Raw genomic sequence first — 57,671 nt, 5'->3', positions numbered from 1 at the left:
GGCAAGTTCTGTGCCAGTAAAGGGGCGGAATTATCAAAATTTTTTAATTCATTCAAATTTAACTTTTGGCTAAGCCAACATTCGGATGGAAAGTTTCACGCCTTCAATCAATTGATCGATTTCTTCTTTGGAATTGAAAACAGCAAAAGAAGCCCGAACCGTTCCCGGAATTCCGAAATGTCGCATAATCGGCTGCGCACAATGATGACCCGTCCGCACCGCAATTCCTTTTTTGTCCAAAATCATCCCGACATCGGACGGATGAACGCCCGGTAAATTCAGGTTGAATGAAACCGCGCCCGACCTCGGCACATCTTTTCCGTAAATCACGACTTCTTCCAGTTCAGAAAGTCGGGAAGTTGCATAACTCAAAAGTTCATCTTCGTACTGATGAATGGTTTCAATCCCAATCGAATTGATAAAGTCAATCGCTGTTCCCAAAACGATATTTCCGGCAATATTCGGCGTTCCCGCTTCGTATTTAAAAGGCAATCCGGCATAAGTAGAATGATCCATCCAAACTTCTTTGATCATTTCTCCGCCGCCGTGATAAGGCGGAAGTTCGTTTAGGATTTCTTCTTTTCCGTACAAAATTCCGGTTCCGGTCGGTGCATACATTTTGTGTCCGGAGAAAACCAGAAAATCACAATCCATTTTCTGAACATCTACTTTTGTATGGGGAATGGATTGCGCCGCATCAATCAAAACCCAAGCGCCCACCTGATGTGCTTTTTCGATGATTTTTTCAATCGGATTGATAATTCCCAATGCATTTGAAATCTGATTGACCGCTACGAGTTTCGTGTTAGGTGTTATGAGTTCGTCTAATTTTTCAATCTGCAAACTTCCGTTTTCGTTCAATGGAATGTATTTCAACTTAGCGCCGGTTCTTTCGCAAAGCATTTGCCAAGGAACGATATTGGAATGGTGTTCAATTCCGGTAATGAGAATTTCATCGTTCGCTTTGATGACGTCTCTCAAAACGCTGGCAATCAGATTGATTCCTTCGGTTGTGCCTTTGGTGAAAAGTACTTCGTGCGCTTGTTTGGCGTTGATGAAATTTCTGACTTTTTCTCGCGCATCCTCCATCATAACCGTCGCTTCCTGACTGATGGTATGAATGCCCCGATGGACATTTGAATTGAATTTTTCGTAATAATTATCAATGGCATCCAGAACGATTTTGGGTTTTTGGGAAGTCGCTGCATTGTCGAAATAAATCAGTGGATTTCCGTTTACTTCACGTTCTAAAATAGGGAATTGGGCGCGTATATCTTGTATATTGAAACTCAATTTGAAGTCTTTTTTGAATGAAAAGCAAAGTTATTCAATTCAAATGGCTTAGGAAATGATTTAGGTCAAATTAATATTTAAAATCCTTTCTCAAATAAGGTTTCAAATCATCATAAGGAACAAATAATTCAAAATATCCATAGGCATAAGGCGTCATTTCATATAAACCATAATGAAAGGTAACTCCTTTTTTAGATAGCGTAAAGTTTTCGGAATAGTAAATTTCTTCGGCTAAAAAAGGTGTGGTTTCGGGTTCATTCAATTTTACTCCGGCCGGAATATTGTGTTCTTTCCGAACAGCTTTGTCCAAAATATTATTGATTTCTTTGGTGTGCTTTAAATCAAGTACATCGCTGATTTCTAACCATTTGTTTTTTCTTTTGTCGTAAGTGTAATAAATTTCAAACGACATTCCGTGTGCACCGCCCGTGTATAAATATTGAAAATAACGCATCACCAAATAATCTTTTCCGTTCAGATAAGGCGAGAAACTTTCCATAATCTGATGATTGTACATAGAGGCATAAAACTGGCTGGAATTTTCCCATATATCTTCGACTTCCTCTCTGTAGTCGCGTTCGAAATTTTCAATATTTTTTCGGGAGAAACTTTGAAAATCCAAATAGGTAGAGTCAATGTTTTGCACCAGTTCTCTTTGAAGTTTCAAGTCTTTTGGCAGGTAGAAATCAATTTCATAAGTTCCTTTCACGGTATCGGAATATTCTTCTTTGGGAATGATAATTTCCTTACTGGCATTGTAATGTATGATTTCGGTATAATTTTCTTTCGGAACTTTTTTCAGATCAAAAGGAAGAGTTTTCTCTCCTTTTTTCCAAGTGCCTTTGAAGGTGTCATTGGCATAAGTTCCGCTAAAAGTTTCTATAAATTCGCTGTCATCATAAGTCGAAAAAGCCAGTTGGGGAGAAGATTGGTATAATTCGATCGGAATTTCCTGAGAATGGTAATAATAAGAACCGAAATAGGCTCCTTGTTCGCTAGAGAATTCGCCTTGTTTCAAAAGTTCCATCGTTACCGGATATTTCCCGATTTTTCCCTCCAGAATTAAATAATCCTCGGTTTGAGCGGAAAGAATAAGGCTGGAAAATAAGAATAAAAGTGCAGCAATTAATTTCATATCAGAATTTTGAAAGCTAAACTTAGCAAATATTATTCCCGATTGGAGAAAAACTTCAAAATCTTCTCTGCTCTCGAGTTTCCTACAACTTCTGCTAATTCCTCTTTGGTAGCGGATTTGATGCGTTTCACTGATTTGAATTTCGATAAAAGTTCCTGAATTGTTTTTTCGCCCACGCCGGGAATTCCTTCCAATTCCGAATTGAAACTGCTTTTGCTTCTACGATTTCGGTGTTTGGAAATTCCAAACCGATGCGACTCATTTCGGACGTGTTGCAAAACTTTCAAAGTTTCGGAGGTTTTGTCCAAATAAAGTGGAATGGAATCGCCGGGAAAGAAAATTTCTTCCAGCTTTTTGGCAATCCCGATGACCGTTACTTTTCCACGTAAACCCAATTTGTCGATGCTCTTCAAAGCCGCGCTGAGCTGGCCTTTTCCACCATCGATCAAAATCAGTTGTGGCAATTCGCCTTCTTCTTCCAAAATTCGTTTGTAGCGCCGATAAATCACTTCTTCCATCGTGGCGAAATCGTCCGGGCCTTCCACCGTTTTGACGTTAAAAATCCGATAGTCTTTTTTACTCGGTTTGCCATCTTTGAACACCACACAAGCCGAAACCGGATTGGTTCCTTGGATGTTTGAATTGTCAAAACCTTCGATGTGTCGCGGTTCCACTGGCATTCGCAAATCCTTTTTCATCTGCGTCATAATGCGTTTGGTATGGCGTTCGGGATCGACGATTTTAATTTGTTTCAATTGTTCGAGTCGATAATATTTTGCATTTCGTTCCGAAAGTTCCACCAAACGTTTTTTATCGCCGATTTGCGGCACCGAAATTTTCATGTCGGGAATTTCCAATTCGAGTGGAATCGACAAAAAGATTTCTTTTGAATGACGACCAAATCTTTCCAGAATTTCCACAATCGCTTCTTCCAGCAATTCTTCATTGGTTTCGTCCAATTTCTTTTTCAATTCCAAAGTATGCGATTGAATGATCGCGCCGTTATTCACGCGAAGGAAATTCACATAAGCCGAAGTTTCGTCGGAAATGATGCTGAAAACATCCACATTTCCGATGGTAGGACTGACCACGGTAGATTTTGCCTGATGATTTTTGACCAAATCAATTTTTTCCTTGATGGATTGCGCCGTTTCAAAATCGAGTTTGGCTGCCATATCTTGCATCAAATCCGTCATATAGCGAATGGCATCGTTGTAATTTCCTTTGATGATTTCACGAACTGCTTGTATGTTTTTATCGTAATTTTCTTCGGATTGAAAACCTTCGCAAGGCCCTAAACAATTCCCGATGTGGTATTCTAGACAGACTTTGAATTTTCCGGCTTCAATGTTTTTTGGACTTAAATCATAATTACAAGTTCGTAGCGGATAAATCTCGCGAATCAGTTCCAGTAAAGCATTTAAAATCCCCACCGATGCATAGGGCCCGAAATATTCCGAACCGTCTTTGATGAGTTTCCGGGTTTTGAAAACGCGTGGAAATGTTTCGTTTTTGATGCAAATCCAGGGATAAGTTTTATCGTCCCGAAGCATCACATTGTATCGCGGTAGGTATTTTTTGATGAGGTTGTTTTCGAGCAAAAGCGCATCAAATTCGGTATCGACATTGATGGTTTTGATGTCTGCGATTTTTTTAACCAGAATCCGGGTTTTCCCGGAATCATGGGTTTTGGTGAAATAGGAGGAGACTCGTTTTTTCAGGTTTTTGGCTTTACCTATATAGAGAATTTTCCCGTTTTTATCGTAGTACTGATAAACACCGGGAGAATTCGGTAAAGTCTGAATGATTAATTTTAAATTTTCCTGCATTTGAACAAACAAAGTTCGCAAGATTTTTTGGGAATTGGAGAATTTAGTTTTTTTCGGGTTCAATTGATTGTTTTGATCCTTTCGAGTTCCTGTTTCAGGATTTTATCAAATTCGGATTGTTTATCAAGCCAGATGTAATGGCTGCTTTGATTTATGATAAACAATTTCACAAACTCATAACTGTCCGAAATTTCCTGCCAGTTTAGCGCAGCAGGGTCAATATAATCCCGATCTCCTTGAATAATGCTGATTGGTATAGGGAATTTGTCAAGCGCATTTCTTATATCATAAGAGCCCGGGATAGATGAGCCAATCGCTCCATCCACCTTAATGTTATAATAAACTCCTCCTCCTTTAAACTTCCGCCAGTTATTCAGATTGATCATATTGAATGCCGCATTTCCAGTTATTTTATTTTTTTCGGATTTTTGTTTTGCGTTCAGAACGGAGTCATTTTCAAGACCTTCTTTTTCCAGAATTTCCTGAACATGAGGACGATCTCGCAATTCTTTAATTCGGGAATGGATATCTTTTAATATTTCATGGAAAGGTTTTTCTTTGGTAATGTAAGGTGGCATAGTGGCAGTTAAGATCATTCCTTTTACATTTTGCGGATATTTTAAACAATAGGAAATAGCCAGTAAACTCCCGAAAGAATGACCAAATAAAACAACTTTCTCCTGATTTAATGATTGACGAAGTGTTTCCAAATCATCTACCAGCTTATTGATTGTCAGGCTTGAAACCAGTGAGTCTTTAACAGGCGACATTAAACTTCCTCTTTGGTCAAATAAAACAAATGTATTTTCATGGATATTGTTTCGTACCGCATCTACCAAATAGTGAAAGTCATTTCCAGGGCCACCATGCAACGTAATAATCGTATCTCCTTTTCCGATTTGCGTAACATAAAGTCGGGCTTGCCCGTCTTCAGTCGGGAAATACCAGGCGTTTTCCTGTAATTCATCAAAAATCTGAATATCATTTTGTGCATTCACAATTACCGGACTGATCAGGAAAATTGGAATCAAAAAATATAACTTCATAATGCAACTTTCTATTAAAGACGAAGTGGAAATGCATTATGTTACCGTATGAATTGTTAAATTTTTAAAATATAATCTTAATTAACTTCCTTTATCTCAATATCTTCGCCAATGTAAACCAACAATTTCTTTTCGATTTGAAAATTCATTTGTTTCAAACAATCTGCATAATGATTGATTTGTCTGACGTGTTTTCCCTGTTCACTACCTGTTTTATAATCGATAATCGTACAATGATCATCTCTCAAAGCAATCCTGTCAGGACGAATGACTTCACCCAAATCATCGATGAAATCGCGTTCATTCAGAATTTTAAATTCATCTGAAAAATAAGTTGCCAAATCCGGATGATGAATGATTTCCAATATCCGTTTTTTCATTTCGGGAATTTCTTCCTGTCGGATTTCACCTGCATTCAAAGCCTTTTTTAGTACAGGTTCCACGTCTCTTTCGGTATAAATAAATTCCATCAATCCGTGTACTAAATCGCCATAAACGATTTCTTTTTTCTTTTTCCAACGTTTGGACGATTCTTTACTGATTTGAATTCGGTTTTCCCAATTTTCAACCACAAAAGGCAAAATTTCAGTCAGATTTTCCGAATTTTTGGGTTGGGAAATTCTTCCTTTTTCGCCTTTCAAAATGATTTCATCTTCGCCTTTGAATTGTTCATTAAAATAAACCGCCACGCCGTTTTTGGCATCTTTAGGCGTGATGATGTAAAGTTGTTCCACGGCACGAGTTGTCGCTACGTACAACAAATTCAGGTTGTCGATGAGAAATTCGTTTCGTTCTTTGTCGATGATTTCCTTAATTTCATCCGAAACTTCTTCCAAATTTCCGAAGGAATCCATAATAAATTCTTCAAAAGGCAATTCTTCTTTCTGAATGGGAATCCAGAATTTATCGACTTTCACGCGATCGCCCCAACTTGCAAATGGAATCATTACCACCGGAAATTCCAGTCCTTTGGATTTGTGAATGGTCATCAGCTGAACGGCATCCACGCCTTCGGGCGAAGAAATGCTCAGTTTTTCCTTTTGCAAATCCCAATGCTCCAGAAATCTTTGCAAATTGTACTCGTTTTGCATCGAATATTCCAAAACATAATCCAGGAAATATTGTAAATAAGCGGTTTCATTTTGACTTAAATCAAAAGCTTTGATGGTTTTTTCGGTAAAATCATAAAGTGAAACCGAAGGCGAAAAAGCAAATGAAATATCGATTTCGATTTCTTTGAGAAAGTTTTTCAAGGATTGTTTCCTTTCCAAAACCGGCTTTATTTTTTCGGTAATGTCCGCAAAAGGATGGTTTTTCAATTCGTTTAATTGAATTAAAAATTCTGCCAGTGAAACTTTGTCTTCTTCGTTGGAAATGGTTTTGAAAAACAATTCAATGAGTTGAATTTCAGGCGAGTTCGATAAAAGCAAAGACTCGGAAGAAATAATCGGAATTTGTTTTTCGGACAGGAATTCGGCAATTTTTTTTCCTTCGGCTTTGGTCCGATGCAAAATCGCAATTTCACCCAATTGAAAACCTTGATCCTGAGCGGAATTCAGGTTTTTCAGCAATTGCCCGAGAACTTCTTCGTCATAATTATAATCTTCAGTTTCGCCTTTTTTGGCAATGAAATTCAATTGAACAAATCCGCCTTCTTTGTGATTGCTCAATTGTTGGTTTCCTTCGGCATATAAGTTCCGATAATCTTCGTTGAGACTTTCTGCGATTTTCGTATAAAATTCATTGTTGAATTCAATGATATTTCGGTGGCTGCGCCAGTTTCGGGGAAGATTTTCCACCAAAATGTCGAGTTCGTCTTTTCGATTGATCAGATCCACCATTTGCTCCGGATTTCCGCCGCGCCAGCGATAAATCGATTGTTTGGCGTCGCCCACGAGCATCACCGTATCGGAACTTGCTCGGGCATTTTCCACAAGCGGCAATAAATTCTGCCATTGAAGCGTGGAAGTATCCTGAAATTCATCGATGAAATAATGGTGAAATCGATTGCCAATCCGCTCATAAATAAAGCCGGACGGCTGTTTTTGGAGGTTGGCACTGATGAGTTTATTGAACTCCGAAATCAATAAAACATTGTTGTCTTCTTTGATGGTTTCGATTGATTTTTCGACTTCATTGATGATGCTCAACGAAGTAATCGTGCGCTGAATTCCTTGCCAAACCGCCAATTCACGTAAGATTTCAACTGCTTCGTCTGAAAGTGAAATTAGTTCGGGTGCAATTTGTTCGATTGTGTTTTTGGCGATGGATGAAGCTTTGCCGGAACACCATTTTTTAGGATCGGTATTGGATTTGAAAGCCAAATGACGACTTCCGGGGAATTCAAAATTTTCGTTTTGAAGTTTATTGAAAAATCCGATGAAACCCGAATTTCCATACGAAAAATCATCAGCAGAAATTTGGTTGGTATCTAGGATTTGAAATGCTTTTTTTCCGATTTCAATCAGTTTGTTTTTTTGAGTCGAAACATTTCGGTAAACGGTTTTTCGAAACTCATTAAATTCCTCCAAATTGAACTTTTGAAGATTGGCCAATTTGACCAAATGCGTATCCGAATAAAGCGTTTTGGCGCTCTGAATGAGTTCGCGCGTAATGTCCCAGGAACGGTTTTCGTTTAGATTGTCAATGGCGATTTCGATTAAAACCGAAGTCAGGGTTTCGTCTTCTCCTATTTTTGAAAACAATTGATTGACAGAGTCTTCCAGCAAAGTGTCCAATTCCATTTCCACATTGAAATTGGAGGAAAGCCCTAAATCCTGCGCAAAAGATTTCATCAATCTAAGGTTGAATTTGTCGATTGTACTAACCGAAAATCGCGAATAATTATGCAGGATTTTGGTCAGCATTTCTTTGGATCGCTGATGAATGATTTCCGGTGTGAGATTCAGTTCATTGCTCAGCATTTGTAAATCCTGATTTTCTACGAAATCGGTTTGTGAAAACTTTTGAAGTTGTTCGAGAATTCTCTCTTTCATTTCGTTCGCGGCCTTATTGGTAAAGGTAATTGCGAGGATCGACTCAAAAGCAAAAGGATTTTTACTCGACAAAAGAATGGACAGATATTCCTTGACCAGTGTGTAGGTTTTTCCCGCGCCGGCCGAGGCATTGTAGATTTTGAAATCGTTAGGTTGCAGCATTATTGAATTAAAAATTAAAAATGATAAATTTTAAATGCCCTTCGACTCCGCTCAGGGTAACAGGTTAAATGTAGAGATTTATTTTTTGATTAAACTCTTCAAATAGTCGATTATTAATTCAGTGGAATTGGGTTTCCCTTGTATGTAGTTTTCGGCAGCATTTCCACGACGTTTTCTTTCGTCTTCATTTTCAATCAAATTTGTCATTTTTTGGTCAAAATCATATTGGTCAATAAAACGAACGGCACCCTGATTTTCCAACAAATCAATCGCTTCGAAATAATTTTCATAATTCGGTCCGAAAATAATCGGAACACCAAAAACAGTCGGCTCCAAAGTGTTATGAACACCGGTTTTGGTAAATCCACCACCGACATAAGAAACATCGGAATAAGCATAAATTTTGGTCAGCATCCCGATGGTATCTAGAATCAAAATTTGAGAATTCTCGATTTGATTTTGATCGGATTTTGTATAAATCGCAGTTTTTTTGCTGACTTTTTCAGATAAAGAGATAATTTCTTTTTCCTTGATGTTGTGCGGCGCAAAAATCAGTTTCCAGTCATCGGGCATTTTTTCATTGATGAATTTTACCAGAATTTCTTCGTCATCGGGCCAAGTACTTCCGGCAACAATGAGTTTTGAATTTCCTTTGAATTTTTCGATGAATTCCACTCGGACATTGGCTTCACGGATTTCTTTCACACGGTCAAAACGCGTATCGCCCGAAACGCGGACGTTCTCAATCCCGATGGATTCCAATAAATTTTTTGAGTCGTTGTCCTGCACAAAGAAATGCTCGATCCCAGCAATTATTTTTCGGAACCAACTTCCAAATGGACGGAAAAATAAATTATCCTCTTTGATGACTGCTGAAATCACCAAGACTGGAATATCTTTTTTCTGTAAACGTTTTAAAAGATTGTACCAATATTCATATTTCACCAAAATCAAAACTTCGGGATGAAGGATTTTAATCAATTGTTTGGCATTTTTCGGCGTGTCGAGCGGTAAATAAAAAATATAATCGGCACCTTGATAATCCTTTCTGACTTCGTATCCGGAAGGCGAAAAGAAACTGACGGCGAGTTTATGATAGGGAAAATCCTTTTTGATTTTTTCCATCACGGGACGACCTTGTTCGAATTCGCCCAAAGAAGAACAATGCACCCAGATGATTTTATCGTCAGGTGAAATGGCTTGTTTCATTTTGTTTTTCCAGCTTTTTCTGCCGGAAATCCAAAGTTTGGCTTTGGGATTGAAATGAGCGGCTATGGAAACGGCAAAGCCATACATTTGGATGAAAAAAGTGTACAGTGCCTGCATTTTAATCTTTTTTGTACAAGAATTTTTTGAGTTCTTCGGTGGTTACGCAAATGTCATAACCTTTTTTCAATAAACCTTTAATGAGGTGGATATCGCCTGTCCAGATTTTGTGTCTGATTTGCAAATGAAGAGCGATAAAGAAAAAATCATCTGGATCAATATCTTTTACAATTTCAAAAGCTTCTTTCAGATATTTTTTTTCTATTTCGGAAGATTTATAAAAAGTAATTTTTGAAGTAAGTTGTTTCAAATCTTGGGTAATTTGAAGCTTGGTTTTTCCCGTATATTTAAGGAGATCCGAAAAGTGATTATTGACCTCAGTAAGGATAAATTCGGGTGCTGAAATCTGAATATTGCTTTTGGAAGTCAGAATTTCAGCAATCGCCCCATTGGGATTATAAAGTGCACTAATGAGTAGATTGCTGTCCGAAATAACTATCATAATCCAGTCCCATTTCTTTAAACCATCTTTTCGTTCCGGCCTTATTCACCTTTTTTGAAAGCTCCATGATATGTATTTCCTTTTCTTCTTCGGTCATAAGATCAAAGGGAGTAGGTTCGGAAGTTTTGTTTTTTGCATTTTTGGGAATGTATTCAATGTCAATACCCATCCGCTTGGCAATGCGGATCAGCAGTTCCAAATCTTCTTTCGAGGCTTTATTTACAATCAGCGTGTCCATCGGAAATGATTTATCTCACAAAGATAGGCAAAACTGCACAAAATTTTCGCCATTTTCCCTTAATCACTACATTTGCTTAAATTTCAGAATATGCGCAAATTACAAATGGTTGATTTGGGTGCACAGTACCAGAAAATCAAAAAAGATATAGACGAAGCCATTCAGGGGGTCATTGATTCTTCAGCATTTATTAACGGCCCTGAAGTGAAAAATTTCCAGACAGAACTGGAATCTTATTTAAACGTTAAACACGTCATTCCTTGCGGAAACGGAACCGACGCTTTGCAAATCGCTTTGATGGCGTTGGATTTGAAGCCGGGCGATGAAGTCATCACTGCCGATTTTACATTTGCGGCGACTGTGGAAGTCATTCATCTTTTGGGATTGAAGTCGGTTTTGGTCGATGTAGATTATGATACATTTTTAATCGATCCGGAGAAAATTCGCGCAGCCATCACACCGAAAACCAAAGCAATCATTCCGGTTCATTTGTTTGGTCAATGTGCCAATATGGACGAAATCAATCAAATCGCAAAAGAGCATAATTTATTTGTAGTCGAAGATACCGCACAAGGGATTGGAGCCGATTTCAAAGGAGAAAAGGCGGGAACCATCGGAACGATTGGAACGACTTCTTTTTTCCCTTCCAAAAATCTGGGAAGCTATGGTGACGGCGGAGCGATTTTTACCAATGACGATGAATTGGCACACAAAATGCGTGGAATTTGTAACCATGGAATGTACCAAAGATATTACCACGACGAGATTGGTGTGAATTCAAGATTGGACAGCATTCAGGCAGCTATTTTGAGAGTGAAATTGCATCATTTGGACGAATATAACAAAGCTCGAAGAAAAGCAGCCGATTTTTACAACGAAGCTTTTTATGAATTACCCGAAGTTTTGACGCCGATCAAATCGGATGATTCTACACATGTTTACCATCAGTATACTTTGCGAATTCTCAATGGAAAACGCAATGAATTAAAAGAATTTTTAGAGTCCAAAGGCATTCCGGCGATGATTTATTATCCGGTTCCTTTGCGCAAACAAAAAGCTTACGATACCGGGAATTACAACGATGCCGATTTCCCAAATACCAATCAACTGATTGAAGAAGTGATTTCTTTGCCGATGCATACGGAATTGGATAAAGAACAGTTGGAGTTTATCAAACAATCGGTTTGGGAATTCTTCAGAGTGTATCAGGAATAATTCAATTGTAATTAAATTTTTTTACTAAATAAATTAAACTTAAATCTATGAAACGATTTTTAACTTTTTTTATTATTATTTTTTTAACTGATGGCTTTGGGCAGAATCTCGAAATGGATGCTGAATTGATTGAGCTAAATTTTCAGTACAGTTCAGATCCAACTGACTTTTTCCACTTTCAAAATCAACTTTTTTTTAGAGGAAAATATAAAGGACTTGATGATTATTCTATTTTCAAATATGATGGAATAGATGCTGTAATTATGAAAAATGGTGGAGGGGAAAGACTGATTTGTGGCGTGCCCATTATAGGAGATAATCTGTTGTATTTTAGTGGGAAAATTTATGATGATTTTTATGGTGATCATTACTTGTGGGTTAGTAATGGAGAGGAAAATGATGCAATACCTTTAATTGAATCGGGAGGTAATTATGAACTCTTATTAACAATTGGTAGTAGATTGTTTTTTTTATATTCAGATCCTTTCGGAAAAAAATTATGGACATCAAATGGAACTCCTGAAACGACTATTCAATTAATGGATTTACATACAGCTCCACAAAATGCAGGGTACGTCAAGAACGTAATTGAGTCTCAAGGAAAACTTTTCTTTTCAACAGATGACCCAACATATGGTGAAGAGTTGTGGGTAAGTGACGGAACTGTAAACGGGACATATATGGTCAAAGATATACATGAAGGAGTACAAAGTAGTGGGATTACTAGTATAATCAGTTTTAATGAAAAAATTTATTTTGTTGCTAATGATGGTGTGAATGGATATGAACTTTGGACTTCGGATGGAACCGAAAGTGGAACATATATATTAAAAAATATAAACCCTGGAAATAGCCATGCGTTTAGCCAATTAAGTAACCAATTTATAGAATTTGATGGGAATTTTTATTTTTTTGCCAATGATGGTACAAATATCCAATTATGGAAAAGTAACGGAACCACTAATGGAACCACACTTTTCAAAAATGTGAATACTTTTCCGAATAATTATTCTTACCAAACAGCATCTATAAATGGGGCTGCAACTGATGATTTCTTTGTGTTCAAAGCATATGATTACAATAGTTCAAATTATCAATACACTGAAAAGTTAATGAAAAGTGATGGGACAATTGAAGGGACTTTAGAACTTTTGGAATTAAATTCAAACTATTCCCCTTTTTCAGATAGTCAACTTGATAGAATTCAAAATAAAATTTATTTTACAACAGAATCAACTTACCCAAATAAAGAGTTATGGGTAACAGATGGGACTTCTCAAGGAACAAATTTTGTTACAGATGGCTATCAAGAATTTTCTTATTTCAAATCAGAAGGAAACAATTTATTTCTAAAAGCCAAAATTAGTCATAATGAATTTCAAGTTTTGAAAGTTGATTATAATTCAAATTCGTCTTCTATTTTCTTAGAAAATACAATTAATCCGGAACGTGGATTTGAAATATTCAATGGTGAAATTTATTTTGGATTTGATTTCAATTATTTTAATAATTATCATCCAAGTGGGAGTGAGTTATGGAAATCCAATCTAGCTGGAAATAACCCTATTTTGGTTGAAGATATAAATACAGCAGCTCCAGCGTATCCTACAAATTTTGCGAATTTTTTTAACGGAAGTACAGTTTTCAATGCAAATAATTATCTATCATATGGATTATATAGCATTTCAACCAGTAATGAGCTTACATTTTTAGGAGAAAGTTATATGTTTCAGGGTGATGGTTATGATAGTGAATTTTATAGAGTAGGAGACTATTATTATTTTAACGTTGTTTCGAGTGCCTTGAATTATGATCTAACAGGTTTATGCAGAACTGATGGGACTGCAGAGGGAACAATAAAAGTCGGAAACGTTCATGTAGCTGACCATATGAAATATAATAGAAATTATTTTACTCATTTAAATGATGACTTGTATTTTATTGCCATTGATGGAGAAGCTTATAGTAGTAAAAGCAAAATATGGAGAACAAACGCAACGAATAATCAGACAAATATTTTAGTAGATTTCACTGAAAATTCAAATAATTATACAGTTTTCAATTCTGTTATTGAATTTAATAATAAAATCTATTTTGCCGGAGGAATTTTTGAACCACCTTCTCATGATATTGTGTTAAAAGGTTTATGGTCTTATAATCCAATAGGAGAAAATACAGAATTAATCTATGAACCGGAAATGACTTACTGGGATGATACGGGAAGAATTGAAATAATAGGGATTAATGAAGGAATTTTGTATTTTTATAATATCCAGCGAACCTCAGGAAATACTGTAACAACACATTTTTATTCTTTAGATTCAGAAGATAACATTGCTCTTTTGGGTAGCTTTAGTGGAGAGGCCTTAAATTGGTATGATTATAATAAATTCATAATATCAAACGGATATTTCTATTTACCTTTTAGGGACTTGAATATAAACAAAATTAAACTCATTGAATTGGGGTTAAATCATATTTCTTTACTGACCGTAGAAGACTCGAACTCTTCTACAGGTATTAATAGCATTGTGAGTTGTGGAAATAATCTTTATTTTTTAGAATCTTCGAATTATGGTTTATGGTCAATGAGTAACGAAAATGAATTTACACTATTGAATGGGGAGTTTGATGTAGAGGCTATTAGTGATTTGAATTGTTATAATAACGAGCTTTTGCTTTACGCCAAAACTTTTTACCCTGAAAATGCAGTAGCCTATTCAGAATTAATAGTTACAAATGGAAATATTGAAGATACTCAGGAGATTATTATTAATGTTGATAGTGATTTTGACCAAATTAAAATTGAAGATATTTTTATAGATAATCAAAATAAGATATTCTTTTCATTATCTGACCACTATACAGGAGCTGAACTCTATGTTTCAGAATTGGATATCATATTAACCACAGAAGAAATAAATGAAGGATTAACCAAAGACAACTCAAATGTATTGATCTATCCCAATCCAACTTCATCTGAAATCAATGTGGTTTCAAACGATCAATCCCAAATCAAACAAATTCAATTATATGATTTAACCGGAAAATTGATGGAAATTGGAATTTATAATTCTGAAGAAGTAAAATTAAATCTTAATAAATACAATTCAGGTATCTATTTATTGAAAGTGCAAACCGAGAAAAATACAACTACTAAAAAAGTAATTCTAAAATAAAACCAAAACCTTGAAAAAAATACTCGTTACCGGCGGACTCGGATACATTGGCTCACATACGGCAGTTGCTTTGCAGGAAGCCGGATACGATGTTGTCATCATCGATGATTTATCGAATTCCGAATTATTTGTATTGGATAGAATTGCCCAAATCACGGGCATTCAGCCGGAATTTCATCAGATTGATTTGAAAGACAGCGTTTTGGTCAATGAATTTTTTCAAAACAACAAAGTCGATGGTGTCATTCATTTCGCAGCGCACAAAGCCGTAGGCGAAAGCGTTCAGAAACCTTTGATGTATCATAAAAACAATCTTTTAGGATTGTTAAATGTACTGGAAGCGATGAATGAAAACGAAGTGGATCACTTTATTTTCAGTTCTTCCTGTACGGTTTACGGTCAGGCCGATAAAATGCCGATTGACGAGTCGGCTCCGATTAAAAAAGCAGAATCGCCTTATGCCAAAACCAAGCAAATGGGCGAGGAGATTTTGGAAGATTTTGTAGCGGCTTTTGAGAAAAATGTGATTTCCTTGAGGTATTTCAATCCGGTGGGTGCGCATCCGACAGCCTTGATCGGCGAGTTACCCAAAGGCGTTCCCAATAATTTAGTGCCGTTTGTTACGCAGACTGCAGCCGGAATTCGGGAGTTTTTATCGGTATTTGGAAGTGATTATCCGACACGTGACGGAACGGCCATTCGGGATTATATCTATGTTTGCGATTTGGCGGATGCACACGTAAAAGCTTTGACAAGATTAATTCAAAAGCAAAATAAATCCCATCTGGAAGTTTTCAATCTGGGAACGGGCATTGGTTCAACGGTTTTGGAAGTGGTGAAAGCTTTTGAAACAGTCAATAATCTGAAATTGAATTATAAACTGGTGGAAAGAAGAGCAGGGGACATCATCGAAGCTTTTGCGGACAATAGTTTAGCCGAAAATGAATTGGGCTGGAAACCTGAAACTTCGCTGGAAGAATCGATGCGTACGGCTTGGGAGTGGCAGAGGAGCCTCCCCTAACCCCTCCGAAGGAGGGGAATTCGTTCTTTACGAACTCCGAATTTCGGACTTCATCAAACGAAATATAATTTGTAATTTTGACCATTCTATGGAAGTAATCATCAAAGAAGACGGAAGGGTACAAAAACCGGAATGGTTGCGTGTGAAACTGCCTACGGGTAAAAAGCACCGTGAGTTGCGTGGTTTGGTCGATAAATACAAACTCAATACGATTTGCCAGAGTGGAAGTTGTCCGAATATGGGCGAATGTTGGGGTGAAGGAACTGCGACTTTTATGATTTTGGGAAACATTTGTACACGTTCCTGCGGATTTTGCGGTGTGAAAACCGGTCGTCCCGAACAAGTCGATTGGGAAGAGCCTGAAAAAGTGGCGCGTTCCATCAAATTGATGCAAATCAAACACGCGGTGCTGACTTCTGTGGATCGCGATGATTTGAAAGATATGGGTTCCATCATTTGGGCGGAAACCATTGGCGCGGTTCGGAGAATCAGCCCGGGAACGACGATGGAAACTTTAATTCCCGATTTCCAAGGAAATACAAAAATGCTGGATCGAATTCTGGAAGCCGCTCCTGAAGTGATTTCGCACAATATGGAAACGGTGAAAAGGCTGACGCGTGAAGTGAGAATTCAAGCGAAATACGAACGCAGTTTGGAAGTTTTACGTTACTTGAAAGAGCAAGGTCAGCCGAGAACCAAAACCGGTGTTATGCTTGGTTTGGGCGAAACGGAAGACGAGGTTTTTGAAACCATTCAGGACGTTAGAAATGCCAATGTGGACATCATCACGATTGGGCAGTATCTGCAGCCGACCAAAAAACATTTGCCGGTTCGTTCGTTTATTACGCCTGAACAGTTCAAAGCTTACGAAATTTTTGCCAAAGATTTGGGCTTCCGTCATGTGGAAAGCGGGCCGTTGGTGCGTTCTTCTTATCATGCTGAGAAGCATATTCTTTAGAGGTAAGGTTGGTAGAGAAAATAGAGAATAGAAGATAGAAAATAGATACATTATACAATAATTCACTATTCAACAATTCACTTTTACACCTACCTATTCAAACTTTCTTTATTCTATTTTTGAAGAAATAATTTTATGAAAGTAAAGTTGCTGACCATTGGGGATGAGATATTAATCGGTCAAACGGTCGATACGAATTCCGCCTACATTGCCCAAAAACTAAATGGAATTGGACTGGAAGTGGAAGAAATTCTTTCCATTGCCGATCGTTCTGAAACCATTATACAAGCACTTCAAAATTCAATTTCTGAAACCGATGTTTTGATCACAACCGGCGGACTTGGTCCGACCAATGACGATGTGACTAAGCTGGCTTTGTGCGAATTTCTAGATACCGAGTTGATTTTGGATGAATTCGTATTGAAAGAACTCGAAGAGCGTTTTGCCAAACAAGGTCGGGAATTGAACAAACTCAATCGCAATCAAACTTTATTACCCAAAAAATCGATTGCGTTGCGAAATATTTTGGGAACGGCTCCGGGCATCTGGACGGAATTTCAAAATACCATTATCATCAATCTTCCCGGTGTTCCGTTTGAAATGAAAAACCTGATGAAAACGGAAGTTTTGCCACGGCTTCAACAAAAATTCAATTTGCCTTTTGTGGTGCATCGGTTTTTGTCCGTTTCGGATTATCCGGAAAGTGAATTGGCCATTGCGTTGGAAGATTGGGAGAAAAATTTGCCTCAACATCTGCATTTTGCTTATTTACCCGAGAGAAATAAAATCAAATTAAGGATTACCGGAATTGGAAAAGTCAAATCCGAAATGGAAAAGGAAATCGATGCGGAAGTCGAAAAGCTGGTTCCATTGATTGGTGATCGTTTGGACTCTACAACTCGCGATACGATTGAAATAATTCTAGGCGAAAAACTCAAAGATTTAAATTTAAGTATTGCCACGGCAGAAAGCTGTACCGGCGGAAATATTTCCTTTTTACTGACTTCAGCACCGGGTAGTTCGGAATATTTCAAAGGCGGAATTGTTTCGTATGCAACCGAAGTGAAAGAAAGGGTTTTAGGCGTTTCCAATGAATTAATCCAAAAACACACGGTGGTAAGCAGTGAAGTAGCCGAAGCAATGGCAAAAGGCGTTCGCGAACATTTACAAACGGATATCGGTGTTTCTACCACAGGCGTTGCAGGTCCGGCGAAAGGGGAAGATGGCAAAGAAGTCGGTACGATTTGGATTGGGATAGCCGATAAAAATTCGGTGACAAGCGTGAGATATTTCTTTCCTTATCTGGAGCGCGAAGATTTTATCGCTCAAGTTTCCAGACTGGCTTTGCAGAATGTTTTCAAATTCCTGAACGGAAAAATTTAGCATTTACAAGGTTTACGGCTTCTGCGTTCAATTTCGCGGTTGCTGAGCGGGTAAATTTTTAATCCAATGTAGAAATGTGCACCGTGAAGTTTTTGATGCGGAATAAATATAGGAAGCAGATTTTCACTGCCGATGATAAGTGGACCATATCGGAGAAAGGCGCCCATTTGAAAATTTTTGTATTCATAAGCCGAAACAGAAGCGCCATAGGCGAATTTATGTTGGCTCACAATGTAGGAAGCATTGATGATATTGCTTCTCTTCAAGCTGTTTTCAAAGATGGGAAGACGTTGCACAACATCTATGTTTAGGTATTGATTTACGCCAATATTTTTACTTGCATTAAAATGAAGACTTGTCGGCAGTCCGATTTTAAAATCGTTTGAAACCAAGGATTGAGCTGGGTTTCCGTAAATTTCATTGCTGATGATTTGGGCGTATTGTTCGGGCGATTCGAATTCAATGTCTTCCAAATTTGAATTATTAGTGTACTGAAAGTTTTCGCCCAAAAAATGATGAACAAATCCATCAAAATTTACCCATCCGACGTCTAGTAAATTGGCCGAAATTTTCAAATCATAATCATCGTCATTTCCCGCATAATTCACAAAAGCGAACCCAAAGTCAAATCCGAAACCGTTTCCTTGCGATTGATAATTATAGGTTTCATTTTCAAAGTCATAGCCCGTTGCATAGCCGATTTCGATATCAAAATCTGATACGAAAAGATTTTTTTGATTGGCGAGCGAACCGTCTTCTAATACGATGTCTTCGTTTTCACGCCGCATCACAGCATTTTCGTTGTTTTTCAGGTAAAAAGCATCATGAGCCATTAGGTATTTAATATTGATGCCCGCAATCCATTGATAGTCAGAGTTGAATGGGATTTCTGTTGCGAGATTTAGTCCGATTTCTGTCCAATTCATAAAATTGGCTTCAAAAGGGCTTAAGTTATAAAGTACGGGTTCGAGAATTTCCTGATTAGTAAATTGAAGATAATTGTCCACATCAATAATTGAGCTCTGTGTACGGAGTTTCGAAAAGACGCCAACAGAAAAATCCTTCTCTGCAATTGCAAAATTGAAGGACGCTGATGGTCCCATGATTTCATTGCTGAAATGATATCCGGTTATGTCTTTGTTGTAATAATCCCATACTTTTTTGGTGTTTTCACCCGTGATGTTTTCTCCGATGTTTGCTTCTCTGATTTCTCCGTCAGTTATTCCGAGAACGCTTGTTTTGGAAATATAACCGTAGCTGTTTTGGATGAAAATATTTTCTGAAAATAAGTGGACATCCCATTGATTAGGATTAAGAAAGCTTTGGGTAGGAGAAATACCGACTGTGCTGATTCCGCTGAACCGGTCATTGCTGAAAATGAAAGGGTCCTGCGATAGCAGCGGAGCGGATAATAGACATAATCCAACCACTGAAAGTATATGAAAAGCACGAAAAGTCAAGAAATCCCTATTTAATTAAAAAACGTAGAAAAAGCAGGTTTATTTCATGTAAGGTTTGTGGAAGAGAAATATTTAGGCATAAAAAATGCCCGGCAAAACCGGGCAATTATTTGGATTGTGTATTTTATTTTTTGTGTGGATTAGAATGTGTATCCTACTCCTAATGCAATTGTTGAATTGTAAATTTTGAATTTGTCACCGTTTGTATCTTCTAATGTATACACACTATTTAATCCACGGCCGTAACGAATTCCGAAATTTAATCCCATTGGCAATTCATAGCCTGCACCAATGTTAAGTCCAAAGTTCACGCCAGAAACATCATCTATGTCTCCTTCAAATGAGCTGTCACCACCTTCAACTTTACCTTTTGCGCCTACGTTGAATCCAACCTGAGGTCCAAATTCAAAGTTTAAACCTTCGTAAGCATACCATTTCATCATCAATGGAACATTAATGTAGCTAAAATTACTTTTGTACTTTACATCCTGACCTAAGATAGTTTCCTCATACTTGTCTCCTTGCAAAGAGAAAAGTAATTCAGGCTGAAAAGCCAGTTGTTCAGAGAAACGGATATTTGCGTATCCTCCAACATTGAAGCCAACTTTCATGTCTGACTCTTCAACATCACTTCCGACGAAATTTGTCAATTGTGGTCCGGCTTTCACACCGAAACTTACTTGTGCATCTGCACTTGTCATTCCAAAAACCGCTAAAGCGGCAATAAAAAACATTTTTTTCATCTGTTTAATTTTTGTTTTAAAAGAGGTTTTGAATAATTTTTTCATCACCTGTTTTTAAGGTTTCGGATAGGCATTTCACAAATGCTGTGCCAAAGGAAAATGAAATGTTAAAATTCAATACCAAAAAAAGCCGTCTCGGTTCAACTGAGACGGCTTTTTCACTAAGAAAGTTATTTTAAATATTTAATCAAAATCCTGATTTACACCGACTTTTGCTCGTTGAACGTTTAGAACCGGGCGGTTACTTATCTGGTCACCGTTTCCGAGTACAAACGCTACAATGGAAAGATTTTGGGAATTGGTAACATTATCAGGAAGACTCACGTTGAAATCACGTGTCCATATATTCCCGTTTGCAATCTGGTTCTGTGGAATCACATCACCGAAAATATCGGTATAAGATTTAAGCAATACGTGTTCCTGAGGGAAGTTTGGAATTGGATTCGGAAGGTTTACATAGTCAAAATCAGGATCACATGTAGCAGACTGCCCTGTGAAATAATTAACCTGATTATAGGAAAGACCATCTTCAAGTAAATATACTACCAGTCGTGCATTTGGTACCGAGTCTGTATCAAATCCGACTTTTACATTGATGCTGAGGTTATTTCCGCTTAGTGAGGAATTAATTGCAAGTCCAAGAGGAGCGGACTGATTCAGGAATGAATCTACCTGCGCCTGATATGCCGAAGCATCATTTGGACAAGGCTGAGTCCCCTGGAACATATCCACGGTATGGATTCTGTTATATCGACCTTCTGGGCGTCCCAAAACATTGTAATTGTTCGGGTGGCTCAGCTGGTTGGCAAACTCATAAGCCCAAGGATCGGTAGGCGCACCCGGACAATGAATTGCTACTGGAATTACTCTATCGCTGTAGTTTGTGACATATTCCACAATGGTTACCATTCGCGGACAATACCCGCACCAGGTTCCGGTGTAGTCTTCAAGCAATAGTTTTTGGGTATATCCCTCGGGTTGAGTGTCTTCTTCTGTGGAAGCAAAATAGGCAATATTACTTTCCAGCCCGTTGAAAGTGGCACGTACTTCATTTTCAGGATTTACTGTTTCAGGTGAGAAAGTATTACCTGAAATCTGGTTTCCATTTACAAAAAATACAGCCTGAGATGATACGTCTCCCCCAATGTTGGAGGTTGCAGTAAAGGTAATCGTACTACCTACGGTTACGTTGGCAGTTGATAAACTGAGTGTGATTGATTCGTCCGGAATTTCTTCTTCAGTTCCGCAACTTGTGAAGAACAATAAAGAAATCAGACTCATAAAGACAAAAATGTGTGTTAGTTTATTTATTTTTTTCATAATTATGAATTAATTTTTAGCTAATTTAGCGTTTTATTAACACACAAATAAAATTAATTATGAAGAAATTATTGACGACTTTTTTCGTACTTGCCTTTTTGTTTCCTGTTTTTTCACAGGAATCTGAATTTCCTGATATCTCTATTTCGGATTTGAATGGAAATAAAGTAAATATAAAGTCATTGTCGACAGAGGGAAAGCCTGTGGTCCTTGCATTCTGGGCGACTTGGTGCGGTCCGTGTATGCTGGAATTAAATGCGATCAACGATAAAATGGATGACTGGAAATCCGAAACAGACTTCCAGTTCTATGCTATATCACTTGATGATTCAAAAACAGTGGGACGTGTACAGCCCATGGTAAATGGAAAAGGATGGGAATTCGATATTTTATTGGATACAAACAACGATTTAAAGAGACTTCTTAACTTCTCAACACCTCCGTTCACTGTAATAGTGAAAGATGGAAAAATTCTTTACAGACACGTGGGATATCAGCCCGGAGCAGAAGATAATTTGTATGAACAAATTAAAGGAGTAATTAACTAATTTATCCAAGAAAAATATTGACATGAAAAGAATTAATGCTTTTGCGGTGCTGAGCTTATTTGCGCCTGCCTTATTTGGTCAGATAGAAATCGGGGGGGGAACTTTTTCCGGAGGTATAGAATCCACTTCCCAATGGTATCAGGATGACGAAGAATTAGATTTTGAACAGCCAAACGATCCTTTCCGATCGAATAATTATATCCGATTGGACTATCAGCACGGGAAATTTTCGGCTGGCTTGCAGTACGAAGCTTATCTTCCGGCTGCTTTATTGGGATATTCAGAAAGGCTGAATGATAATAAGATTGCGACGTATTATGTGAATTACAAAGGAGAGCAATTGGACATCACAGCGGGTAATTTTTACGAGCAGTTTGGAAACGGATTGATTTTGAGAAGCTGGGAAGACCGTCAGATTGGGATTAATAATTCCATCCGCGGGGTGAGAGTTGCCTATACGCCAAATGATTTTACTTCTATCAAAGGTTTGATCGGAAAACAACGTCTGGGATTTGAAACTACTCAAGGTACTTTGGGAGGTATTGATGTGGAAACCAATATTGTGCGGATGTTTAACAAAGATAATTTCAAACATTCGGTAATTGCTGGTGTGAGTTATGTGGGGCAGCATGAAGATTATACAGGTCCGGTTGAGGATTTTCCACAAAACATCAGTAATTATTCGGCGCGTTTGGGGTACTCGGGCAGTTCGGGATTTTATACAAATTTTGAATATGTATATAAAGGAGAACAGGCTGCTTATTTCAGTGGAGTTCCTACCGAAAAATATTATGACGGAAATGCTTTGCTAATTAATCTGGGGTATTCTACCAGAGGATTTGGAATCAATACAACTTTCAGGAGACTTGAAAATATGGGAATGTACTCACAGAGAGATTTAAGTGAGATTTCAGCCAATGTTTACAACGAAGGTATCGTGAATTATCTGCCGGCTCTTACCCGTCAGCATGATTATTTATTAACCAATATTTACGTTTATCAGGCTCAGCCCGGCATCAACCGTGAAAAAGGTGAAGCTGGAGAGATTGGAGGGCAGGTTGATATATTTTACAATTTTGCGAAAGGCACGTTTCTGGGTGGTAAATACGGAACGAAACTAGCTGTAAATGGTTCATACTGGAATGGTTTGAATGCAGAATTCAATGAATCAGGAGATGAATACACCACTGAGTTTCTTGATTTTGGAAGAAAATTTTTCCACGATGTTAATTTCGAAATCAATAAAAAATGGACCGACAAATTCTCCACTATTTTCACCTATATGCATCAATATTATGATAAGGGAATTGTGGAAGGAGGCAATTACAGTCATATTATTGCCAACGTAGTTGTGGGAGATTTTCTGTATAAATTTAATTCAAATAATTCAGTTCGTTTTGAATTACAACACCTGCAAACCAAAAGAGATAAAAAAAATTGGGCTGCAGCATTGGTTGAATACAACCTGAACCAGCGATGGAATTTCTATTTGGGAGACAGCTATAATTATGGGAACGATGATAAATCAAAACGTCACCAATACTACATGGTAGGAGGGAGTTATACCAAAGAATCAACACGTGTGGCAGTGAATTATGGCCGACAAAGAGGAGGCCTTATCTGCGTTGGAGGAGTATGTCGCTATGTTCCTGAAAATAGTGGACTTACATTGTCGCTGGTGAAAACTTTTTAATATATTTGTAATAATATTAACACACTAAATCATAAACAATGAAACAAAAATTTACTAAATTGATAGTAGCATTATCCTTGCCACTATTTGGGTACGCACAAACGATTGTGAATACCAATCCGGAAAATAAGAAAGTTATTTTAGAAGAGTTTACCGGTATAAACTGTGTATATTGCCCACAAGGTCATGCGATTGCGAAACAGATTCAGGACAATAATCCCGGAAATGTATTTTTGATTAATGTACATCAGGGAGGTTTTGCAACCCCATCCGGAAATCAGCCTGATTACAGAACTCCTTTCGGTAATGGGATTGTAAACCAGTCTTATAGCGGAGGAGGATTTGGATATCCTTCAGGAACTGTAAACCGTCATAATTTCCCAGGAATGGAGATGACAAATGCTGGGACAACAGCTATGGGGCGTGATAAGTGGTCAGCAGCTTCAAATATAATACTACAAGAAGCATCCTATGTAAACGTTGCTCTGGAATCAGAAGTTGATTTTCAGACACGTCAGATGACGATTAATGTAGAGGTTTATTATACCGGAAATAGTCCCGAAAATACAAATAAACTAAATGTAGTTCTTTTGCAGAACAACACATTAGGACCTCAAACCGGAGGTGGGATGGGGAACAACTACAACCATATGCACCGTCTGATCGATATGATCACTGGTCAGTGGGGTGAAGATATCACCACTACTACAGCCGGAACATTTGTGTCAAAAACCTATACTTATACAATCCCTGAAGATTTGAACAATATTCCGATTGTTTTGGGAGAACTGGAACTGGTAGCTTTCGTTGCTGAAGGAAATCAGGAAATCATCAGCGGAAACGGAACTTTTCCTTCCTATACAAACCTGGAGTATGAGAATGATATCAGCTTGGTTTCAATAGCAGATATTCCGGCTCAGTGTTCGGGTACTGTAACGCCTGAAATTACAGTTAAAAATTTCGGAAATACAGAACTTACATCACTTGAGATTTCTTATTCTATTAATTCAGGAACACCTCAGACCTACACCTGGACAGGGAACTTAGGTGGATTGCAGCAAACGACAATTACTCTTCCTGAAATCGCTTATACAGATAACGAAAACACACTGGAGATAACTCTGCCAACTGATGAAAACAATCAGAATAATATGGGTGATCTGACTTTCAACAAAGCAGTAGAAACTGACAGCCAGCTTACATTGGAAATCAGAACAGATACATATGGGTATGAAACCACATGGAATGTCAGAAATTCAGCAGGAACAATTGTAGCAAATGGTAGCGGATATGGAAGCAACCAAACTTATAATATTGACCTGGAACTTCCTATTGACTGCTATACATTTACTATCAACGATTCTTATGGTGACGGTGGTGGAAGAGCTATCCTGAAAAACATCAATGGTGATAATGTTTGGGTAATTCTTGGAAACAGTTATTCAAGCTCTGCGACCGTAAATTTCTCAACAGACGGAACAATGGGGCTTAATGATTTAACTGCTCATACGCTAAATATTTATCCAAATCCATCAAATGGAATCTTCAATGTTTCACTTGAGAAAAAATCTACTGTGGAAGTATTTGACGTAACCGGTAAAATGATTCACAAATCTTCTGCCAACGCAGGTACAAACACAATTAACCTGACTGGAAAAACAGGTGTATTCGTTGTAAAAGTAACCGAAGAAGGAAGTAAAAACGTTACAACGAAAAAAGTAATCTTAAAATAATTAATCTTTAGCACCGGCCAGCGGCCGGTGCTATTTCAAAAACAATTAAAAATGAAAAAAATAATTTTTTCCGCACTGTTTTTTGCAGCAGTTTCGGGGTATGCCCAGGATCAGGATTATACCGTAACAAATCTGGACATGGTGGAGTATGAAAACAATTCAGTGCATGTTTTTAATGTACACGGAACTTTTGATGACCCTATTGACGAAGCCAAACTTCATTTGGTGATAAATAACACCACTTCAGATCCGATTTATGTAACAGGAGAAGTTGTTGAAATCTCAAATACCAACGGAGAAATGGCTCAATTTTGTATCGGAGGACCTGCCGGAAACTGCTTCTTTCCCCTTTTTGAAGGTGCCTTCTATCCAAATACTGATGGTGGTGTAGTGCCGGCAAATGCCAATTGGGGATTCAATGATTATCTTATTAACCTGGATCCTACCAACCTGTCTGAATATACCATCCGTTTTCTTCAAACAGACGGAGAAGGAAATGAAATCCCGAATACTTCATTTTTCCTGACTTACCGTTATGATGAAAACATGAGTGTTTCAGATATGAATTCAGTTGCAATCGCAAAAGTTTATCCAACTGTTGTAAAAAATACAACTACTGTAAATCTGAAAGAAAATGCAGTCGTTCAGGTATTGAATCTTCAAGGGAAAACAGTGAAATCCCTTAACTTGAAAAGCGGAGTTTCTCAGTTGGATCTTTCAGGATTATCCGCCGGTGTTTACCTGATTCAGTTCAAAGGAAATTCCGGACTTACCACAACCACCAAAGTTGTTGTAAAATAATTTAAATTTAATTCCAAATAAATGAGCCGTTCTGTTGCAAAACAGAACGGTTTTTTATTTTCCGATTAATTTCCTGAACTTTCTCAAAACAGTTTAGGGATTGTTCTTTGTATTTGAATTTTCATAAATTTAAGCCTTTATATTGTACCCCAAAATGACACAAACCGAAAGTTTTCAGATTTTAGACAAAGAAATTTTGCCAGGCGAAACCAAAACTGTAAACCTCAAAATCGCCCAGCTTCATACAATGACTGAACTCAAAATCCCGATTATTGTTTCGCATTCCAATAAAAAAGGTCCAGTCGTTTTACTCTCAGCCGGACTTCACGGCGACGAATTCAATGGCGTGGAAACCGTTCGGCAAATCATCCGAAAAAAAATAAACCGACCCAAAGCAGGGACCATTATCTGTATTCCGCTTGTCAATGTCTTTGGTTTTGTAAACCAATCCCGGGAATTTCCCGACGGACGCGACTTGAACCGTGTTTTTCCGGGAAGTGCAAACGGCTCATTGGCCAGTCAGTTTGCGTATAATCTGATGGAGCACATCATTCCCAAAGTCGATTATGTAGTGGATTTCCACGCCGGCGGAAGAAGTCGTTTCAATGTTTCCCAAATCAGAATCGAAGAAAATCAACCCGAACTGGAAGCATTGGCTGCCGCTTTTCAATCGCCTTTTTTATTGTATTCAAAAAATATAGAAGGTTCGTTTCGGGAATCATGCGACAAACTCGGGAAAAAATATTTGCTTTTTGAAGGCGGTAAATCTTTGGATATTAATTCAGGAATTGTGGATCAGGCCATTGAAGGTACGATTCGTTTGCTCGCTCATCTTGAAATGCTTCACGAAAAATTCGAACCCAATCCGGTGGAAAATCCGATGATTTATATCGAAGATTCCACTTGGCTCCGAGCCGATGTTTCAGGGCTTTTTCAGAGTATAAGTTCGCCGGGAACTTATGTGGAAGCCGAACAAACGATTGCCTGGATTACGGATCCTTATGGTTCGATGGAAATTCCGGTTTTGGCTCCGCATTCGGGATACATCATCAATGAAAATCAGGGAGCAATTGTCTTTCAAGGCGATGCGATTTTTCATATAAGCAGCAAAATTAAAAACTGATTTTGATTTCAAAATACTGTTAAAATCGTTTTTCAGGAACCGAATTGAAGTACATTTGCAGTCTTCATGACGCACGCAAAAATCAATAAAAATTACCTGATTATTCTTTTGGGAATTCTGGCTGCAATTGGCCCGTTTACCATCGATATGTATTTGCCGGGATTTCAGAGAATTGCCCAGGATTTATATACCAATGAGCAACACGTGGCTTTTACGCTGACTTCTTATTTCATTGGAATTGCTTTGGGACAACTATTCTACGGCCCGATTGTCGATAAATACGGACGTAAAAAACCTTTGCTTTTTGGATTGGGAATTTACATTCTGGCAGCCATTGGCTGTGCGCTTTCGCCAATGATTGAAGTGATGATCGGAATGCGATTTTTGCAGGCTTTGGGCGGATGTGTGGGAATGGTGGCTTCCACAGCGATTATCAGTGATGTTTACGAAGTTCAGTACCGTGCACGGGCTTTTTCTTCGATTATGCTGGTAATGGGCGTTGCACCTTTGATTGCGCCGAGTGTGGGAAGTTTCTTTGTCGAAAAATGGGATTGGGAAGTTATTTTTTATTTCCTAGCGATTTTTGCCGGAATTGTTTTTCTTTTGATTCAATTTTTTCTTCCCGAAACCAGCCGTTATATGCATTCCAATAAATTAAAAATCAAGGAAATAGCTGCAGGATATCTCGAAGTTTTGAAAAATAAAACCTTTTTGTTTTACACATTGGCCGGAAGCATTGCGATGTCGGTCATGTTTGCTTATATCTCCTCGGCTTCCTTTATTTTCCTGACTTTTTACGGATTGGACAAAGCGACTTTTTCCCTTCTTTTTGCGGTCAATGCATCGGGAATTATTTCGGGAAGTTACCTGAACGGACTTTTGACAAGAAAGTTGAATTACATTAAAATATCCAATTATGCTTCTCTGATTTTAAGTCTTATTTCGCTTTGCATTTTGATTTTTGTACTTATCAATCCCCATTTGTCTTATCAATGGCTGGTGGTTGCTTTGTTTTTAATTTTATTTACAATCGGATTTATCAATCCAAATGCAACCGCGGCGTCTTTGGCGCCTTTTACTAAAAACTCAGGAACGGCCTCTGCACTTGGCGGCGCCATACGAATGGGAACCGGCGCTCTTGTTGCCACTACGATTGGTCTTTTTCAGGGTGAGTCTTCGCTTACGATGTTCATTATGATTTTTGTGCTTTCCATTTTGGCTGCAAGCCTTTTGTGGATCATGCCGATGGTGAAGAAGACCAGAAGTTAATTTAGAATAAAATCAACAATCATTTTCGTTGTAGTATTCTTTTTCTAATTTGTCTTCCAAGTATTCAAGATTTTGACCTGAAATATTTTGTTTTTCCAGTTTAACGGGTAATTGTTTGGCTCCATCACTTGAAATCCATAAACCATTAAAGGAATTCCCTTTTTTCTCTAACAATAAAATTCCTGTATTTCTAACTTCAACAAACGTATATCTACCTTTTTCATAATTCATTGTCGAATTAAGTAATATCCAATTATCATTTTTATTGTTTTCGTATTTGTAAATAGCGGAAGCATGAATATTCGGACATCCGTCTTCCTCAATTTTAAGATAAAATTGAATTTGCAAATCATTTCCAATTGTTCCTTTGTACAAGTCTTGAGAAATAATTTCTTGAGCGAAGCCCATGATTGGAAGGAAAATCAATAAAATTTTGGCATATATTTTCATTTGTAATGATTTTGAGTTTAAATATAAATATAAAAAAAACAGATCAATTTTTCCGTGAATTTACCTTTTCACGAAACGTTCCTACGGAACGATTGATTGAATTAAGTGAAATAAATTTTATAATTTAAAAGGTAATGTCCCGTAGGAACATCTGGTTGGTAGAAATAATTAGATGTGATAGAAGCTCGTCCCGTAGGGACGTTTGGTGTTATCTAGATTTTTTTAAGCTGTAATTTTTTGCTAATTTTGAGTCTCATCCCGAAACATACGGATCTAACTGCAAAACAAAAAATCCGCATCAATTTCTCAATACGGATTTATATTATTTGTCTGAATTTTAATGCGTTTACAAAGGAATATTTCCGTGCTTCCGTTTCGGGCCGTCCACGACTTTTCCTTCGAGCATTGAAAAGGCTTTGATCAACTTTCTACGGGTGTTGTGTGGCAAAATCACTTCGTCAATGAACCCACGTTTAGCTGCTTCATAAGGCGTAGCAAACAATTCCGCGTATTCTTTTTCTTTTTCCAAAAGTTTAGCTTCGTGGTCTTCGGCTTCCGCAATTTCTTTTTTGAAAATAATTTCCGATGCTCCTTTTGCGCCCATCACGGCAATTTCGGCCGTAGGCCAAGCAAAATTCATATCGGCACCGATGTGTTTGGAATTCATCACATCATAAGCACCCCCATAAGCTTTTCGGGTGATCACCGTAACTTTCGGAACGGTTGCTTCACTCAAAGCATACAATAATTTGGCACCGTGAACGATGATCCCGTTCCATTCCTGATCGGTTCCCGGCAAAAATCCCGGTACATCTTCCAATACCAAAAGCGGAATGTTGAATGCATCACAAAAACGCGTAAACCGCGCTGCTTTGATCGAACTGTTCACATCCAGACAACCGGCCAAAAACATGGGATTATTGGCAACAATTCCAATACTTCTTCCGCCTAATCTTGCAAATCCTACCACGATGTTTTCCGCAAAATCCTTGTGAATTTCGAAGAATGAATCCTCGTCGATGATTTCATGAATCACCTCTTTCATATCATAAGGTTTGGTCGAACTTTCCGGTACAATCGTATCCAGATTTGTCCGGATTTCATCCCCTAATTCAAAGGGATAATTTTCTACCAATTCCGAATTGTTTTGAGGTAAATAACTCAATAATTTTTTGACGTCTTCCAGACATTCCACATCGTTTGCGGAAGTAGTATGCGCCACACCTGATTTCGTCGAATGCGTAGAAGCGCCACCTAATTCTTCAGCCGTAACGGTTTCATTGGTAACCGTTTTCACCACATTGGGTCCGGTTACAAACATATAACTCGTGTTTTCCACCATCATCGTGAAATCGGTCATGGCAGGCGAATAAACCGCACCGCCGGCACAAGGTCCCATGATGGCCGAAATCTGTGGAATCACTCCTGATGATTGAACATTTTTATAGAAAATATCGGCATATCCGCCCAAAGAACGGACACCTTCCTGAATTCTCGCTCCACCGGAATCATTGAGTCCTATCATCGGCGCACCTACTTTTAAAGCCATATCCATGACCTTGCAGATTTTTTCGGCATGGGTTTCTGATAAAGAACCGCCGAAAACGGTGAAATCCTGTGCAAAAATATAAACCAAACGGCCGTTGATCGTTCCGTATCCCGTTATCACACCATCTCCCGGATATTTTTCCTTGTCCATCCCGAAATCACTTGTCCGATGCTCAACCAGCATCCCAATTTCCTCGAAAGAACCTTCGTCCAAAAGGTATTCGACACGCTCTCTGGCGGTTAGTTTCTTTTTGGCATGTTGGGCGGCAATTCTCTTTTGGCCTCCACCCAATTTTGCCTGGGCTTCCTTATCGATTAATGTTTGTATTTTATCGTTCATTTGATTTATGAATTGGGCAGTCTGACTATTTTTTTATCTTCTAGATATTGTTTCAAAGCCACCATGGCAGCGATTTCAGCTTCTTTGGCCGATGCTTTTTTGATAAGTTCGGGCTGATAATATTTCTTCACGAAATTGGTATCGAAATTTCCGGAAAGAAAGGCTTCGTGTTCAAATACGAATTTCCCAAAGGGCAAGGTCGTTTGAATTCCCTTGATTTTATAATTCCCAATGGCTTTCAGCATGAGATGAATCGCCTCTTCACGGGATTTTCCGTAAGTAATCAATTTCGCTAACATTGGATCGTAATAAATCGGAACATCCATTCCTTCGTCGATTCCGTTGTCAACACGAATTCCTTCTCCTTCTGGTAATTGATAAACCTCCAAATTTCCGACGCTTGGCATAAAATTATCCAAAGGATCTTCCGCATAGACACGTAATTCCATTGCGTGTCCTTGGATTTTTAAATCTTCTTGTTTGATCGGAAGAACTTCGCCTCTTGCCACACGAATTTGCAATTCAACCAAATCCATTCCTGTAATCATTTCCGTAACCGGATGTTCGACTTGCAAACGGGTATTCATTTCCAAGAAGTAGAAATTTTTGTTTTCGTCTAACAAAAATTCGACGGTTCCCGCACCGACATAATCACAAGCTTGCGCGACCTTTACGGCGGCTTCTCCCATTGCTTGCCGAATTTCGGGTGTCAAAACAGAAGAAGGAGCTTCTTCGATAACTTTTTGGTGACGACGCTGAATGGAGCATTCTCTTTCAAACAAATGAATGATATTTCCGTGCGTGTCGGCCATCACCTGAATTTCAATGTGACGAGGCGAACCCACGTATTTTTCAATGAAAACCGAACCATCCCCAAATGCCGAAACCGCTTCAGAAGTGGCTCTTTCCATTTGAGATTCAAATTCCTCTTCATTTTCCACGATGCGCATTCCTTTTCCTCCACCGCCTGCCGAAGCTTTGATCAAAATCGGAAAACCAATTTCTTTGGCCACCTGTTTTGCTTTTTCCACATCTGTAATGGCTTCATCCAATCCGGGAACCATCGGAATATCGTATTTTTTAACCGCCTCTTTGGCTGCGAGTTTGCTTCCCATCACGCGAATGGCTTCGGATTTAGGACCGATGAAAATAATGCCGTTTGCTTCTGCTTTTTCGGCGAATTCCGCATTTTCAGAAAGAAATCCATAGCCGGGATGGACGGCATCTACATTTAATTTTTTGCAGACTTCGATGATTTTATCGCCCAACAAATAAGATTGGTTGGAAGGTGCTTCACCGATTAAAACGGCTTCATCGGCAAATTTTACGTGAGGAGCTTCGCGGTCGGCTATCGAATAAACCGCAACGGTTTTGATGCCCATTTTTTTGGCGGTTTTCATTACCCTTAAAGCAATTTCTCCGCGGTTGGCAACTAATATTTTTTTCATTCTATTTTGTTTAAAGTTTAAGGTTCAATGTTTAAAGTGGTTTGAAACCTTACTTAGGCTATTCAAATTCGATTAATAATTGACCTTTGTCCACGGCCTGACCTTTTTCGACCATTATGGATTTGATAATTCCGGCTCTTGGCGAAGCAAAATTATTTTCCATTTTCATTGCTTCCAAAATCAATAAACTATCGTTTTCTTGAACTTCCTGTCCGACTGAAACATTGATGCTCAGGATGAGTCCCGGCATAGGTGCTTTGATGGCATTGACTTGTTTTCCGGCACCTACTTCAAATCCCATTTCTTTGATGAGTTGATCCAATGGTCGTGCGATGTTGACTTCGTATTCGTTTCCGTTCACAAGCACAGTATAATTTCGGTTGAGGAAATCGGCAGAAAGGATTTCGGTCTGATAAGAAACATCGTCTTTTAAAACCTGAAATTTATTCTCTTGTAATGAGATACTGTCGAGGGAGTCCGTATCCTTTGAACTGAAATCAAAACTTTTATCTCCGTCAACGATAATTTTGTATGTATTCATATTTATTTTGAACTAATTGGGCTAAAAATACGTAAACTAAAGCTTAGAGCCTGTTTAAATTTATCTAATAATTTGTTTATGCTTCTTTTTGGCTATAACTGTGTTAAATTTTTAAACGATAGTCTCTGCTATCCTTTAAAAATTTGCCTTGTTCTAACTCAAAAATAATTCATAAACATTTTCACAATATAAATTTAAACAGGCTCTTATACGAAATTAATTTTCTCAGACTTGCACTGGTTTCTTGTTTGTCTTGGTTTTGACTTCTCATTTAACTATATTCTCCAAATAAGATATCTTTGTTGTAAATAATTAGTACAACCTGAAACTGAAATAGAATGACGCAATCCAAAGCTTTGGCCATTTTGAAATCCGGGCGAAACGTATTTCTCACGGGCTCGGCGGGCGCAGGAAAAACTTATGTTTTAAATCAATACATCAAATACCTGAAAGAACATAAAGTCGGCGTTGCAGTCACGGCTTCGACCGGAATTGCAGCCACGCATATGAACGGTCAGACCATTCATTCCTGGTCAGGAATTGGCATTCGGGATGAAGTTTCGGTTCGGCATTTGTCCAATTTGAAAGAGAAAAAATATTTCCGCGAAAAGATGGAACAGGTGAAAGTTCTGGTAATTGACGAGATTTCCATGTTGCACCGAAATCAACTGGATTTGGTCAATCGGGTTTTGAAATTTTTCAAAGAAAATGAAATGGCTTTTGGTGGAATTCAGGTTGTTTTTTCGGGTGATTTTTTTCAGTTGCCGCCCATAGGAAATGAGGAAGAAACTTCACGACAGAAGTTTGCTTTTATGTCGGATGCATGGTTGGAAGCCGAACCGGTGATTTGTTATCTGACCGAACAGCACCGACAATCTGAAAATGATTTGAATTTGATTTTAAATGAAATTCGAAACGGTGAAGTCACCCAAAAATCCATTGATTTGTTGGAGTCACGGGTAGAATTTCATCCGGATGAAGGCGAACAGGAAACCAAATTATTTACACATAATGCCGATGTAGATCGGATCAATCATATGTTTTTGGAACAGATTGGAAGTGCTTCGCGTTTTTTTTCGGCCAAAGTAAAAGGAAATGAAGCCCTGATTGAAATGCTGAAAAAGTCGGTGCTGGCGTTGGATAATTTGGAACTGAAAACCGGTGCGCAAGTTATGTTTGTCAAAAATAATTATGAAGTCGGATATGTAAACGGTACGCTGGGGCGGATTTCGGGATTTACCGATAAAGGTCATCCGCTGGTGAAAACTTTTGACAATGATTTGATTGAAGCCAAACCCGAAACCTGGGCAATTGAGGACGAGAGCGGTAAACCTTTGGCTTCTTTTGTGCAAGTTCCTTTGCGCTTAGCTTGGGCGATTACAGTGCATAAAAGTCAGGGAATGACGCTGGACAAAGCGATGATTGATTTGAGTCGGGCATTTGAAAAGGGGCAGGGCTATGTGGCGCTTTCGCGTTTGCGTGATTTGCAAGGTTTGAAGTTGCGAGGTCTCAATCAAACGGCTTTGGAGGTGGATGAATTAGCGATGCGTGCCGATAAAAGATTTCGGGAACTTTCGCAGGAATGGGACGATTCATTGGAAGAAAAAAGTCTGGAAGGAGAATTCCGAAGTTTTATTTTGTACAGTGGCGGAACGGTGGACAAGAGAGAATTAGCGAAGCAAAAAGAAAAAATTGCAATGAAGGGAAAAGCTGAGAAAGTTTCGACCTATCAGCACACCAAAAATTTGGTTCTTCAAGGCATGGACATCGAGGAAATGGCCGAGAAAAGAGGCTTGACAAAGGGAACGGTTTTAAGTCATCTGATTCGAATTTCGGAAACCGATAAAGAAATTGATTTGGAAAGATTTCGTCCGTCGCAGGAGCTCATCGATAAAGTCAGGGAAGCTGTTGCGAAACAAGGTTCAGTAGAAAAACCTTCATTGACACGAATTCTTTCAGATCTTAAGAAATCCATGAGTTCGGTTAGTCATCTGAAAATAGGTTTCGATGAAATCAAGCAGGCACAGATTTTTTTAAACAGGAAATAAAAAAGTCCGGAATTCATCCGGACTCTCTGTATTTGAAATTTCATTATTCGACAATAAAATAAATTGCTTTTTTCTCTTCAGGTTCATCATTTCCCGGCGCAAATTTTTTGAACTCTACCAGGCAAACACCGTTGCTCTGACCGGTAACATCAATGGTTCTGACACCCGGAACTCCCACCATTCCTTCGGGCGCTTCATTTTGCTGATATCCTTTATCGCTTACCTGAGCTGTACATTCCTGCTGTGTTTCAGATTGCCATGAATATCCTGTTGAGGCGTTTTCATCTATAGCTACAGAAACTGTTTTCCCGTTTTTCACTTTCACAAATTCCAAATGATTGTATTCGGCGAGATTAATCTGATTGGGGAAATAGTCCCATCTTTCTTTGATTGTGGTTTTACAATTCAGAAAGGCTAGAGAAACAATAGATAATAGAAGTAGTTTTTTCATCTGTCAGTAAATTTTAAGTGAATTTAAAAGAAATTTCAGAGAAATCAAATCTCTTATAAGGAAAATATAATAAGGCACTCAATTCTGTCCTGATTTAGAAGAGTTTTGTATCGAGGGTTCGAATCCCTTCCTCTCTGCAACTATAAAACGCAAACGCCTACTTATTAGGTGTTTGCGTTTTTGCTTATTGTGAAAATGCACACAAAATGATAAGAACGAAGTTCTGGGTATTTGGGTTTAAAACGCCCCCGCTGGGCTCAACCCAGTTGATTCTTGGAAGTTTGAAAATCGAACAACGAAAATCGTTAAGAATCAACTAAGTCAATCTTTCTTTTTTATATCTATTTTTTTTATAATAAATAAGATTTTACGCTCAATCTTCATGTATCAATCGCGTCATTCCCGAACCTAAAAAATCATTGGGTCGAATGAGAAAACCAAACTTCTCATAAAATCTTTCCTTACCTTTTGCCGACATCAATCCAACAAAAGCACCGTCAACCGCATTCTCTTTAATATAATTCATTAATTTCTCCATTAGCAAATACCCGATTTTCCGGTTTTGGAATTCAGGCAAAACAATCAAATCCTGAATGTAAAAAACCAGCTTTCCGTCTCCGAGCACCCTGCCCATACCGATGATATGACTATCTTTCATCACGCTCAAAACATAGAGTGAGCTTTTTAACGCGAGACCAACTCCCTCGCCCTCAATCATTTCCCATCCCACAGAATTTCGCAAGGAATTATAATCCTCACCGCTCGGTGCCATTTCCAGAAATATTATTTCACCATTCATCTCAACTTTATTTTAAATTCTGATTTTAATTTTTCTCTCCAAATGAATAACTCATAAGCTTTCTCATAAATTTCACTTTCTACAGCTTTCACAATCTCCGAATCTAAACGATGGACTATGTTTTCAGAATTTTTGAAATAACCGTAAACATCCCGATGTTGCTCAAATAATTCATAAACCCATTTACGCACAGATACTCTCAACTGCTTTCTTTCTGTTTCGTCAAGACTTTTGAAATAATTATATCGTTTATTTAAAACTTTATATTCTTCTGCCCTCTTTTGGTTTTCAGTCTGATAAGTTTTTGAAAATTTATTTTTCTCTTCGGTCTTTATCTCTTCAAAAACATCTTGTAAAACTTTCTGTGTTTTCAATTCCTTCTCCGCTTTTTCAAAAAAACTTTTCATCCGAATGACTTTTACTAAATCTGAATTTACATACTCAAAACCGCGAGGAGTCAGATAGATTTTACCGCGTACGGCCAGTACGTCAAAGCTTGAAGTTCGTAAAGGACTTCTTTGGAAATGATGATGAAACAAGGAATGAAATGCCAATAGTTTATAAATCTGAAAGCCTTTACCACTTAAACCTTCGTCAATTTCATCATTATAATGTTCTACAAACTCATTCGGTGTTTTATGATACAATTTATGGTAAACCGACCACAGCAAATCTTCATTCACCTCAGGGCAAAACAATTGTTTAACTGTCGAATTAAATTTCTCAAATTTTTCTTTTAAATCCTTTTCCTTAGCTATTGTTTCTTTTTCTATAATTGGAATCGGAGTGGGGTTTGGAGTAAGAACGAATGATTTTTCTCTGGAAGGAATCATACTGAAAATTGTATAAGCAATCCAAATAACCTTTATAAAAGTCCAGAGTTCTACTTCCAATGGAACTTGAAAAAAAGGATTAATAAGAACCGCTGAAAACAGCCAGAAAAACAATCGCTGTGAATCATCTTTTTCATGAAAAGCAAAAAAACAGAAAATCAAGAGCCCAATAAATTGAATGTAACTGAAATAATCATTTCCCTTGCTCGATAAACTAAATAACAATAAAACCACCCAGGAGATTTTGACGATGACCAATAAATCCTTGCGTCTGATGCCTTCAAGTTCTGCATTCATAGCATTAATTTTTTAAATTAAACTTCTCTGAAATTGCAAGGATGAAAACTCAATCGAAATGAATACAGAAAGGAATCTGCACCTTTTATTTAGTCTTACGACCTTGCAAGTTGCCAAATCATTGCACCACCTTATCAGTTCGGTCTGACAGGTTGGCGTCCATTTGAATTCATTCAAATGAAGCTCTATAGATTCAGAATTTCAATAACAAATCAAACTAAGATTGATTTGCTCTACAAAGATTATTTTATTTAATGAAATATGCAAATCATCTATTTTTAAGTCTTTGCCTTTTTTCACCTCCAGCTATCTCTGGACTATATCATGTACATCCAAAGCATTTGAAATAAGAGGTTTATTCAAAAATAAATCTAAGAATTTGTTAATTTTTTGGTATCGTTTTTGTGCAAAACTTGATAATTAAATAATTAAGCCGGCTTAGTCTTTTAATCATTCAAAATTATCAATTATGAAAAAGAATAATGAGAATTTCGTTTTATTGACCGGACTCATTGGAGGCGTAGCGGCTGGATTTTTGGCGGGAATACTTTTAGCTCCTGACTCTGGAAAGTCAACACGTGAAAAGTTAAGAAAAGGTTGTAATAATTGCAGAGAAGAATTTGAACGAGTAATTCACCAAATCAAAGATTTAACTTGTGATAAAAAGACCGAAAATGAAGCCCAAGAAGCAATTACAAAGCCCAAGAAGCAGAAGTCTACATCCACAACTAGAAAAGCAAAGCTGAAGAAATAATGATCAACAGAACTTCTCCAGCCTTTTTTCAATTAAATAAGGACTATGCTAAACTATCTGAAAAAATATGTGAATTATGGTATTGCCTATGCCAAACTCGAAATCACCGATTCGGTCAGTAATATGATTGGTGCAGGTGTATTCGGTATTCTGGCTGGAGTTTGCGGTCTGATGATTTTGTTCATGGGAAGTATTGCCGCGGCCTATTTACTCAGTGATTTACTTGAAACACCCGGCACAGGCTTTTTGATCGTGATGGTATTTTATGTGTTGTTGTTTGTGGTATTTATTCTGTTCAGAAAGAAAATTAAACTCTTATTTACCAACAATGTAGTGGAAGCCGCAATGGAAGCAATGGATGACCCTGAATCTGAAAATTATGAAAACTAAAGAAATCAACACGCTTGCACAATTGAGACAAGCCAAATCTGAGCTCAAAATGAAAATGAAGCGCAAAGACAATGATTTGCAAAACAATTTGATTTATTCGCTTGCCAATAAACTTTTCTCCGGAAAAAGCAAGGCTCCGAATTATGTTTCATCAGCTCTGGACAAGGGCACAAGAAACGCAATCCAGTTTCTGGCTCACACAACAAAAAGAAAACCGAGAATCAAAAGAGTCATCAAACCGGCTCTTATTGCTGCTTTGGCAATAGCCGTTCCCGTTTTGGCTACGAAAGCCGGCGGATTTTTAAAGGCAAAAGCTTAGTCTTTTATATGGAAAATATAGTGGGAAGCGCAGCAGGGATATTAACATCGGTGTCGATGATCCCGCAGTTAATCAAAGTTTTGAGAGAGAAAAATGTGGAAGATTTATCAGCCGGAATGCTCATCGTGCTGATTTCAGGCCTTTCACTTTGGGTTTGGTATGGAATTATGAAAGGCGAATGGCCCATTATTCTTTCCAATGCCTTTGCTGTATTGGTAAATCTTTGGTTGGGAATTTGTTTGATTTACTATAGAAAAAATAATTAACTTCAATTTTTCTCACTTAATTTACAAAATTTGAAATTTAAAATAAATAAGAGAAAACTACTGAAGTGGACCGGCATCACGCTGGGATCCTTGATTGTACTACTTATTTTATTGATTTTAAGTTTAAGAATTCCCGCGGTTCAAAATTACGTTAAAGACAAACTCATTGTCTATTTGGAAGATAAAATCCAAACCGATGTAAATCTCGAAAAAGTTTTTATTGCTTTTCCTAACCGTATCATTCTCGAAAATCTTCATTTACAGGGACAGGATGTCGATACTTTATTGGCAGTTCGTAGTTTTGATGTAGGATTGAATATGTGGAAACTGCTTGATTCTCAAGCCGATTTCACCTCGATTGATTTGAAAGGTATTCGCGCCAATGTCGTCCGGAATCCCGATGGAACTTTTAACTTCGATTATATTCTCGATGCTTTTGCCACCGAAGAAAAAGAAGAAGAATCCAAACCTTTTATCATTTCATTGGATAAAATAGAATTGCAGGATATCGGCATCAGTTTCATCGACAAACAATCGGCAAACGACATCAATGTTTTTTTTAATCATTTGAAAACCAGAGTAAAAACTTTCGATCTCGAAGAGAATTCCTATGCTTTGGACGAATTAAATCTCGACGGATTAAAACTGAAACTTCATCAGGATTTTGTGGAAGAAGTAGCGGTAAATGTCGAAGAAACTGTGGACTCGCTCAATCAGCAGAAACCGATGAGCATTGATTTGAACGCAATTAAATTCACCAATTTTGATGTGGATTATGGCGATGATAATTCCAAAACTTATGCAAAAGTTCTGTTCAAAGAATTAAGCGCCGAAATTGATAAACTCGATCTGCAAAATAATTCCTTCGAAATCGACAAAATTCTTTTGTCCGGAGCACGATTAAATGCCGATTTGTTTTTGTCTGAAACTTCAAATGAAGAAAATACAAAAGACAGCATTTCTTCTTCCGGCTCAACGCCTAAGTTGGTATTGAGAAAATTAGAGTTGAATGATGTCCAGGCGGTTTATAATAATACAGCGGTTGCACCGACTAATCAAGGAATGGATTTCAATCACCTTGATTTTTCAAATTTAAATCTGGAAGTCCGGGATTTTCAGATGGAAAATAATGAATTTATCGGGAGAATTGAGTCTGCCGAAATTCAGGAAAAAAGTGGTTTGAACATTCAGGAATTCCGAACGGATTTTGCTTATCAGTCTCAACAAGCCTTTTTGAAAAATCTTTACCTGCAAACGCCCAAAACCATTTTACGTGATGAAATTGTTTTGAATTATTCGTCCATCGAACAGTTAAGCGAGGATTTAGGAAACGTTGCGATTTCAGCCGATTTGTACAATTCCAAAATTGGATTTTCTGATATTCTCGCCCTCGCGCCCGATTTGAGAAATACAGCGCCATTCAATAAATATCCAAATGCTTCGCTCCATCTCGATGCCGAAATCAACGGAACTGTCAATGATTTATTGATCCAAAATCTGGAAGTTTCCGGATTGGATGATTTGAAACTTAAAGTTCGCGGGCGACTTCGCAATGCCACAAATCCTGAAAATATTTATTACGATTTAAACATTTCGGAACTTTCTTCTTCGGCCAAAACCATCTACAATCTCGTTCCGCCGAACACCATTCCGTCCAATATTAGTTTGCCTTCTTCTTTTACCCTTCGCGGAAAAGCCAAAGGAACCACTGAAATCATCGACGCCGATTTGAAACTCAATTCCACACTTGGAAATGCGGCCGTTTTGGCTAAGCTCGATATGAGCCGTGAGAACCGGGAAACTTATGATGTAAAAGCCAATTTACGCGATTTGCAAATCGGAAAAATCATTCAAAATCAAGAATTGGGAGCGATTTCGGCAGATATAACTGCAAAAGGCGAAAGCTTTGATTTTGCCCGTGCCAATGCGGATTTGTCGGGCGATGTTGCCTATGTGGATTACAATGGTTATCGCTACCAAAATATGGATCTGACCGGGAAAATTCGAAACGGAAATTACGATATCGAACTAATTTCCAAAGATCCGAATGCGGATTTGAGTTTGATTGCTTCGGGTGTTTTCAATGAAGAAAATCCGACGGTAAAATTAGACGGAACCATTACCAAATTGGATTTGAATAAACTCGGATTTTATGCCGAACCGATGATCCTTGCCGGAAATATTGAAGCGGATTTCACCAATTTAAATCCGGATGAATTGAATGGTTTTTTAAACCTCAGAAACTTTGCCATTTCCGATACAGAAGAAGTTTTTCCGATTCAGGATTTAAGTCTGAATGCGCTTTCCACCATAGATTCAACTAAAATTTCTTTGCAATCCCAAATCGCCGATTTGGAGCTGAACGGAAAGTACAAAATCACTCAGATTTTTGGTTCGCTTCAGCAGACGCTCAATCAATATTATCAGTTCCAGCCGGTCGCGGACACGGTGGTCATCGATCCCAATCAATATTTCACTTTGGATGCACGGATTAAAAACGACGATTTAATCCGGAAATTTGTGCCGGATTTGAAAAGTTTTGAAACCATTGTCATTAATGGAAATTATGACGCCGACAGTAGGAAACTTGAATTGAATGCAGAAATTCCCCAAGTTTCCTATGGCGAATATTTGGTCGAAAATGCGCGTGTCCAAATTCAAAATGAAAATCAGGCGCTTCAATATAATTTAAATGTCGCCGGATTGAACAGTGAAAGTTTTGCGCTTAACAAACTCAGTCTTTCAGGTGATGTGGCCGATAATGTCATTTCTTATAATCTGACTAAAAAGGACGAAAAAGAGGAGAATCAGTTTTTAATTGCGGGAACCGCGGAGTCTTTGGGCGAAATCACAGAAATTTCACTCCATCCCGATGGTTTAAAACTGGATTACAAAGATTGGACGGTTGCCGAAAATAACAAAATTCAAATTGGTCCGGATGGGATTTTTGCCGATAATTTCCGGATTTCAAATGAAGGAAATGAAATTCTCATTCAGTCCGAGTCGAATTCACGCAATAGTCCACTCAATATTGATTTTACCGATTTTGAAATTGCCAATATCACCGAAATCATTCGCAAAGATTCTTTGCTTGCAGAAGGTAGAATTAACGGAAATGTTCAGTTAAGAAATATTACTGAAAACCTGAGCTTCACTTCAGATTTGAACATCAGCGAACTGGGTGTTTTCGGAAATCCGGTGGGCGATCTGGCGGTAAAAGTGGACAATACGGTCGGGAATTTACTCAATGCAGATGTAGCGCTGAGCGGAAACGATAACGATGTGAAAATTCTGGGCGATTACAATATGGAGTCCGGAAGTTTTGATTTGGATATGGACATCAACCGTCTTCAGATGCAGAGTGTTCAGGGACTTTCAATGAACCAGATTACCGATACGGAAGGTTATCTTTCGGGCAATCTGAATATCACCGGGACGACCGAAGCACCAAGGATTTTGGGTGCGGTTCGTTTCAACGATGTCGGATTGCAAATTGCCCAAACCGGAAGTGATTTCAGAAATATCAATGATGAAATTGATTTTACAGGAAGAGGAATTGAATTTGATAATTTCAAAATCAACGACAGCGACGGAAATTCTCTGAATATCAACGGGCAGGTGCTTACACAGACTTATCGGGATTTTGCATTCAATCTGGATTTGACGGCCGATGATTTCAAAGTGGTGAATTCCGAGAAAAACAATGAAGCCATTATGTACGGCGTACTTTCCATTGATGCGGATTTGAGAATTCGAGGTAATCTGGACTTACCGATTGTCGATGGAAGTCTGGCGGTTTCAGACGATACTGATTTTACTTTTGTGTTGCCGCAGGAGTCGCCTTCCTTGCAGGAAAGAGAAGGAATTGTGGAGTTCATCGACAAAGACCAGCCGGTGCTTAATCAGACTTTGGTGGAGAATACTTTGAATTCCCAGACCAATTTCACTGGAATGGATGTGAATGTAAATATCGAAGTGAGTCGGGAGGCCAAAATGTCGATCATCATTGACAAAGCCAATGGAGATTTCGTGGAATTACAGGGCGAAGCGCAGTTGACAGGCGGAATTGATCCTTCGGGAAAAACGACTTTGGTGGGTGTTTATCAGGTCGAACAAGGTGGTTATGAACTTTCGGTGAGTATGCTGAAACGTAGATTTGACATTCAAAAAGGAAGTACGATTACCTGGAACGGCGAACCGACCGAAGCAACTTTGGACATCACAGCGATTTATAAAACCCAAGCACCGCCGATTGATTTGGTGGAACAACAAATGACCGGAAAATCCAATTCCGAAATGAACCAGTACAAGCAAAGAATTCCATTCAATACTTTACTTAAATTAAAAGGAGAATTACTCAAACCTGAAATCAGTTTTGACATTACGGTGGACGAAGAAAATGCAGGCGTTTCTTCGATGGTGATGGATGATACCAAACAAAAATTGCAACAACTCCGAAATGAAGAAGCCGAAATGAACAAACAGGTTTTTGCTTTGTTGTTACTGAACCGTTTTGTGGGTGAAAATCCTTTTGATAGCGGATCGGGACTTTCAGCTGAGTCGCTGGCACGGCAGAGTGTGAGTAAAATTCTTTCGCAACAATTGAATAATCTTACCGAAGATTTAATTGAAGGCGTGGATTTGAATTTTGATTTGGAGTCAACGGAAGATTATACTTCGGGACAAAAAAATACACGTACCGATTTGAATGTCGGCGTAAGCAAAAGATTGCTCAACGACCGTCTGAAAGTCTCGGTAGGAAGTAATTTCGGGATTGAAGGCGATGCACGTCAGAATGAGAATACGACCAATATTGCGGGTGACGTGACCATTGATTACAACCTATCCAAAGACGGAAGGTATATGTTGCGGGCGTATCGAAAAGATGAATACCAGGTCGCTTTGCAGGGGCAGATTGTAGAAACGGGCGTTGGATTTATCATTACATTGGATTACGACAAATTCCGTGAGATTTTTCAGAGAAGCAAGGAGAAAAAGAAAAACAGAAACAAAGAAGTAGAATTTAAATAATGGGGAAAATTCAAACATACATTCGTTCGTTATTGGTTTCGGGATTTGCCGTTTTGATTTCTTCTTGCAGCAATACCAAATACCTGAATGAAGGCGAAATGCTCTTTACCGGAGCTGAAGTGAAAATTGAAAACGACTCGCTTCCGCGAAAGGAAAGAAAGGAATTAAAAGAGCAATTGGAAGATAATCTTACGCCGAAACCGAATTCTTCTTTTTTAGGACTTCGTCCGAAATTATTGTTCTACAATATTACCAAAGAACCCGAAAAAGACAAGGGTTTACGTTATTGGATGAAATACCGATTGGGCGAAGAACCGGTTTTATTGCAGGATGTGGACCGTGATTTTAACCGGGAAATTTTGGTGAATTATTCGGAGAACAAAGGTTATTTCAATGCAAATGCTTCTTACGATACGATTTCAAAAAATAAAAAAGCCGAAATCATTTATACGGTCAATCCCGGACCGCGTTACCGACTGGGGTTGGTGGAATATGAAAAAGACTCAACGCTGATCAATGAAGAAATTCAAAATTTAACCGATAAATCTTTGCTCAAAACCGATGAACCATTTGATCTGGATGTCATCAAAGCGGAGCGGGAACGAATTGACCGAAATCTCAAAGAGCGTGGATTTTATTATTTCAGTCCGGAAAATATCATTGTTCAGGCCGATAGTACGGTTTCAAATGATCATAAAGTCGATGTAAATGTGAAGCTGAAAGACGATACGCCACAATTGGCCAAAGAGCAATTCACCATTGACAAAGTGATTGTATTTCCGAATTATAATATCGATGAAGTCAAACTAGGACGCTACGGAATTCCGGCTCATATCGATACGATTTCAGCCTATAAATACGAAGATATTTATGTGATGGATCACGATAACAAATTCAAACCCAAAATATTTGACCGCGCACTTTATTTCAAAACCGGTGATTTGTACAATCGTTCAGACCATAACCTGACCTTGAGCCGTTTGATCAATCTAGGTGTTTTCAAATTTGTGAAGAATGAATTTGTGGTTTCTGACTCGGCCAATCATAAGTTTGATGCCTATTATTTGTTGACGCCGAGGGAGTTGCAATCATTGCGTCTGGAAGCTTTGGGTCGTACGAATTCTGCGAATTATGCCGGAAGTGAATTGAACCTGAACTGGACACATCGGAATATTTTCCGTGGAGCCGAACAATTGAAAGTAGCGGTTTTTGGTGCTTTTGATGTGCAGATGGGCGGTCCGAAAGATGCGGCCAATATATTTCGTGCCGGAGCCAATGCGCAACTTTCCATTCCGAGGATAGTGGCGCCTTTCCGATTTCAATCGTCGAGTGCCTTTGTGCCGAGGACGAATATTTCCATCGGATATGAATTTATGAACCGAACGGAACTTTATACACTTAATAATTTTAATGCTTCTTTTGGTTATCTCTGGAAAGAAAATGAACGGAAAGAACACGATTTGAAAATCATAGATATTACCTATGTTTCGCCGGCCAATGTAACGGAAAAGTTCGACTCGATTTCGGAGAATAATCCCTTTATGCAAAGAATTGTAGAACCACAATTGATTTTCGGGCCGATTTATTCTTATACCTACACCAACACGATGTTGCCGAAAAAGAACACGATTTATTACAGAGGGCGACTGGATTTGGCAGGAAATCTGGCGGGATTAATTTCAGGCGGAAATGCGAAGGAAGGTAATCAGAAGGAAATATTTGGAGTTCCTTTCAGTCAATATGCGAAAATTGAAAACGACTTCCGATTTTATCATAAACTGGACGATAAAAATTCGATTGCGACGAGGTTAATTGCCGGAGTGGCTTATCCGTACGGAAATTCCGAACATATTCCCTTTTCCCGACAGTTTTTCATTGGGGGAAGCAATAGTATCCGTGCATTTCGGGCGCGGACTTTGGGACCGGGAAGTTTCGATCCGCGGACTTTGGACAATGCCTTCTTTTTTGATCAGTCGGGTGATGTGAAGTTGGAACTAAATGCAGAATACCGACTCAATCTTTTCAATTTTCTAAACCTTGCGGTCTTTGCCGATGCGGGAAATATCTGGTTGGTGAATGAAGATCCGGATCGTCCGGGAGGAAAGTTTTCCAAAGACTGGCTGGATGAAATCGCTGTTGGAGCAGGATTGGGATTAAGAATGGATTTTTCGATTTTAATACTTCGACTGGATTTAGCGATGCCGCTACGGGTGCCTTATTTTGAGAAAGGCGATCGATGGGCATTTGATAAAATTGATTTCAGCAGTAGTCAATGGCGAAGGGATAATCTGATTTTGAATATTGCGATTGGGTATCCTTTTTAGAGGGTAGAAGTTAGAAAGTAGAATTTAGAAAGTAGAAATTAGAGGGTAGAAAGTAGAATTTAGATTGTTGATTGAAAACTCAAACTCAAAGCACAAAGCTCAAAGCGAAAAACGCACAACTCAAACTGCAAATCGCAAAAAAAACTGCACTGAGATTCAATGCAGTTTTTCAAAAAGGAAACAAAACATAAACGAAAACATTTATTTTATTCACGAGAGTAGTCTCGCGTTTATTTCTTTACAATGATAAGCGATGATGATAAGCTTGATTATGACTGGGATCATAAAGTTTTTAAACCTCTAATTATTAGATGTTTAAGTTAAATATTAATCTTTTGTTAAAATAAAATTTTAAGATTCGGAAGGCTCATTTTTTGATTTGGAATTTAAAAATCAAAAATTATGGACTTGTATATTTTAAATTCAGACACCGAATATCCGGGATGTTATTTTGTAGTTGACAAGGAGGCTATGTCGGTCAAAACGACCATCGACCCGGAATTTGGGGTTGAAAGTGTGCCATTCAAACGAATTCACGAAAAAGAGGAAGAACAGATTCTGAATCTTTACAAAAAAGGTGGCGCTCCGGAATGGGAAATCAATTTTGGAGGAGAAAAGGATTTTTACATTGCACAACTACGCAAATGTGAACTTTTCTAAATGATTTCTTTATTATCGCCCGATAATAATAGCTTAAAGAAATAAGATAATAAAACAAGTTTCAGTTTTATATGTAATTATAAAACAGAGTTCGATTATAAAAACAAAGTCAAAATTAATAGAATTATTTGGATGCAAGGTGTATTTTCAAAGGGATAGCGAGCTATCACGTAAAAATACAACGTAGCAGACGGGTGCTTTTATTAAGAGTAAAAGAATAAATCGCTTTTATACAGTAATCTGTTTCGGTTTTTATTTCCACAATAGCTTTTTATTTATCTTAATATCAAATGTTCAAAAAAAAAATCTCACATCTCACTATTTAAAAGCGTTTTGACAAAGTTTGAATAACCGAACTCAGGTTATAAAATTTATCATCTTATTCGCTTAGTCTAAACCAAAATTTTATCGGGCTTTTTATTTTTTTTCTGCCGGCTTCTCTGATGAAAATTCAGGGCGATCGGAAGGTTATTCGTATAAATTAACAGCTGATTTGAGTTTATTTTTGATTTCATCGGCCAGAGATTTGGGTTCTATAACCTGAACAAATTCGCCGTGGTAAAGGATTTCGGTAATGAAGTCATAGGTTGGTACAAGTTTTAACTTTACGGTCATTTCGCCCTGTTTTGCATTTTTATCCTTCAAAATTTCCTGCGAACGGTGCAGGGGCATGGTTCGGATGTAATTTCCCTGGTTATGTGTGAATTTCAAGATGATTTCTTCGGATTTTTGTTCACCGTGTCCGATGATTCCGAAACAATCTTTGAAATGTTCTTTGGGCTGAATTTCCTGTGGATACTGAAATTTAATTTGGGTGAATTCAAGTGCGTAAAGGCGGTCGAGACCAAAGGTTCGGAATTCTTTTCGATGGAGGTCGTAAGCAAAAACATACCATCTTTTCCGGAATTCTTTCAAAAGATAAGGTTCCACAGTGCGCAATTCTGCGTCTTCTTCGTAAAACTTTTTGTATCGAAATTTGATTTGAATCCGGTTTTGAATGGCGTAAATAAGTCCGCTTAGAAATTCGGTTCCATCGGGTTTTCGGGTATCGAACTGAATGAATTCAGAAATGGACTGATTGAGGTTGAGTACCTGAAAAATATCGAGTGCTTCAAACATCCTTTCGCTGTATTCATCCTGATGATCTTCGGTGATTTTATAAACTTTTCGGGAACGATCAAAATCGATTGCAATTCCATACAATGCATCAATTTCTTTTAGATCTCGCTGAAAGGTACGTTTGGAAATCTGGAAATTCATTTCGTGAAGTTCGGATTCGGATTCGAGTTTTTCCTGAATTTCTTCGAAAGACGAAGGTTTGGATCTCAGTTTCTGGATGATGATGCGGTGGCGGGCTAGTGTTTCTTGTTTGGACATAGGGTTTTGTTTTTTTAAGTTCAGAGTTCTTGTCAAATCTAAGGAATTGGAGCGACGAAATATGTCGTTTCAGTTTGAAATATTGTCCAAAGATTTATTTCTTAAAAATCAGTTTGTTCATCCAATCGATTTCTTCCTGATTGATGGAATGTCCAAAATTTTCATAGACTTTCAGGGTGACTTCGGCATTCATTTCTTTGAGCATTTTTTCGGTGGCATAAACCCTTTCGATGGGAACGTGAAAATCGGGATCGCTTGTTCCGATGAAAACCGGAGTTTCTTGGAAATCTCCTTTGTAATTAGATGAATTTATATCTTCGCCAATGAGTCCACCGATGATCGCTGCTGCGCCACCGTATTTCTGCGCATTCCGGCTGATGTATTCCAAAAGCAAACAAGCGCCTTGGGAAAACCCAAAGAAATAAATATTTTCGGATTTGATTCCCGCATCTATAGCGACCAGAACGGTTTCTCCGATGTTTTCCAAAGCCGAACTCAGCCAGGGTTCATTGGCATCGACGGGCGCCATAAAAGAATGCGGATACCAAGTATTATTTGTGGCTTGAGGAGCGAGGATGGCAAATCCGTCCAGGTTCAGATATTGGGAAATACCGATGATATCTTCTGAATTGCTGCCTCGTCCGTGGATCATAATCAGGGCTTTTTCGGCGGTATTAAGTTCCGCTCCGGCAGTTTTTATGTTGAGAATATGTTTCATTTTTTAATTTAAATCGGGTAATAAACTTTCAATTTGCGTTCTTGCGGGTTCGTATTGTTTTGGGAGTTTTAATGAATTCCCCAATTCTTCCAAGGGTTCATCGACTGTAAATCCGGGGTTATCGGTGGCGATTTCAAAAAGGACTCCGCCCGGCTCACGGAAATAAAGCGAATAGAAATAATCGCGGTCAATTTTGGTTGTGATATTCAATCCGGCCGAAAGGATTTTCTCACGAAAATCCATCAGAACATCGTCATTCTTCACCCGGAAAGCAATGTGGTGATTGGTCCCGGCGGAATTGATACCACGTCCGGCAGTCGGATCTTCGAGAATATCAATCAGATTGGAAGTTTCGATGGCATCGGTAGCAAAACGGTATCGGTTTCCGTCCTGCTGCTGAAGTTCGTATCCAAAAAGGTCTGTGAGCACTTTGGAAGTTGCATCGGCATTGTTCAGCGTAAGAGTTGTGGTGTAAAAGCCTTTGGTGGCAACATCCGAAGAGATTTCCCCGGTGGTCCAAACTTTGCGGTTGTCGGGGTTTTTCGGTTCCACGAATTCCAATTCCAGTCCGTCCGAATCCTGAAAGGAAATCATTTTTTCGCCCAGTATGTTTCCTTCTTTGTAGTCGATGTTGAAAGCTTTCAATCGGTTTTTCCAGAATTCAAGCGCTCCTTGTGGGACTGAATAAGCGATATGTGTTGCCATTCCGGCTCCGTTTCGTCCGGGATGGATTCCTTCCCAGGGAAAGAAAGTCAGAAGGGTTCCGGGTTCGCCGCCTTCGTTTCCGAAATAGAAATGATAGGTTTTTGGATCGTCGAAATTCACGGTTTTTTTGACGAGTCGCTGTCCTAAAATCCGGGTATAAAAATCGAGGTTTCTTTTTGCATTTCCCGCAATAGCGGTGATATGGTGTAATCCTAATATTTTGTTTTCCATGATGATATGTTTTATTACAAAGTTAGGGGATAGGGGTGAGGTGTGTGTTGATGTAGATTAAGAAATCTTCCGTCCGTAATTCGAAGCCCGAAGTTCGAAGCTCGTGACTCGAAATACATTCTAGAAGAATACAATATACATTTTACAGCATAAAAAAGCCCGCTGATGGCGCAGATTGACGCTGGTTTTTAGGTGCATAATAATTATGATGAAGAATATATGTATTGTTCTTCGTGTGCTTTGTGTCAGCCTTTGTATTCTTGGTGGTTAAAACAAATTTATTTCTAACCACAAGGGATGCTAAGAAGGCACAAGGAACACAGAGAAAGCACAAGGATTTTTACCATTAAGGAATTAAGGTTGTTAAGAGGGAAAGTTCGAAAAAAATACATTATAGATTTCTGCAATATACATTTTACAATTCCCAAAAACATTATTCTTAATTTCGGGATTTATTTAGCTATGTTGAATTTCCTTCCGAAGAATTATAAAACCATTATCCGACTGGCTTTTCCGATTATTCTGGCCAATGCTTCGGCGCCTTTGTTGGGGCTTGCCGATACCGCTGCCATCGGACAAACGGGCGATGCCATCGATTTGGGTGGTGTGGCTTTGGCGACTTTGGTTTTCAGTTTTGTGTATTGGGGTTTTGGTTTTTTGCGAATGGGAACCACGGGATTCATTGCGCAGGCAAGCGGAGCGAAAGATCATCAGGAAGTGCTCACCGTGCTTTATCGTTCGGTACTTTTGGGATTGAGCATCGGAATTTTGCTGATTCTTTTGCAGTCGTTCATCTTGAAATTGGCAACGGTTTGGATGAGTGCGAGTGATGAGGTAATTGCTTTGGTGGGCGAATATTTCCGGATTCGAATTTGGGGTGCGCCTGCGACTTTGATTAGCTATGCTTTGTTGGGCGGATTCATCGGATTGGGAAAAACCAAAGAACTTCTCTGGGTGCAATTATTGCTCAACGGCGTGAACATCGGTCTGAATGTCCTTTTTGTGGTGGGTTTTCAAATGGGCATCCAAGGAATTGCGACCGGAACGATCATCGCAGAATACATCGCTTTGTTTTTTGCCTGGTACCTGCTGAGCAATCGACTGGAAATTCGCCGACCTGTTCAAGAAATTAAGCAATTATGGAATGTTATTTTGGAACGAACCAAAGTCCTGGCTTTGTTCAAGGTAAATGGCGATATTATGATTCGGACTTTTGCGCTTTTGGCGGGATTTGCTTGGTTTGCCGATCAAGGGGCACAGTTTGGCGACAGCATTTTGGCAGCCAATCATGTATTGCTTCAGTTCGTTTCGCTATCGGCTTTCTTTCTGGACGGATATGCCTATGTGATGGAGATGCTGAGCGGAAAAACCATTGGTGAGAAAAATCTAAAGGAATTTAAATTTCAGTTAAAAGATTCCACCATTATTGCCGGAGTGACAGCTTTTCTTTTGGGATTTTTCTTTTATGCGCTCGGGCCTTATTTTATTCCGCTTTTAAGCCAGGACGGGGAGGTTCAGGCCATCGCTAAGGGACATTTGCTATTTGCGGGAATTTATATTCTGTTTTCCTTTGTGGCTTTTCAGTTGGATGGTGTGTTCATCGGGGCGACCCAAAGCCGTGAAATGCGGAATGCTTCGATTATTTCTCTAATTCTCTTTGTAGGAGCAAGTTTTATCCTGACGGACGATTTCGGGAACCGCGGTTTGTGGCTCTCGTTTATTTTCTATGTCATCGTGAGAGGAATTAGTCTGGGGCTTTATTTTCCGAAATTGATTCGGGTGAAGTTTCCAAAACTTATTAATTGAACCCATAAGATGGAAAATAAAAAAACCTGTCAAGTTTTGATTTTTGACAGGTAATTGAATTATAAATTCTGAATTAGTTAATTATCACTTTTTTGGTTGTAAAGCCTGATTCAGTTTGAATCTGAACGAGATAAAATCCTGGCTGAAGTCCGCGAACGTTTATTGTTGTGTTTGTGTTAGCGACTTTTTGTGAAGAAACAACCTGACCATTTGAACTGATCAACTGAATTCCTAAAATTTTCTCACCATTATGGGTTTTGATGTTTAAAATCTCTTTGGCCGGATTGGGATAGACATCCATCGAAAGGGCATTGGCAGGTGAGTCTATGACCGACATTTCACCAGAAGAGAAGAACAGCGTTATGTTGGGCGTGTACCAAACATTGTAACCTGACGGCGGATTCATAGCATCGTAGGGTTCCTGTGCTCCGTCGATCATTCTCGAATAAATCGGTTCTTCATGGTAAGTGCTGATGAAAGTTGACCACAAAATCTGTTCGGAATAAGTCTTGTTTGAATATACAACCAGATTTCCACCGGTATATTCGTAAGGCGTATCAAGCTGAATGTAATGTGAATTTAAACCTTTTCTAAAATCCATCAGTCCGTCATATACCAATGTGAAAGAAGCAGGATTTACCCAATCATTTGATAAGTCTGTCTGATCTGTTTCGGCCAGATAAATCTGAACCGGAACATCCTGAATATCTTCATCGAACTGGCTATTGTATTGGATTCCCGTTAGGGCTGCTGATTCTTCTACCTGACCGATGTCCTGAGATAAATAAAGCGTTTGGGATAAGCTATTCAAATTGAAAAAGTTATAAGGAATGGCATGTTGTAAAGGATAAGAGCCACTTCCGATCTGAACGTTCTCAGTATCCTGCGCCAAAACATTTACCAAAAGGTTGTTGGAATCGTTATTTTCCGAATTCTGGTCTTGTGCCAATTCAACAGTTGCATAGATGGTGTGAGCTCCCATATCGGATGCATCTGGTGTCCAGGGAAAAATATAAAATTTCTTTTCAGTAAAATTGATTTCCTCTCCGGGTAAAGAAGCAAGTTCCTCACCTTCCTGGTTTTTAAGTTTCACCGTATAATTGGTTTGAGTAAGTTTTCCGCCATTTTGAACTTCGGCGACGAAAGTCGTTTCAATTCCGGCATTTGGAGTGGTATTTCCCATGATATTGGAAATCAATAAATCATTGTCCATCGCTGATTCCACTATAAGATCATCAATTGCCCAACCGTTGATTCCCATATTATTGCCTTCGAAACGGAAAGCAATTTGCATTTCGGTAGCGCCGTCTGGAGCTGTGATGTAATAGGTAAATTCGTCTTGTGGAATGTTCAATAATCCCAGTAATTGTTCCCATAGTGGTTGCCAGGTGGTTCCACCGTCAAAAGTCACGTCCATCCCAATGGTTTCGCCCCAATCGCCGGCGTAATTGATCAAATATTGTTTGTATTTTACCAATAATTGGCTATGTCCTTCCAAGGCGATGACCGGAGAAATCAGGCGGCTGAGTCCAGCTTGCATTCCATATCCCATATACAATTCAGGAGCGGTTCCACCGGAAATTTGGGAATTGTTGATCGACCACTCAGGTGGTTGTTCCGCGTCGATTGTCCAATTGGTAGGCAGTGGACCTGGCGTATAATCGAAATTCTCTGTGAAAAGAATTTCTTGAGCTTGGACCATCCCTTGGAACAGAAAAAGTGCCGGAATAATTTTCAAAAAAGTAATAAATCGTTTCATGTGAATTTTTTTAGATATTCTAATTACAAATTAACTTTAGAATAAGAAACCTTGCAATTGGGGATTGCTGCTAATTTTTGAATTAATCCATTAAGTGCTACCACTTAATTTTAATTTGGCGCCCTAGAATGGAGCGCGGAATTCATTATTAAGTTTCATATTTGTAAGGATTTTTTAATAAATGAAAGAGACCCAACATAAAAATAAGAATACGGTGCGGAAGTTTTTATTTCTAAGTTTCCTTTCCGTTGGGTTTGTCTTTTTATTGAATTCCTGCGATTCAAGGAATCAAAAAGCAGATGCTGAAGTGGATGAAAGGTACCAGCAAGATTTTGAAGAAATTTATAAACTGATTTATGAAGATCCTGCTTTGGCCAGAGAAAAATCCCGTGAAATTCTGGACGGCCTTGTAGCAGAAGATAAAAAGCCACGAATCAAATCCTTGAAATACATCGGCTCGTCCTATGCGTTGGAAACGAAATATCCGGAAGCGATAAAATATTACAATGAAGCTCTGGGCCTCGCCGAGGAAATTGAGGATCATTTTGAAATGGGTAATCTCAACAATAATCTGGGGACGATATACAATGAATTCGGGAATTATAATTCGGCCTATATTTATTTTATCACAGCATTGGACCAATATGATTTGGCAGGAAATAAAGAAAAAAGAAGCGGAACTTTGAATAATATAGGTTTGACTTATCTTAATTTGGGGAATTTCGAAAAAGCCCTTAGTTATTTTGAGCAGGCGCTGGAAACAATGGAAATCCGGGATCCGATTATGCGTTCTACTATTCTGAATAATATAGCCATCTGCAAGGTCAATTTGAAAGAGATAAAGGAAGCAATGGAAATTTTGGATCGTTCCATTGAGCTTTCAGAACAAGCCAATAATCAGTATGGGCTTTGTATTTCTTATCAGATCAAAGGGAATTTTTTGCTGGCTGAAGAAAAAAAAGAAGAAGCATTTATTGCCTATCAGAAAAGTTTACAGATTGCAGAAAACGCCGATTTGTTTCACCAGACAGCCATTTCCAAAACAGGCATTGCGCGTGTTTTGCTGAATCAGAATAAATCAGACGAAGCTTTGAAAATAGCGGAAGAAGTAATGAAAATGGCCGATGAAAAGAATAGTCTGGTACTTCAAACCGATGCGCACCGGTTGCTGGCCAGCATTTATCAGACTAAAGGAAAGTTTGAAAAAAGCCTTCTTCATTTTCAGAAACATATAGAAGTTAAAGAAGAACTGAACAATAATTCTGTTGTCAATCAGATTTACGATGTAGAGCTTAATCATCTGAATCAGCTTAATAAAATGCAGCAATTGGAGCTTGATAAAAAGGAGCTCGCCATTCGTAATAAAAATAATCTGTTGTTTTTTGTTTCGTCGTTATTTCTGCTTGGTTTGGCCGGACTTTATCTTGCGTATCGAAATCATCGCAACAAACAAAAAGTCAAACTGCAATCCACGATTCTGGAATTAACCAAAAAGAAATCAAATGCAGCGATGGAAGCCGAAATTGTGGAAAGAAAACGAATCGGTCGCGAGCTTCACGATAGTTTGGGGTATCTTCTTTCACTTGCCGGTCTCAATGCCAGTGTTTTGCAAAAGCGAAAGGATATTTCGGAAGAAAAGAAAGCCGAATTGCTGAATTCGCTGATGGAAAGCATTGACGATGCTTTTGAAGAGGTTCGGAATATATCTCATAATCTCGCTCCGTCCTTGCTTTCTGAACAAGGTCTGAAAGGTGCGCTAAAAAGTATCGCGGATCGGGTCAACCAAAGCAATAAGCTCAAGATGAGTTTTGAAACATTCGGATTGAATCAAAAACCGGATGGATTGACCGAAAATGTGCTGTACAGAACCATTCAGGAAATTGTAAATAATACCATCAAACATGCCGAAGCCGGCGAATTGTTTATTCAGATTGCTCAAGATACCAACCAGATTACCCTTTTGGCAGAAGATAATGGAAAAGGATTTGATGTCAACCAATTGAAAACGGGTTCCAGCTTTGGTTTGTCCCATATAAAGTCCTGGGTTGAAAACCTGAATGGAAACATTCACATAGATTCCAAAACGGGGAGAGGAACCATCATCAGTATTTTAATTCCAAAAGAGAAAACAGCATAATATGTCCAAAGAACAGATAAAAGTTTTAATTGTTGACGATCACCAACTTATGATTGAAGGTCTGAGGTCTTTGCTTGAAGATGAAGAAGGTATTGGTTCTGTTGCAGGCGCCAATTCGATGGAAGAAACCCTGACGTTTTTGGAAAAAAATCAGGTGGATGTAGTCCTGATGGATATCAATATGCCGGAAGTTTCGGGAATTGAAATCACCCAAAAAATCGGGGAAAATTATCCGGCTACCAAAGTGATTGCGTTGACGATGCATGATGATATTTCCATCATCACCCGAATGATCAAAGCCGGAGCCTCTGGTTATGTATTGAAGAAAACCAATATGAATGAGGTGATCGATGCGTTGAAGATTGTTCATGCCGGAGGAAAATATTTGAGTATGACCACGCAGAACATCATTATGGATAATCTCATGAGCCCCGACGAATTGATGGATGGCAAGGAAGAAAACAAACCAGTTTTATCGGCCCGAGAATTAGAAGTGCTTAAACTCATTGCAAAAGAATACAGCAATGAAAAAATCGGGGAAAAACTATTCATCAGCGAAAGAACGGTGGAAGCACATCGCCGGAATATTTTTATTAAAACCAAGACAAAATCCATCGTGGGGCTGATGAAATATGCCATAAAAGAGGGTTTGATTCCGATTCATCCGGAGAAGTGATGAAGTGTTGGGTGTTGAGTGCTGGGGGCTTGTAATCAATAATAGTATGCTTTGAGAAAGTTTAATTTGTCGGAGTTTTCATACACTATTCATACTTTATCTATGCTTTATGGGTACATTATCTATACGTGAAATTTCCCGGTTGTTGTCAATTGGTTTTATTCTGCTTAAATCTTAGCCGCTACCCCTTCCGGAAATCTTTTCCAAAATCGTATGTATCGGTATCGGGCTTCAAAGGTTCGTCTTGATAGGTTCCTTCTAATTTTATCACCAAGGCAATTATTCCCAGATCCTCCATTATTTTAAGTTCTTTTACCTCGAAATCCAAGCTGTTTATTTTCAGATTGCCGCTGCGGTAGGTTTCCAAATTTTTTTCATTGGTCAGGATTTCCCCACCAGGAGCGATGAAATGCAAGTCTTCATATAAGAGGGTGTCTAATTCTTCAAAGTCGCTGTTTTTCTGGTCCGCTGGGGGAAGTGGATTTTAATATTGTACGGTATTACCAATGAAAAAAAAGATTTTGATTGCGATAAAGGAGAGAATTAGGGGTTTATTGCAAATTAGACTTAATATAGTTCTTAATTGAAAATTTGGTTCTAACAACACAAAAATGTAAGTTTTTCATCACATAAAGGGTTGCAAACAAACCCCTATCGCAATTCGCAATCAGAACGGATTTTGTGAAAGGTTTAACAAAACCTTTCGGGAGGATGTATTGAATGCTTATTGGTTTAATATATCGAACAGGCAATAACCATCGCCCAAGACTGGATGGAGGATTACAATCATAATCACCCACATTCAAGTTTAGCTGATTGTTCACCTATCGAATTTAAATTAAAAAGAAGT

The 57,671-nt window shown here is 38.5% G+C and carries 46 protein-coding genes and 1 pseudogene (1 of these 47 cut by a window edge); 24 read left to right on the top strand and 23 right to left on the bottom strand.

The features are described 5' to 3' along the window. Positions 1–69 precede the first annotated feature (69 nt). From WBF63_RS00890 to WBF63_RS00855, 8 genes are all read right to left on the bottom strand, one after another. The gene (locus WBF63_RS00890; protein ID WP_424367797.1) at positions 70–1,293 is read right to left on the bottom strand and encodes an aminotransferase class V-fold PLP-dependent enzyme; all 1,224 of its coding nucleotides are present in this window, start codon (positions 1,291–1,293) and stop codon (positions 70–72) included. Positions 1,294–1,363: 70 nt separating this feature from the next. Then, positions 1,364–2,428, bottom strand: a complete 1,065-nt coding sequence (locus WBF63_RS00885; protein WP_424367796.1) for an RsiV family protein — start codon at positions 2,426–2,428, stop codon at positions 1,364–1,366. Between the two features lie 32 nt (positions 2,429–2,460). Next, complete coding sequence (uvrC, locus tag WBF63_RS00880) at positions 2,461–4,257, bottom strand: excinuclease ABC subunit UvrC (RefSeq protein ID WP_424367933.1); 1,797 nt, start codon at positions 4,255–4,257, stop codon at positions 2,461–2,463. A gap of 59 nt (positions 4,258–4,316) precedes the next feature. Next, positions 4,317–5,303, bottom strand: a complete 987-nt coding sequence (locus WBF63_RS00875; RefSeq protein ID WP_424367795.1) for an alpha/beta fold hydrolase — start codon at positions 5,301–5,303, stop codon at positions 4,317–4,319. Between the two features lie 77 nt (positions 5,304–5,380). Beyond that, a complete protein-coding gene (locus WBF63_RS00870) occupies positions 5,381–8,461 on the bottom strand; it encodes a UvrD-helicase domain-containing protein (RefSeq protein WP_424367794.1) in 3,081 nt (1,026 codons plus the stop codon). Positions 8,462–8,539: 78 nt separating this feature from the next. Next, on the bottom strand, positions 8,540–9,787 hold the full coding sequence (locus WBF63_RS00865) for a 3-deoxy-D-manno-octulosonic acid transferase (protein WP_424367793.1): 1,248 nt from the start codon (positions 9,785–9,787) through the stop codon (positions 8,540–8,542). A 1-nt stretch (position 9,788) separates the two neighbouring features. After that, positions 9,789–10,229, bottom strand: coding sequence for a PIN domain-containing protein (locus WBF63_RS00860; RefSeq protein ID WP_424367792.1), 441 nt, complete (start codon positions 10,227–10,229; stop codon positions 9,789–9,791). Further along, positions 10,195–10,467: a hypothetical protein gene (locus WBF63_RS00855; protein WP_424367791.1), complete on the bottom strand. Its 273-nt coding sequence runs from the start codon at positions 10,465–10,467 to the stop codon at positions 10,195–10,197. Before WBF63_RS00855 ends, WBF63_RS00860 begins: the two co-directional genes overlap by 35 nt. 90 nt (positions 10,468–10,557) lie before the next feature. Here WBF63_RS00855 and WBF63_RS00850 point away from each other — a divergent pair, with 90 nt between their 5' ends. The 5 genes from WBF63_RS00850 to WBF63_RS00830 all read left to right on the top strand — a co-directional run bounded on the left by WBF63_RS00850 (position 10,558) and on the right by WBF63_RS00830 (position 18,223). Then, positions 10,558–11,682: a DegT/DnrJ/EryC1/StrS family aminotransferase gene (locus tag WBF63_RS00850; protein ID WP_424367790.1), complete on the top strand. Its 1,125-nt coding sequence runs from the start codon at positions 10,558–10,560 to the stop codon at positions 11,680–11,682. Between the two features lie 47 nt (positions 11,683–11,729). Next, on the top strand, positions 11,730–14,861 hold the full coding sequence (locus tag WBF63_RS00845; RefSeq protein WP_424367789.1) for a T9SS type A sorting domain-containing protein: 3,132 nt from the start codon (positions 11,730–11,732) through the stop codon (positions 14,859–14,861). A 10-nt stretch (positions 14,862–14,871) separates the two neighbouring features. Then, the gene (gene galE / locus WBF63_RS00840; RefSeq protein ID WP_424367788.1) at positions 14,872–15,882 is read left to right on the top strand and encodes a UDP-glucose 4-epimerase GalE; all 1,011 of its coding nucleotides are present in this window, start codon (positions 14,872–14,874) and stop codon (positions 15,880–15,882) included. An 88-nt stretch (positions 15,883–15,970) separates the two neighbouring features. Beyond that, positions 15,971–16,840 (top strand): lipoyl synthase, encoded by an 870-nt coding sequence (gene lipA, locus WBF63_RS00835; protein WP_424367932.1) that lies wholly within the window; start codon positions 15,971–15,973, stop codon positions 16,838–16,840. Between the two features lie 135 nt (positions 16,841–16,975). Beyond that, positions 16,976–18,223 (top strand): CinA family nicotinamide mononucleotide deamidase-related protein, encoded by a 1,248-nt coding sequence (locus WBF63_RS00830; protein ID WP_424367787.1) that lies wholly within the window; start codon positions 16,976–16,978, stop codon positions 18,221–18,223. Here the strand turns inward: WBF63_RS00830 and WBF63_RS00825 are convergent. From WBF63_RS00825 to WBF63_RS00815, 3 genes are all read right to left on the bottom strand, one after another. Further along, entirely contained in the window at positions 18,220–19,653 is a 1,434-nt protein-coding gene (locus WBF63_RS00825) for a hypothetical protein (RefSeq protein WP_424367786.1), read from the bottom strand. The two genes, WBF63_RS00830 and WBF63_RS00825, sit on opposite strands and share 4 nt — an antisense overlap. A gap of 170 nt (positions 19,654–19,823) precedes the next feature. Further along, positions 19,824–20,426 (bottom strand): porin family protein, encoded by a 603-nt coding sequence (locus tag WBF63_RS00820; protein WP_424367785.1) that lies wholly within the window; start codon positions 20,424–20,426, stop codon positions 19,824–19,826. Positions 20,427–20,609: 183 nt separating this feature from the next. Then, positions 20,610–21,746, bottom strand: coding sequence for an Omp28-related outer membrane protein (locus tag WBF63_RS00815; protein ID WP_424367784.1), 1,137 nt, complete (start codon positions 21,744–21,746; stop codon positions 20,610–20,612). A 59-nt stretch (positions 21,747–21,805) separates the two neighbouring features. Here WBF63_RS00815 and WBF63_RS00810 point away from each other — a divergent pair, with 59 nt between their 5' ends. The 6 genes from WBF63_RS00810 to WBF63_RS00785 all read left to right on the top strand — a co-directional run bounded on the left by WBF63_RS00810 (position 21,806) and on the right by WBF63_RS00785 (position 28,913). After that, positions 21,806–22,294, top strand: a complete 489-nt coding sequence (locus tag WBF63_RS00810) for a TlpA family protein disulfide reductase (RefSeq protein ID WP_424367783.1) — start codon at positions 21,806–21,808, stop codon at positions 22,292–22,294. A gap of 22 nt (positions 22,295–22,316) precedes the next feature. After that, a complete protein-coding gene (locus tag WBF63_RS00805) occupies positions 22,317–23,987 on the top strand; it encodes a DUF6029 family protein (protein WP_424367782.1) in 1,671 nt (556 codons plus the stop codon). Between the two features lie 38 nt (positions 23,988–24,025). After that, a complete protein-coding gene (locus WBF63_RS00800) occupies positions 24,026–25,720 on the top strand; it encodes an Omp28-related outer membrane protein (RefSeq protein ID WP_424367781.1) in 1,695 nt (564 codons plus the stop codon). 51 nt (positions 25,721–25,771) lie between these two features. After that, positions 25,772–26,521, top strand: a complete 750-nt coding sequence (locus WBF63_RS00795; protein ID WP_424367780.1) for a T9SS type A sorting domain-containing protein — start codon at positions 25,772–25,774, stop codon at positions 26,519–26,521. 154 nt (positions 26,522–26,675) lie between these two features. Next, a complete protein-coding gene (locus WBF63_RS00790) occupies positions 26,676–27,644 on the top strand; it encodes a succinylglutamate desuccinylase/aspartoacylase family protein (RefSeq protein ID WP_424367779.1) in 969 nt (322 codons plus the stop codon). A 66-nt stretch (positions 27,645–27,710) separates the two neighbouring features. Next, positions 27,711–28,913 (top strand): multidrug effflux MFS transporter, encoded by a 1,203-nt coding sequence (locus WBF63_RS00785; RefSeq protein WP_424367778.1) that lies wholly within the window; start codon positions 27,711–27,713, stop codon positions 28,911–28,913. Between the two features lie 12 nt (positions 28,914–28,925). On the opposite strand, the gene WBF63_RS00780 is transcribed toward WBF63_RS00785, so the two are convergent. The 4 genes from WBF63_RS00780 to WBF63_RS00765 all read right to left on the bottom strand — a co-directional run bounded on the left by WBF63_RS00780 (position 28,926) and on the right by WBF63_RS00765 (position 33,240). Continuing rightward, positions 28,926–29,363: a hypothetical protein gene (locus tag WBF63_RS00780; RefSeq protein ID WP_424367777.1), complete on the bottom strand. Its 438-nt coding sequence runs from the start codon at positions 29,361–29,363 to the stop codon at positions 28,926–28,928. A 346-nt stretch (positions 29,364–29,709) separates the two neighbouring features. Then, positions 29,710–31,251, bottom strand: a complete 1,542-nt coding sequence (locus WBF63_RS00775; RefSeq protein ID WP_424367776.1) for an acyl-CoA carboxylase subunit beta — start codon at positions 31,249–31,251, stop codon at positions 29,710–29,712. Between the two features lie 5 nt (positions 31,252–31,256). Continuing rightward, a complete protein-coding gene (gene accC, locus WBF63_RS00770) occupies positions 31,257–32,699 on the bottom strand; it encodes an acetyl-CoA carboxylase biotin carboxylase subunit (protein WP_424367775.1) in 1,443 nt (480 codons plus the stop codon). Positions 32,700–32,757: 58 nt separating this feature from the next. Then, positions 32,758–33,240 carry an acetyl-CoA carboxylase biotin carboxyl carrier protein subunit gene (locus WBF63_RS00765; RefSeq protein ID WP_424367774.1) on the bottom strand — a complete coding sequence of 161 codons (483 nt, stop codon included), beginning with the start codon at positions 33,238–33,240 and terminating at the stop codon, positions 32,758–32,760. A gap of 338 nt (positions 33,241–33,578) precedes the next feature. On the opposite strand from WBF63_RS00765, the gene WBF63_RS00760 reads away from it, so the two are divergent. After that, a complete protein-coding gene (locus tag WBF63_RS00760; protein ID WP_424367773.1) occupies positions 33,579–35,288 on the top strand; it encodes an AAA family ATPase in 1,710 nt (569 codons plus the stop codon). A gap of 43 nt (positions 35,289–35,331) precedes the next feature. Here the strand turns inward: WBF63_RS00760 and WBF63_RS00755 are convergent, their stop codons facing one another. The 3 genes from WBF63_RS00755 to WBF63_RS00745 all read right to left on the bottom strand — a co-directional run bounded on the left by WBF63_RS00755 (position 35,332) and on the right by WBF63_RS00745 (position 37,668). Further along, positions 35,332–35,739: a protease inhibitor I42 family protein gene (locus WBF63_RS00755; RefSeq protein WP_424367772.1), complete on the bottom strand. Its 408-nt coding sequence runs from the start codon at positions 35,737–35,739 to the stop codon at positions 35,332–35,334. 373 nt (positions 35,740–36,112) lie between these two features. Continuing rightward, positions 36,113–36,538 (bottom strand): GNAT family N-acetyltransferase, encoded by a 426-nt coding sequence (locus tag WBF63_RS00750; protein WP_424367771.1) that lies wholly within the window; start codon positions 36,536–36,538, stop codon positions 36,113–36,115. Then, the gene (locus tag WBF63_RS00745) at positions 36,535–37,668 is read right to left on the bottom strand and encodes a DUF6804 family protein (protein ID WP_424367770.1); all 1,134 of its coding nucleotides are present in this window, start codon (positions 37,666–37,668) and stop codon (positions 36,535–36,537) included. The genes WBF63_RS00750 and WBF63_RS00745 overlap by 4 nt, the downstream gene beginning before the upstream one ends. Positions 37,669–38,137: 469 nt before the next feature. Between WBF63_RS00745 and WBF63_RS00740 the strand changes: the two genes are divergently transcribed. The 7 genes from WBF63_RS00740 (at position 38,138) to WBF63_RS00710 (ending at position 47,412) form a co-directional block, all read left to right on the top strand. Continuing rightward, positions 38,138–38,422, top strand: coding sequence for a YtxH domain-containing protein (locus WBF63_RS00740; protein ID WP_424367769.1), 285 nt, complete (start codon positions 38,138–38,140; stop codon positions 38,420–38,422). Between the two features lie 45 nt (positions 38,423–38,467). Then, entirely contained in the window at positions 38,468–38,812 is a 345-nt protein-coding gene (locus WBF63_RS00735; RefSeq protein WP_424367768.1) for a phage holin family protein, read from the top strand. Then, positions 38,802–39,131, top strand: coding sequence for a hypothetical protein (locus WBF63_RS00730; protein WP_424367767.1), 330 nt, complete (start codon positions 38,802–38,804; stop codon positions 39,129–39,131). Before WBF63_RS00735 ends, WBF63_RS00730 begins: the two co-directional genes overlap by 11 nt. 8 nt (positions 39,132–39,139) lie before the next feature. Further along, positions 39,140–39,397: a SemiSWEET transporter gene (locus WBF63_RS00725; RefSeq protein ID WP_424367766.1), complete on the top strand. Its 258-nt coding sequence runs from the start codon at positions 39,140–39,142 to the stop codon at positions 39,395–39,397. Between the two features lie 30 nt (positions 39,398–39,427). After that, positions 39,428–44,428, top strand: coding sequence for a translocation/assembly module TamB domain-containing protein (locus tag WBF63_RS00720; protein ID WP_424367765.1), 5,001 nt, complete (start codon positions 39,428–39,430; stop codon positions 44,426–44,428). After that, positions 44,428–46,752, top strand: coding sequence for a BamA/TamA family outer membrane protein (locus WBF63_RS00715; protein WP_424367764.1), 2,325 nt, complete (start codon positions 44,428–44,430; stop codon positions 46,750–46,752). Before WBF63_RS00720 ends, WBF63_RS00715 begins: the two co-directional genes overlap by 1 nt. Before the next feature lie 402 nt (positions 46,753–47,154). Beyond that, positions 47,155–47,412 carry a hypothetical protein gene (locus WBF63_RS00710; protein WP_424367763.1) on the top strand — a complete coding sequence of 86 codons (258 nt, stop codon included), beginning with the start codon at positions 47,155–47,157 and terminating at the stop codon, positions 47,410–47,412. A 468-nt stretch (positions 47,413–47,880) separates the two neighbouring features. On the opposite strand, the gene WBF63_RS00705 is transcribed toward WBF63_RS00710, so the two are convergent. The 3 genes from WBF63_RS00705 to WBF63_RS00695 form a co-directional block, all read right to left on the bottom strand. Beyond that, complete coding sequence (locus WBF63_RS00705; RefSeq protein ID WP_424367762.1) at positions 47,881–48,789, bottom strand: helix-turn-helix transcriptional regulator; 909 nt, start codon at positions 48,787–48,789, stop codon at positions 47,881–47,883. A 94-nt stretch (positions 48,790–48,883) separates the two neighbouring features. Then, complete coding sequence (locus tag WBF63_RS00700; protein ID WP_424367761.1) at positions 48,884–49,507, bottom strand: alpha/beta hydrolase; 624 nt, start codon at positions 49,505–49,507, stop codon at positions 48,884–48,886. 3 nt (positions 49,508–49,510) lie between these two features. Then, positions 49,511–50,443 carry a ring-cleaving dioxygenase gene (locus WBF63_RS00695; protein ID WP_424367760.1) on the bottom strand — a complete coding sequence of 311 codons (933 nt, stop codon included), beginning with the start codon at positions 50,441–50,443 and terminating at the stop codon, positions 49,511–49,513. 462 nt (positions 50,444–50,905) lie between these two features. Between WBF63_RS00695 and WBF63_RS00690 the strand changes: the two genes are divergently transcribed. Continuing rightward, entirely contained in the window at positions 50,906–52,249 is a 1,344-nt protein-coding gene (locus WBF63_RS00690) for an MATE family efflux transporter (protein ID WP_424367759.1), read from the top strand. A gap of 73 nt (positions 52,250–52,322) precedes the next feature. Here WBF63_RS00690 and WBF63_RS00685 read toward each other — a convergent pair whose 3' ends face one another. Next, on the bottom strand, positions 52,323–54,008 hold the full coding sequence (locus WBF63_RS00685; protein WP_424367758.1) for a T9SS type A sorting domain-containing protein: 1,686 nt from the start codon (positions 54,006–54,008) through the stop codon (positions 52,323–52,325). Between the two features lie 181 nt (positions 54,009–54,189). Between WBF63_RS00685 and WBF63_RS00680 the strand changes: the two genes are divergently transcribed. Together WBF63_RS00680 and WBF63_RS00675 are read left to right on the top strand one after the other, a co-directional pair. Beyond that, entirely contained in the window at positions 54,190–56,145 is a 1,956-nt protein-coding gene (locus WBF63_RS00680; protein WP_424367757.1) for a tetratricopeptide repeat-containing sensor histidine kinase, read from the top strand. A gap of 1 nt (position 56,146) precedes the next feature. Continuing rightward, positions 56,147–56,821 carry a response regulator gene (locus WBF63_RS00675; RefSeq protein WP_424367756.1) on the top strand — a complete coding sequence of 225 codons (675 nt, stop codon included), beginning with the start codon at positions 56,147–56,149 and terminating at the stop codon, positions 56,819–56,821. Positions 56,822–57,002: 181 nt separating this feature from the next. Here WBF63_RS00675 and WBF63_RS00670 read toward each other — a convergent pair. Beyond that, a pseudogene (locus WBF63_RS00670) lies at positions 57,003–57,272 on the bottom strand (nuclear transport factor 2 family protein); the annotation flags it as partial. Positions 57,273–57,450: 178 nt separating this feature from the next. On the opposite strand from WBF63_RS00670, the gene WBF63_RS00665 reads away from it, so the two are divergent. Beyond that, positions 57,451–57,576 carry an integrase core domain-containing protein gene (locus tag WBF63_RS00665; protein ID WP_424367931.1) on the top strand — a complete coding sequence of 42 codons (126 nt, stop codon included), beginning with the start codon at positions 57,451–57,453 and terminating at the stop codon, positions 57,574–57,576. A 17-nt stretch (positions 57,577–57,593) separates the two neighbouring features. Next, positions 57,594–57,671 carry the 5' portion of a hypothetical protein gene (locus WBF63_RS00660; RefSeq protein ID WP_424367930.1) on the top strand. Its footprint extends 6 nt past the window's final position, so 78 of the gene's 84 nt are visible here — the first part of the coding sequence; it begins with the start codon at positions 57,594–57,596; its stop codon lies off the right edge, out of view.

The sequence above is a fragment of the Moheibacter sp. genome (genome assembly GCF_049672845.1).
Lineage (GTDB): Bacteria > Bacteroidota > Bacteroidia > Flavobacteriales > Weeksellaceae > Moheibacter.
The sequence above is the reverse complement of the archived record's forward strand: the minus strand, read 5'-3'. Positions and strand labels throughout refer to the sequence as shown.

What these genes read in the sequence shown, in the direction of transcription:
- WBF63_RS00885 (WP_424367796.1), bottom strand. Translation starts at nt 2,428, where the DNA reads ATGAAATTAATTGCTGCACTTTTATTCTTATTTTCCAGCCTTATTCTT.
- uvrC (WP_424367933.1), bottom strand. Translation starts at nt 4,257, where the DNA reads ATGCAGGAAAATTTAAAATTAATCATTCAGACTTTACCGAATTCTCCC.
- WBF63_RS00875 (WP_424367795.1), bottom strand. Translation starts at nt 5,303, where the DNA reads ATGAAGTTATATTTTTTGATTCCAATTTTCCTGATCAGTCCGGTAATT.
- WBF63_RS00870 (WP_424367794.1), bottom strand. Translation starts at nt 8,461, where the DNA reads ATGCTGCAACCTAACGATTTCAAAATCTACAATGCCTCGGCCGGCGCG.
- WBF63_RS00865 (WP_424367793.1), bottom strand. Translation starts at nt 9,787, where the DNA reads ATGCAGGCACTGTACACTTTTTTCATCCAAATGTATGGCTTTGCCGTT.
- WBF63_RS00860 (WP_424367792.1), bottom strand. Translation starts at nt 10,229, where the DNA reads ATGATAGTTATTTCGGACAGCAATCTACTCATTAGTGCACTTTATAAT.
- WBF63_RS00855 (WP_424367791.1), bottom strand. Translation starts at nt 10,467, where the DNA reads ATGGACACGCTGATTGTAAATAAAGCCTCGAAAGAAGATTTGGAACTG.
- WBF63_RS00850 (WP_424367790.1), top strand. Translation starts at nt 10,558, where the DNA reads ATGCGCAAATTACAAATGGTTGATTTGGGTGCACAGTACCAGAAAATC.
- WBF63_RS00845 (WP_424367789.1), top strand. Translation starts at nt 11,730, where the DNA reads ATGAAACGATTTTTAACTTTTTTTATTATTATTTTTTTAACTGATGGC.
- lipA (WP_424367932.1), top strand. Translation starts at nt 15,971, where the DNA reads ATGGAAGTAATCATCAAAGAAGACGGAAGGGTACAAAAACCGGAATGG.
- WBF63_RS00830 (WP_424367787.1), top strand. Translation starts at nt 16,976, where the DNA reads ATGAAAGTAAAGTTGCTGACCATTGGGGATGAGATATTAATCGGTCAA.
- WBF63_RS00820 (WP_424367785.1), bottom strand. Translation starts at nt 20,426, where the DNA reads ATGAAAAAAATGTTTTTTATTGCCGCTTTAGCGGTTTTTGGAATGACA.
- WBF63_RS00815 (WP_424367784.1), bottom strand. Translation starts at nt 21,746, where the DNA reads ATGAAAAAAATAAATAAACTAACACACATTTTTGTCTTTATGAGTCTG.
- WBF63_RS00810 (WP_424367783.1), top strand. Translation starts at nt 21,806, where the DNA reads ATGAAGAAATTATTGACGACTTTTTTCGTACTTGCCTTTTTGTTTCCT.
- WBF63_RS00805 (WP_424367782.1), top strand. Translation starts at nt 22,317, where the DNA reads ATGAAAAGAATTAATGCTTTTGCGGTGCTGAGCTTATTTGCGCCTGCC.
- WBF63_RS00800 (WP_424367781.1), top strand. Translation starts at nt 24,026, where the DNA reads ATGAAACAAAAATTTACTAAATTGATAGTAGCATTATCCTTGCCACTA.
- WBF63_RS00795 (WP_424367780.1), top strand. Translation starts at nt 25,772, where the DNA reads ATGAAAAAAATAATTTTTTCCGCACTGTTTTTTGCAGCAGTTTCGGGG.
- WBF63_RS00790 (WP_424367779.1), top strand. Translation starts at nt 26,676, where the DNA reads ATGACACAAACCGAAAGTTTTCAGATTTTAGACAAAGAAATTTTGCCA.
- WBF63_RS00785 (WP_424367778.1), top strand. Translation starts at nt 27,711, where the DNA reads ATGACGCACGCAAAAATCAATAAAAATTACCTGATTATTCTTTTGGGA.
- WBF63_RS00780 (WP_424367777.1), bottom strand. Translation starts at nt 29,363, where the DNA reads ATGAAAATATATGCCAAAATTTTATTGATTTTCCTTCCAATCATGGGC.
- WBF63_RS00775 (WP_424367776.1), bottom strand. Translation starts at nt 31,251, where the DNA reads ATGAACGATAAAATACAAACATTAATCGATAAGGAAGCCCAGGCAAAA.
- accC (WP_424367775.1), bottom strand. Translation starts at nt 32,699, where the DNA reads ATGAAAAAAATATTAGTTGCCAACCGCGGAGAAATTGCTTTAAGGGTA.
- WBF63_RS00765 (WP_424367774.1), bottom strand. Translation starts at nt 33,240, where the DNA reads ATGAATACATACAAAATTATCGTTGACGGAGATAAAAGTTTTGATTTC.
- WBF63_RS00760 (WP_424367773.1), top strand. Translation starts at nt 33,579, where the DNA reads ATGACGCAATCCAAAGCTTTGGCCATTTTGAAATCCGGGCGAAACGTA.
- WBF63_RS00755 (WP_424367772.1), bottom strand. Translation starts at nt 35,739, where the DNA reads ATGAAAAAACTACTTCTATTATCTATTGTTTCTCTAGCCTTTCTGAAT.
- WBF63_RS00750 (WP_424367771.1), bottom strand. Translation starts at nt 36,538, where the DNA reads ATGAATGGTGAAATAATATTTCTGGAAATGGCACCGAGCGGTGAGGAT.
- WBF63_RS00745 (WP_424367770.1), bottom strand. Translation starts at nt 37,668, where the DNA reads ATGAATGCAGAACTTGAAGGCATCAGACGCAAGGATTTATTGGTCATC.
- WBF63_RS00740 (WP_424367769.1), top strand. Translation starts at nt 38,138, where the DNA reads ATGAAAAAGAATAATGAGAATTTCGTTTTATTGACCGGACTCATTGGA.
- WBF63_RS00735 (WP_424367768.1), top strand. Translation starts at nt 38,468, where the DNA reads ATGCTAAACTATCTGAAAAAATATGTGAATTATGGTATTGCCTATGCC.
- WBF63_RS00730 (WP_424367767.1), top strand. Translation starts at nt 38,802, where the DNA reads ATGAAAACTAAAGAAATCAACACGCTTGCACAATTGAGACAAGCCAAA.
- WBF63_RS00725 (WP_424367766.1), top strand. Translation starts at nt 39,140, where the DNA reads ATGGAAAATATAGTGGGAAGCGCAGCAGGGATATTAACATCGGTGTCG.
- WBF63_RS00715 (WP_424367764.1), top strand. Translation starts at nt 44,428, where the DNA reads ATGGGGAAAATTCAAACATACATTCGTTCGTTATTGGTTTCGGGATTT.
- WBF63_RS00710 (WP_424367763.1), top strand. Translation starts at nt 47,155, where the DNA reads ATGGACTTGTATATTTTAAATTCAGACACCGAATATCCGGGATGTTAT.
- WBF63_RS00705 (WP_424367762.1), bottom strand. Translation starts at nt 48,789, where the DNA reads ATGTCCAAACAAGAAACACTAGCCCGCCACCGCATCATCATCCAGAAA.
- WBF63_RS00700 (WP_424367761.1), bottom strand. Translation starts at nt 49,507, where the DNA reads ATGAAACATATTCTCAACATAAAAACTGCCGGAGCGGAACTTAATACC.
- WBF63_RS00695 (WP_424367760.1), bottom strand. Translation starts at nt 50,443, where the DNA reads ATGGAAAACAAAATATTAGGATTACACCATATCACCGCTATTGCGGGA.
- WBF63_RS00690 (WP_424367759.1), top strand. Translation starts at nt 50,906, where the DNA reads ATGTTGAATTTCCTTCCGAAGAATTATAAAACCATTATCCGACTGGCT.
- WBF63_RS00685 (WP_424367758.1), bottom strand. Translation starts at nt 54,008, where the DNA reads ATGAAACGATTTATTACTTTTTTGAAAATTATTCCGGCACTTTTTCTG.
- WBF63_RS00680 (WP_424367757.1), top strand. Translation starts at nt 54,190, where the DNA reads ATGAAAGAGACCCAACATAAAAATAAGAATACGGTGCGGAAGTTTTTA.
- WBF63_RS00675 (WP_424367756.1), top strand. Translation starts at nt 56,147, where the DNA reads ATGTCCAAAGAACAGATAAAAGTTTTAATTGTTGACGATCACCAACTT.